Origin of the sequence: Butyrivibrio sp. (genome assembly GCF_017433805.1) — a bacterium.
Taxonomy (GTDB): Bacteria; Bacillota; Clostridia; order Lachnospirales; family Lachnospiraceae; genus Butyrivibrio.
This window is the reverse complement of sequence record NZ_JAFRGN010000009.1, coordinates 1-49,009: the sequence shown is the minus strand read 5'-3', so window position 1 is coordinate 49,009 and position 49,009 is coordinate 1. Positions and strand designations below refer to the sequence as shown.

General features: G+C 42.5%; 42 protein-coding genes, 2 pseudogenes and 1 other annotated feature. Of the genes and pseudogenes, 6 read left to right on the top strand and 38 right to left on the bottom strand.

What is annotated here, in order from left to right:
- Positions 1-202: 202 nt before the first annotated feature.
- Together IJI01_RS02360 and IJI01_RS02355 are read right to left on the bottom strand one after the other, a co-directional pair.
- Positions 203-1,183 carry an Rpn family recombination-promoting nuclease/putative transposase gene (locus IJI01_RS02360; protein ID WP_292185302.1) on the bottom strand — a complete coding sequence of 327 codons (981 nt, stop codon included), beginning with the start codon at positions 1,181-1,183 and terminating at the stop codon, positions 203-205.
- A gap of 375 nt (positions 1,184-1,558) precedes the next feature.
- Complete coding sequence (locus IJI01_RS02355; protein WP_292185298.1) at positions 1,559-2,599, bottom strand: hypothetical protein; 1,041 nt, start codon at positions 2,597-2,599, stop codon at positions 1,559-1,561.
- A 90-nt stretch (positions 2,600-2,689) separates the two neighbouring features.
- Between IJI01_RS02355 and IJI01_RS02350 the strand changes: the two genes are divergently transcribed.
- Positions 2,690-3,586, top strand: coding sequence for an AraC family transcriptional regulator (locus IJI01_RS02350; protein ID WP_292185295.1), 897 nt, complete (start codon positions 2,690-2,692; stop codon positions 3,584-3,586).
- 59 nt (positions 3,587-3,645) lie between these two features.
- Here the strand turns inward: IJI01_RS02350 and IJI01_RS02345 are convergent, their stop codons facing one another.
- The 3 genes from IJI01_RS02345 to IJI01_RS02335 all read right to left on the bottom strand — a co-directional run bounded on the left by IJI01_RS02345 (position 3,646) and on the right by IJI01_RS02335 (position 6,257).
- Positions 3,646-4,683 (bottom strand): aldo/keto reductase, encoded by a 1,038-nt coding sequence (locus IJI01_RS02345; RefSeq protein WP_292185291.1) that lies wholly within the window; start codon positions 4,681-4,683, stop codon positions 3,646-3,648.
- A 20-nt stretch (positions 4,684-4,703) separates the two neighbouring features.
- Entirely contained in the window at positions 4,704-4,994 is a 291-nt protein-coding gene (locus tag IJI01_RS02340; protein WP_292185287.1) for a hypothetical protein, read from the bottom strand.
- A 90-nt stretch (positions 4,995-5,084) separates the two neighbouring features.
- Positions 5,085-6,257, bottom strand: coding sequence for a class I SAM-dependent methyltransferase (locus tag IJI01_RS02335; protein ID WP_292185284.1), 1,173 nt, complete (start codon positions 6,255-6,257; stop codon positions 5,085-5,087).
- 199 nt (positions 6,258-6,456) lie between these two features.
- Between IJI01_RS02335 and IJI01_RS02330 the strand changes: the two genes are divergently transcribed.
- Entirely contained in the window at positions 6,457-8,025 is a 1,569-nt protein-coding gene (locus tag IJI01_RS02330) for a carbohydrate-binding domain-containing protein (protein ID WP_292185282.1), read from the top strand.
- 407 nt (positions 8,026-8,432) lie between these two features.
- On the opposite strand, the gene IJI01_RS02325 is transcribed toward IJI01_RS02330, so the two are convergent.
- From IJI01_RS02325 to IJI01_RS02295, 7 genes are all read right to left on the bottom strand, one after another.
- A complete protein-coding gene (locus IJI01_RS02325) occupies positions 8,433-8,705 on the bottom strand; it encodes an acylphosphatase (RefSeq protein ID WP_292185279.1) in 273 nt (90 codons plus the stop codon).
- Positions 8,706-8,762: 57 nt separating this feature from the next.
- Positions 8,763-9,773: an aminoglycoside phosphotransferase family protein gene (locus tag IJI01_RS02320; RefSeq protein WP_292185276.1), complete on the bottom strand. Its 1,011-nt coding sequence runs from the start codon at positions 9,771-9,773 to the stop codon at positions 8,763-8,765.
- 193 nt (positions 9,774-9,966) lie between these two features.
- Positions 9,967-12,495, bottom strand: coding sequence for a glycoside hydrolase family 31 protein (locus IJI01_RS02315; protein ID WP_292185273.1), 2,529 nt, complete (start codon positions 12,493-12,495; stop codon positions 9,967-9,969).
- A gap of 26 nt (positions 12,496-12,521) precedes the next feature.
- Positions 12,522-14,300 (bottom strand): alpha-amylase family glycosyl hydrolase, encoded by a 1,779-nt coding sequence (locus tag IJI01_RS02310; protein WP_292185270.1) that lies wholly within the window; start codon positions 14,298-14,300, stop codon positions 12,522-12,524.
- Between the two features lie 97 nt (positions 14,301-14,397).
- Entirely contained in the window at positions 14,398-15,669 is a 1,272-nt protein-coding gene (locus IJI01_RS02305; RefSeq protein WP_292185267.1) for a sugar ABC transporter permease, read from the bottom strand.
- On the bottom strand, positions 15,669-17,030 hold the full coding sequence (locus IJI01_RS02300) for a carbohydrate ABC transporter permease (protein ID WP_292185265.1): 1,362 nt from the start codon (positions 17,028-17,030) through the stop codon (positions 15,669-15,671). The genes IJI01_RS02305 and IJI01_RS02300 overlap by 1 nt, the downstream gene beginning before the upstream one ends.
- Before the next feature lie 98 nt (positions 17,031-17,128).
- Positions 17,129-18,430 (bottom strand): extracellular solute-binding protein, encoded by a 1,302-nt coding sequence (locus IJI01_RS02295; RefSeq protein ID WP_292185262.1) that lies wholly within the window; start codon positions 18,428-18,430, stop codon positions 17,129-17,131.
- Between the two features lie 257 nt (positions 18,431-18,687).
- On the opposite strand from IJI01_RS02295, the gene IJI01_RS02290 reads away from it, so the two are divergent.
- Positions 18,688-19,701, top strand: a complete 1,014-nt coding sequence (locus IJI01_RS02290; protein ID WP_292185259.1) for a LacI family DNA-binding transcriptional regulator — start codon at positions 18,688-18,690, stop codon at positions 19,699-19,701.
- A gap of 210 nt (positions 19,702-19,911) precedes the next feature.
- Here the strand turns inward: IJI01_RS02290 and IJI01_RS02285 are convergent, their stop codons facing one another.
- The 4 genes from IJI01_RS02285 to IJI01_RS02270 all read right to left on the bottom strand — a co-directional run bounded on the left by IJI01_RS02285 (position 19,912) and on the right by IJI01_RS02270 (position 23,404).
- Positions 19,912-21,528 carry a mannitol dehydrogenase family protein gene (locus IJI01_RS02285; protein WP_292185256.1) on the bottom strand — a complete coding sequence of 539 codons (1,617 nt, stop codon included), beginning with the start codon at positions 21,526-21,528 and terminating at the stop codon, positions 19,912-19,914.
- A 28-nt stretch (positions 21,529-21,556) separates the two neighbouring features.
- Entirely contained in the window at positions 21,557-22,633 is a 1,077-nt protein-coding gene (gene uxuA, locus IJI01_RS02280; protein ID WP_292185253.1) for a mannonate dehydratase, read from the bottom strand.
- A 325-nt stretch (positions 22,634-22,958) separates the two neighbouring features.
- Entirely contained in the window at positions 22,959-23,168 is a 210-nt protein-coding gene (locus IJI01_RS02275; RefSeq protein WP_292185250.1) for a PspC domain-containing protein, read from the bottom strand.
- Positions 23,169-23,203: 35 nt separating this feature from the next.
- Entirely contained in the window at positions 23,204-23,404 is a 201-nt protein-coding gene (locus tag IJI01_RS02270; RefSeq protein WP_292185247.1) for a hypothetical protein, read from the bottom strand.
- Positions 23,405-23,665: 261 nt separating this feature from the next.
- Between IJI01_RS02270 and IJI01_RS02265 the strand changes: the two genes are divergently transcribed.
- Positions 23,666-23,887, top strand: a complete 222-nt coding sequence (locus tag IJI01_RS02265; protein ID WP_292185245.1) for a hypothetical protein — start codon at positions 23,666-23,668, stop codon at positions 23,885-23,887.
- Between the two features lie 60 nt (positions 23,888-23,947).
- Here IJI01_RS02265 and IJI01_RS02260 read toward each other — a convergent pair whose 3' ends face one another.
- Entirely contained in the window at positions 23,948-24,799 is an 852-nt protein-coding gene (locus tag IJI01_RS02260) for a LysR family transcriptional regulator (RefSeq protein WP_292185243.1), read from the bottom strand.
- A 146-nt stretch (positions 24,800-24,945) separates the two neighbouring features.
- On the opposite strand from IJI01_RS02260, the gene IJI01_RS02255 reads away from it, so the two are divergent.
- Positions 24,946-28,110, top strand: a complete 3,165-nt coding sequence (locus IJI01_RS02255) for a discoidin domain-containing protein (RefSeq protein WP_292185240.1) — start codon at positions 24,946-24,948, stop codon at positions 28,108-28,110.
- A 58-nt stretch (positions 28,111-28,168) separates the two neighbouring features.
- Here the strand turns inward: IJI01_RS02255 and IJI01_RS02250 are convergent, their stop codons facing one another.
- From IJI01_RS02250 to IJI01_RS02215, 8 genes and pseudogenes are all read right to left on the bottom strand, one after another.
- Positions 28,169-29,257 (bottom strand): radical SAM protein, encoded by a 1,089-nt coding sequence (locus IJI01_RS02250; RefSeq protein ID WP_292185238.1) that lies wholly within the window; start codon positions 29,255-29,257, stop codon positions 28,169-28,171.
- A 55-nt stretch (positions 29,258-29,312) separates the two neighbouring features.
- Positions 29,313-29,459: pseudogene (locus IJI01_RS14880) on the bottom strand (ABC transporter); the annotation flags it as partial.
- Entirely contained in the window at positions 29,416-29,538 is a 123-nt protein-coding gene (locus IJI01_RS02240) for a hypothetical protein (protein WP_292185309.1), read from the bottom strand. The gene IJI01_RS02240 and the pseudogene IJI01_RS14880, both read right to left, overlap by 44 nt.
- Positions 29,539-29,604: 66 nt before the next feature.
- Positions 29,605-29,922: a hypothetical protein gene (locus tag IJI01_RS02235; RefSeq protein WP_292185235.1), complete on the bottom strand. Its 318-nt coding sequence runs from the start codon at positions 29,920-29,922 to the stop codon at positions 29,605-29,607.
- Between the two features lie 87 nt (positions 29,923-30,009).
- A complete protein-coding gene (locus tag IJI01_RS02230) occupies positions 30,010-30,975 on the bottom strand; it encodes a DNA/RNA non-specific endonuclease (RefSeq protein ID WP_292185232.1) in 966 nt (321 codons plus the stop codon).
- Positions 30,976-31,075: 100 nt separating this feature from the next.
- A complete protein-coding gene (locus IJI01_RS02225; RefSeq protein WP_292185229.1) occupies positions 31,076-31,660 on the bottom strand; it encodes a GNAT family N-acetyltransferase in 585 nt (194 codons plus the stop codon).
- A gap of 56 nt (positions 31,661-31,716) precedes the next feature.
- Positions 31,717-33,030, bottom strand: a complete 1,314-nt coding sequence (locus IJI01_RS02220; protein WP_292185226.1) for a tyrosine-protein phosphatase — start codon at positions 33,028-33,030, stop codon at positions 31,717-31,719.
- A 1-nt stretch (position 33,031) separates the two neighbouring features.
- A complete protein-coding gene (locus IJI01_RS02215; protein WP_292185223.1) occupies positions 33,032-33,700 on the bottom strand; it encodes an esterase in 669 nt (222 codons plus the stop codon).
- A gap of 385 nt (positions 33,701-34,085) precedes the next feature.
- Positions 34,086-34,299: a binding site (T-box leader), on the top strand.
- Between the two features lie 122 nt (positions 34,300-34,421).
- Between IJI01_RS02215 and thrS the strand changes: the two are divergent.
- Positions 34,422-35,618, top strand: a pseudogene (gene thrS, locus IJI01_RS02210) (threonine--tRNA ligase); the annotation flags it as partial.
- Between the two features lie 98 nt (positions 35,619-35,716).
- Here the strand turns inward: thrS and IJI01_RS02205 are convergent.
- From IJI01_RS02205 to IJI01_RS02145, 13 genes are all read right to left on the bottom strand, one after another.
- On the bottom strand, positions 35,717-36,505 hold the full coding sequence (locus tag IJI01_RS02205; protein WP_292185220.1) for a GNAT family N-acetyltransferase: 789 nt from the start codon (positions 36,503-36,505) through the stop codon (positions 35,717-35,719).
- Positions 36,506-36,538: 33 nt separating this feature from the next.
- Positions 36,539-37,351, bottom strand: a complete 813-nt coding sequence (locus tag IJI01_RS02200; protein ID WP_292185217.1) for a helix-turn-helix domain-containing protein — start codon at positions 37,349-37,351, stop codon at positions 36,539-36,541.
- Positions 37,352-37,491: 140 nt separating this feature from the next.
- Positions 37,492-38,838 (bottom strand): MATE family efflux transporter, encoded by a 1,347-nt coding sequence (locus tag IJI01_RS02195; RefSeq protein WP_292185214.1) that lies wholly within the window; start codon positions 38,836-38,838, stop codon positions 37,492-37,494.
- A 304-nt stretch (positions 38,839-39,142) separates the two neighbouring features.
- Positions 39,143-39,655 (bottom strand): GNAT family N-acetyltransferase, encoded by a 513-nt coding sequence (locus tag IJI01_RS02190; protein WP_292185212.1) that lies wholly within the window; start codon positions 39,653-39,655, stop codon positions 39,143-39,145.
- Between the two features lie 48 nt (positions 39,656-39,703).
- Positions 39,704-40,012 (bottom strand): CD3324 family protein, encoded by a 309-nt coding sequence (locus IJI01_RS02185; protein WP_292185210.1) that lies wholly within the window; start codon positions 40,010-40,012, stop codon positions 39,704-39,706.
- Between the two features lie 216 nt (positions 40,013-40,228).
- Positions 40,229-41,881: a clostripain-related cysteine peptidase gene (locus IJI01_RS02180; protein ID WP_292185208.1), complete on the bottom strand. Its 1,653-nt coding sequence runs from the start codon at positions 41,879-41,881 to the stop codon at positions 40,229-40,231.
- Positions 41,882-41,906: 25 nt separating this feature from the next.
- Complete coding sequence (locus IJI01_RS02175; RefSeq protein ID WP_292185205.1) at positions 41,907-42,530, bottom strand: methylated-DNA--[protein]-cysteine S-methyltransferase; 624 nt, start codon at positions 42,528-42,530, stop codon at positions 41,907-41,909.
- 91 nt (positions 42,531-42,621) lie between these two features.
- Positions 42,622-43,068, bottom strand: a complete 447-nt coding sequence (locus IJI01_RS02170) for a GNAT family N-acetyltransferase (RefSeq protein ID WP_292185202.1) — start codon at positions 43,066-43,068, stop codon at positions 42,622-42,624.
- A gap of 422 nt (positions 43,069-43,490) precedes the next feature.
- Positions 43,491-44,837 (bottom strand): MATE family efflux transporter, encoded by a 1,347-nt coding sequence (locus IJI01_RS02165; RefSeq protein ID WP_292185199.1) that lies wholly within the window; start codon positions 44,835-44,837, stop codon positions 43,491-43,493.
- A gap of 31 nt (positions 44,838-44,868) precedes the next feature.
- A complete protein-coding gene (locus IJI01_RS02160) occupies positions 44,869-46,188 on the bottom strand; it encodes an MATE family efflux transporter (RefSeq protein ID WP_292185196.1) in 1,320 nt (439 codons plus the stop codon).
- 77 nt (positions 46,189-46,265) lie between these two features.
- Positions 46,266-46,667, bottom strand: a complete 402-nt coding sequence (locus IJI01_RS02155) for a flavodoxin family protein (protein ID WP_292185194.1) — start codon at positions 46,665-46,667, stop codon at positions 46,266-46,268.
- Between the two features lie 146 nt (positions 46,668-46,813).
- Positions 46,814-48,298, bottom strand: coding sequence for a hypothetical protein (locus IJI01_RS02150; protein ID WP_292185191.1), 1,485 nt, complete (start codon positions 48,296-48,298; stop codon positions 46,814-46,816).
- A 207-nt stretch (positions 48,299-48,505) separates the two neighbouring features.
- Positions 48,506-48,937 (bottom strand): GNAT family N-acetyltransferase, encoded by a 432-nt coding sequence (locus tag IJI01_RS02145; RefSeq protein WP_292185188.1) that lies wholly within the window; start codon positions 48,935-48,937, stop codon positions 48,506-48,508.
- Between the last annotated feature and the right edge of the window lie 72 nt (positions 48,938-49,009).

The following is a 49,009-nucleotide window of genomic DNA, read 5'->3' as shown; positions in this document are numbered from 1 at the left end:
TCGCTACCTCTAAATATAATCAGTAGCGAAAGCGGCCACACTTTTCAGCCCTACTGTCAACTGTTTTTTCAGAAAAAAAGACCCCTATACCATTTCTGGTATAAGAGTCTTATTGTCGTCGCCCTTAACTTAATGACATTGGCCTATCAGCATAGAGCTTTTCCCTGTTCTAATCCAATTTGAGCCGGATCTTTGATGTCAATCACCGCTTATCCGACTCTAACAACGCTTCAACTATCTTATCCTCATCATATTCAGGTGCAAATAGCTTAGCTGTTTTATAGATACGTTCGATAGTTTCTCTATCTTCTTCAAGATCCTCGATCATTTCATCTACAGTCTTTTCTTTTTTCATTTTACGGATTACTTGCTTGACAAGAGTACGAAGAGAGCCTTCTTCTCTTCCTTCTTCTCGTCCTTTCTTTCTCTCAGCTCGTCCTACAAGATTAAGTGCATTGATTTCGTGACTTTCTGCCATTAACATATCAACAACCTCCGCCATGTGAATACGTAGAAATGGTTTTATCTCATAATCCTCTGGCATCTCATTGCATGCCCTGCCAACTGCTTCATCAAGCGATCCCAACATACCACTATTTTTCCTTATCTTATCCACAAACCATGCATATTCTCTTAAAGGTTTGCAGGCTAACATAAGTTCCTTATTGTGGTCATAGTTAATATTGAGCATCCTTACTCTGACTTCAATATCTGCTTTATCCCGAAGTTCTCCTTCAAAGGAATCACTGAGTCTCAAAATACTTTCATCTGGCATTTCCTTTTTTCCATTATAGAATACTACAAGTTTCGGTACTGGAAGTTTTATAAGTTCACTTCCAAAAAGGTTATAATCATTTTCTTCAATATATCCATAGTAGATATTTCCAATGTACCGCATCATTCGAAGTGGCATATTGGGATTATAAGTAGACTGATGCTCATAAAGATTAAGCGTCGCAGAAAAAATAAATGAAGTGTCATTCTTCATGCTGACATAGAGCATATTTCCCAGCGTGTTAAATCTTATCTCTGATTCATCCGTATGGTTCGAACCATTAACTGCATTATAAAGCGCCAGCGTCCATTTCTTATTTTCTTCACTACCAAAAATAAAGTTAAACAGCCTATCCTTATGCTTGATATTGACTTTAGATTCCGATGTCTGTTCAGTATTATTCGACAATCACTTGTCCTCCCTTAATTATAAATTCTTGCTATTGCCCTTTCAAGGCGATTTTGTGCTATTACCAGCTTAGGTTGGGTATTTTTTAATTCTGTCATGGAAAAAAATCTTGACGCATTTGACGCGTCGAAAACAGAATCGTTTGCTCTGAATGAGCAAGCCTGATTAGAATATCACAGCTCTTTTGACCTGTAAATAGACGTGGTACAATCTTAAGAAAATCTTAAACAATTAACCGTATCCCGATTATACCCATAGAAAAAAACGCAAACCATTTCTGATCTGCGTCTTCATCACATTTCTATCTGATTCGATTTAATCTGGAATTAGTTGATATTCATTTGCTAAGCTCATATACTAATCTTCAAATAATCTTTATGACACCTTAATCATCTGCTGGCCCTGCTGCCTGTACTGCTTCTGGAGCATAGCGAAATAATTGATGAGCTCCTGAGTGTAGCCAAATACAGTGGTTGGATTATGCTGCTGGATTGTAGAGAAAATCTGGTTGACTACGTCTTTTTTCTTGAAGACAAAGCCAAACATCTGAGCAGCACTTACTTTCTGGAAGTTGAGACCAACGAGCTTAATGTCGGTGTAGCATGGAATGAGGTTGTAGCTCTGGTTGAATCTGTATGCCCAGCGGATATTAGCGTATGGCATAACTACAAGGGCTGTACCAAGGCTCACGATATAGTTTGGTGTGAGGTAAGTGCGACACTTCTTGATGTAGACTGTTCTCTCATCGTCGAGTTCAGCTGCTATCTGCATCGCCTCAACCTCTGACATTCTGCCAAGAGTACCTGAATAATTAGTTACAGAAACAACTCCCAAAAGGGCAATCAAAATGCCACCCATGATCATGAAAAAGCAGATAAGCGCATAGTCTGCACCACCTTTTTCAAGCGGAGCATTTGCAAAAAGAACTACATCCTGGAAGTAGTTATCGAACTGCTCCCTGGTAATCTGGTCTGCCTCGTCAATGCCTTCGTTGTAGGCTTCAATCGCCATCTCTTTTAACTCAGGCTCCATCTCGGAGATGATTCCAACAATTCTCGCGTAGCCGTTCTCATTGATTGAGTTGATATAATCGTTGTACTTCTCGTTAGTGGCCTTCATGATGTAAAGACCATTCTCGTCACTCACGTAGTAGTAGTGAATGGTTTCGCCCTCGGCCGCAAACACATAGGGCTCGTCAGTGATCTCGACATTGACGTACATTTTCTCGTCAAGGCGCCCTTCGTTATATGCCTGGGCAAAAGAAATACTCTCGTCCTTGAGTTTGTTGTTCACAAAGCCTCTGTAAAGAATAATTGCAAGTGCTGATGCGATAAGCGCTACCCCCACAAGCAGCACCAGCCATTTCCTCATGTACGCGTTCCTGACCTTTGGGTTATCAATTTTACATTTCATCATACCTATCTCTTCCCTTCAAAAAAAATTCTTATCAATTATACCACATTTGCCATATTGCAAAAGTTGCACCAGCTATCCATAATTATTTATATGAAAAACAAACTTCGATCATCCTTTAATTCCAGACAGTACATGCTTTCTTCGGATTTTGAGGTGTTTTATTATTCGGATAAAGACTTCAAAACCCTGGCGCCTCATGCCCACGATTACTATGAGTGCTATCTCTTTTTACAGGGAAATGTGACCATGGAGATCAGGCAGGCAGGAGGAAATGTGCTGCAATATAAAATGACGCCGGGAGATCTGATGATAGTTCCCCCAGGGATTTCACATCATGCGCTGATGCATGACTCTGATGAATATTATAGACGATTTGTCTTTTGGATCAGCAAGGATTGTTGTAACAGACTCATGGAAGAGTCCGTTGATTATATGTATCTTATGCAGCGTGCGGAGGCCTTCAAGAAATACATCTATCATCTGGCACCGGCTGCTTTTCATCAGATTGAGTCCAAGTTCCTGCGTCTGTTAGAAGAAACCTCAGGTGAAAAATATGCCTCAGACGCTTTCAGGCATCTATGCCTCTGCGACCTGATCCTGACCATAAACCGCATTATCTATGACGAAGACCACCAACACTCCGGAAATGATGAGCTGACTCTTTTCCAGAACATCCTGTCCTATGTGGAAAGTAATCTCGAGGATACACTGAGCCTTGATGACGTAGCGGCGCAGTTTTTTGTCAGCAAGTATTATGTCGCACACCTATTCAAGGACACGCTTGGAATCTCGCTTCATCAGTACATTATTAAGAAAAGACTGTCCGAATGCCGAAACGCCATTATCAGTGGTGGCAGCATTACGACGACTTATGAGCGATTTGGATTTCGTGATTATTCCAGTTTCTTCAAGGCATTTAAAAAGGAATACGGGATGTCACCCAAGGAATATCAGAACATATATAGAAATGAGATATCTCAGAGCTAACACAACACAAAAAGACGATATGACTACCACCGCCATATCGTCTTTCTTTTATATTCATATCATTTAACTTTGCGATTTCCCGCAAGGACTTCTCTGTAGTCCTCGAGGTTCTTGCGTAAAAGAGCTGGAATATTAAGCTCATAAGGGCACTTGGAAAGGCACAAGCCGCAGCCGATACATTCGTCGATCTTGCCCATCTCAGCCTGCCAGTACTCAGAGAGCCATGAATCAGAAGGAGCACGTCTGAGCATAAGAGTCATACGATTGCACTGATTTATCTGGATTCCTACTGTACAAGGCATGCAATATCCGCAGCCACGACAGAAATCACCCATAAGCTCTTTTCTCTCACTATCGATAAATGCCTTGATCTCGTCATCCATAGAAGGAGTCTCATCCATGAAAGCAAGCCATTCATCAAGCTCAGATTCTCTCTGGATTCCCCAGATAGGAACTGCGCCGTCGAACTGATTGATGAAAGCCATGGCAGCCTTGGAGTTAGTGATAAGTCCGCCAGCAAGGCCCTTCATGCCAATGAAGCCAACATTATTCTTGTTGCACAGGTGAATAAGCTCTATCTCCTGGTCTGTAGCAAGGTAGCTCATTGGATACTGAACAGTCTCATAGAGCCCTGACTCAGCAAGTTCCTTGGCAACGCCGATCTTGTGAGCTGTTCCGCCGATGTGCTTGATCTTGCCCTGAGCCTTGGCTTCTAACATGCACTCATACATGCCTGTGCCATCGCCAGGTTTCCAGCACTGTCCCATGAGATGGAACTGATAAACATCAATATATGTAGTTTTGAGCTTCTCAAGAGAAGTCTCAAGATGCTGCCAGAACTCTTCAGGAGTCTTGGCTGCTGTCTTAGTTGTGATGATTATGTCTTCTCTTTTTACATAGCCATCTCCAAAAGCCGCGCCCAGCTTCTCTTCGCTGTCGCTATAGGCTCTTGCAGTGTCAAAAAATCTCATTCCGCCATCATAGGCTTTGCGAAGGATTCTAACTGCTTCGTCCAAGGACACTCTCTGAATAGGAAGAGCGCCAAAGCCATTCTGAGGCACTGTAATGCCAGTACTGCCAAGGGTTACGTTTTTCATACAAATCTCCTATTACTGTTTTAGCCCTGTAATCCGTTTGCCTGACGGATCATGTCTTCTACAACGATGTCGTAGATCTCGCCTACTGTATTGCAGTACTCAAGCACTTTCCATGGCTCATTAGTATGGAAATGAATCTTAACAAGATCCTCGTCACCAGCTGCAATAAGGGAATTGCCCTCAAAGTTCTCTGTGATATAATCTGAAATCTCGTCCTCATCGAGGTCCTTATCTCTACGATCAATCAAAAGCTGAGTGTCATAGCGGTACGCGAACTGATCGTCCTCTGCATCAATACTGTTTACTCCCATTTTGATTATCCTCCTGCTATCCGAATTAATCATTTCTTGACTATTGTACTATAAAATTGTGTTAAATATATTTTTAAATTATAAATAATTTTAAGAATTCTCTTTTACCAAAAGATTATACAAGGTCTGGTCTGTATGGAATTCTTCCATCAGCTTATTAACTTCTTCCAGCGCTTTGTTTCTGCTGTTCTTGGGGCCGATAGGTCTTTTCACAGCTCTGATAAGTATGTTCTTGGGTGTGTGTGCAAAATCCACGAACTCAAGAAGCTGTGTCTTGTAACCCGCGTACTCAAGGAGATTTCCTCTGATTGCATCTGTAGCAAGGGCTGCAAAACGCTCTTTTATAATTCCATATCTAGTTAGTATGGTCAGGTCGTCAGTCTGTATCTTCTGATTGAGCTCATGCTGACAGCAAGGCACAGAAAAGATCATCCTTGCATTCCACTCTATAGCGTTGTAAAGCGCGTAGTCTGTTGCTGTATCGCAGGCGTGGAGCGTGATAACCATGTCTACATCAAATGGCGCCTTATAGCCGTTGATGTCACCCAGCTCAAAACGAAGGTTGTCATAGCCATACTTCTGAGCCGCCTGATTGCACTTCTTGATAACATCAGCCTTGAGGTCAAGACCGATAATGTTGGCCTTGATGCCCTTGATTTCAGTCAGATAATAATAAACAACGAAAGTTAAGTAGCTCTTTCCACAACCAAAATCAATTACATTCAGATGATCGAGCTTGGCTGAATCAATCTCATCATCCAGAATCTCCAGGAATCTGTTGATCTGCCTGAATTTGTCGTACATGGACTTTACAACTTTGCCATCTTTGGTGAAGACTCCCATGTCAACAAGTGGCGCAACCTGCTGTCCCTCGCTGATTATGTAGTTCTTTTGCCTGTTATGATCAGAAGACTGCTGCCTTATATGATCCTGCTCATCAGCCTTAAGAGCACGCCTCTTTGCGCTAAGTTCTCCCTTTTTAGACAAAAGAAAACTATATTCATGCTCATTTGTCCAAAGATTGATCTGTCTGAAGGAAAGCTCATTTGTCAGTTCCTCTATGCGCTTTGCCAGCTCTTTGGCCTCGACATTTTCGTGAAAGACCTGCTTCTGCGTATACTTGGAAATCTGGAAGGCTTTTCCTTTGGCCTGAACGTCAATCTTCTTATATTCAGATGACTTGGATGAGGGCTTACTGATAATGGCTCTTGTCACTTCAGCCTCAGCAAGTATCTGGTCTATTTTTTCTCTGATATTTCCCATAAATCTGTGCTCCAATTTTTTGATGCTGCTCTTAAAATATTGGATATTCCTAGTCCAAACACATTTTTCTTTAATTTCATAAATTATATCATGCTAGTCAAACTCTTTTTAAGTTATATTTAGGTTAGACATTGATAATGACGTCATACCAAAAATCGGTTGATGATATTCAATGTTTTATGAAAGTGAGAGAAATATTATGAAGAATAATTTATTAGGAAAGATAATCGGTAAAAGAAATATAGCTGTAATGATAGCTCTTTTAACAGCAACTCTTACAATGGCTGGATGTTCAGTAGATTCTCTTACAGGAGAAGAAACAAGTATTGAGACTGAGGCTGAAGGAGATGCTAATCAGGCAGAAAATCAGGATTCAGGAAGTAACAACAAGGCAGAGAATATGAGCACAGACGGCGCTCCTGCTGGTCCTGGCGGAGCTACATCAGGTAGTTCCTATACAAATAATGGTACTGCAACTACAGGACTTCTGGATACATCAGATATGTTCTCAGATAGGGATCTTGAGCAGGAAGCAGACCTGACAAACGCTGAATACATCACTCTTACAAGTGGTGAGGATGTCACAATTTCGGCCGAGGGCGTATATGTGATCAGCGGAACTGCAACAGATACTTCAATCATTGTAGAAGCGGATTCAGCCAAAGTTCAGCTGGTTCTGGACGGTGTGAGCATTACAAATACTGATTTTCCAGCAATCTATGTAAAAGAAGCTGACAAGGTATTCGTTACAACTACTGATTCTGAGAATATTCTGAAGGTCACTGGTTCTTTTACCACAGATGGAGACGAGAACACTGATGCAGTAATCTATTCCAAGGATGACATCGTGTTAAATGGCGTAGGTACGCTTACTATCGAGTCTACAGCTAACGGTATTTCAGGAAAAGATGACATCAAATTCACAGGCGGAACCTATGTAATCAACGTCTCAGAGGATGCAGTCGAAGCCAAGGATTCCATCAGGATCAGCGATGGCTCTTTTACCATAACCTCAGGAAAAGATGGCTTCCACAGCGAGAATTCGGATGATCTGACTCTTGGATTTGTATATATCTCAGGCGGAAATTTGACGATAGATGCAGATGGCGATGGCATTCAGGCCACCACTGTCCTCATGATTGATGGTGGAACAATTGATATCAATGCTGCAGAGTGCCTGGAAGGTACATTCATCCAGATAAATGGTGGTGATATCACTCTCTACGGTACTGACGATGGAATAAATGCATCTAGCAAGAGTACTTCATATGATGTAGTAATTGAGATAAATGGTGGAAATCTGTCGATTGAGATGGCAAGCGGCGATACAGATGCGCTTGATGCCAACGGTTCACTTATTGTGAATGGCGGAAACATTGATATTACCGCGCAGTTTGCTTTTGACTATGATACAAATGCTGAATTCAACGGCGGTACAATCACCGTTAATGGCGAAGAGGTTACTGATATCACAGAGTCCATGACCTTTGGTGGCATGGGCGGTGGCTTCGGCGGCGGTAATGGTGGCCCTGGCGGAAAAGGCGGTTTCCAGGGTAATGGAGATGCTTCATCGGGTGAATTCTCTGGAGAATTCCCTGGTGAGCCACCTGAAGGCTTCAATGGAGAAGCTCCATCTGGGGATTTCCCAGGCGAGCCACCTGAGGGCTTTAATGGAGAGGCTCCATCTGGCGAGATGCCTAGTGGTCAGGCTCCTTCCGGAGACTTCCAGAATGGTCAGGGTGGACCTGGTAATAAGACTGGGAATTGATTATTTTGTTGATCTTTTTGTGGATATTCTTTTGTGATTAGTATGCGGCTTTAGCCGAATAGTAGCGATTTAATATGATGCGGCTAATGGAATTTGGGCATGTTGTGAATGTCTTTTAGCCGCATGTACATGCTTTCATTGTTTTCGGCTAACACATATCTTGTGCTTACTTGAGTACATCTAGCCGCATATGTCTAAATTCACATATTTCGGCTAAAGCTCTTTACATTCACCTTCATAACACATTAGCCGCAGAGCCTCATATACTGGCTCTGCGGCTAAATCACTGTCTTACCAAGGCAAAATCGAATTAGCCGCATCAATCAAATATTTCAATTTCGGCTAACCCCCAACAAAAAGCCCCAAAAAATCATTAGCCGAAAACAAAGCAACAGCAACGATTTCGGCTAATGCCTTACTTCAAAACTTCTCTCAGCATCATCAACTTCAAGCTGAGTCTTATCAATTCTATCAACCTCAATAAATCTCCCTCGATAAATAGCTGCAATAAACTGCTCAATATCTTCCTGCCTTCCCTGAACCTCGCAGGTAACAGAGCCATCATATTCATTTTTCACATAACCGGTAAGCCTATACATATTAGCTGTATGGGATGCTGTGAATCTGAATCCCACGCCCTGCACAGTACCGTAAAATCTAAGTCTATATCTTTTCTCCATAATAGCTCCACTCATTACTGCATTGAACTCACATACATTATCAAAAGAACTATCTTCTCACATCAATGACAGCAAATTCATGTTATGCTTAATCTCATCTTCCATTTCTCGAATATAAGCAATTCTTGCCACAGTATTCTTAACTTCATTTATGCCCATCTGTCGCTCTGCCTCATCCTGGCAGTTTCCAAGAGTGCGAGAGATATTGTATTCAAGCCATTCTATCCAGGTATAGGCAACTCCGAAGGTTTTATCATAATCACTAAAGCCACAGTCATACTCAGCCAGATACCCTTCCCAAAAGGCTCTGTGCTTAGCAAGATCAAGGCTGCAGGTCGTAATTCCCGCCCACTGAAGAGAAAGCTGTACTGCGCTGGAAATCGGATTTCCATAATCAAGACACTCCAGATCAATAACAAAAGGCTTGCCATTATCCCACATAACATTCTTGGGATCCATGTCTTCATCAACAATACATTCAATATCCGGAAGTGCTTGTCTCGCCCTATTCAGCTGCCCCTGAGCATAGTTTAGCAGATTCTCATTTTCCTTAAGGCATAAAAAGATATCACGATTTTTGTTTTCAGCTTCTCTAATATATTTTCCAAAGTCGATATTGCTAAGAGACATCTCGCCAGTTCGTACTATCTTCCTTGGTTCTATTGCATGTATCTTTCCCTGTATTTCTCCAGCAAACCAGCACTGCTCAGCTGTTATGTTGTTCCAATCAGTAATCTTGCCTTCTTTCCAATCAAATATGTAGAAGAATTCACCCTGGCATTCCTGCATTTTGGCACCATCAATGGTTATTGCAGGAACTATTGGTATTCCAGCTTCTTCAAGCTTTTTCTCAAGAGCTTCCGCTCTTTTGTAATTGTCTTTTGCCCCCTGGCGCTGCATGATTACTGGATTCAAGTGTTTTACTGCGTATGATTTGTTTGTGGTATCAACGCGGTACATTCTATGCATAAAGCCGCCAGACACTGGAGTTATAGGAGTTGCAATCTGTCCCAGATCCCCTCGAGCAAACAAATTGATAATCATGCTTCCGACTTTCTTATCTATCATTCTTAAGCCTCACTCAGTCGCAATCTTCATGTTCTTTATTAACCATACATATAAAACATCATGAAATCAATCTTCTAACGTAAAAAGAGCCAGCCGCGTATGCGACCAGCTCCTATAACTCACCAGACTTCTATTTTCTCTTACTTATATAACAAATTATTATAGTAACTCCATATTCTCCAGTTCTGCCTCTTCACAGCAGTATCTCATTAATAGCACTCTTAAGATTCTCAGATACATCTGCGCCCTGAATCCAATTTGTAAACTCAGCTTTATCAAGCTTTTGAAGCTTGTCATAGATCATATCCTTGTGGATAGTCTTGATCCAAGCTCTGTCCAGAATCTCGAAGACAATCTGCTTGTAGTCATTTTCCAGAAGCTCAACACCAGTAAGCTCAATAGTCAATTTCTCACCAGTATTAACAGATGAAGTCTTGACTATTACTGATTTATCTCCACAAACTCCTTGTTCGGCCTTAATACCATAAACCTCAAACTCAAAGCTTCTCTTAGCCGGAATGAGTGTTACATCACCCTCTGCAGGATTAACAGTGATAACCATCCTCTTGGCAGCTTCATCATACTTAACTTCAAACTTGGTATTTACAAAAGCACCCTGCTCGAAGTTCATGCTGATGCCGTCATCCTCGTACATTGTGTACTCACCATCAGCGCCTCCGCCAATCAGAACATGGAGTGCCGCAGGATTACCAGTATCATTGATGTTTCCATTTCTAGTTTTTCCACCAGAAACCTTGTCATCACCAATTCTATTATCCTCATCCAGCCCGCCACAAGCCATTGGCACAATTCCGCCAGCTGGTAAAAGAACTGGAAGCTCCAAAAGCTTTCTATAAAGCTTCTTAACCTGTCCGCTCTCACTCTGATAAATGAGTCCATTAAAAATGTCATACCATCTGCCAGCAGGGATTACTGCTCTGGTAGCCCCAAGTCTAAGCTCCTCATCATCAGGACTTGTAACAGCACTGACGATCAGATTCTCGCCAAACTTGTACTCATTACCAACTTCATAAGTCTCAGCACAATCTGAATAGTCATAGTACATCGGCCTTACAAGAGGTTTACACTCCGCATAGGCTCTGTGATTCTCAGTATAAAGATATGGAATAAGCTGATGGCGAAGTCGCATGAACTTGCCTACAATGCTCCTGTATGGTTCATCCAGAAGCCATGGTTCCTTGTTAAAGAATGGGCTACAGCTACTATGGATTCTCATTATAGGAGAAAAAACTCCGTACTCTATCCATCTGATAAGACGATCCAGATTCTTATCTCCCAGCATGTGTCCGCCTATATCGTGGCTCCAGTTGTTGTAAGCAATATTGCTGGCTGTACTGGTAAAATATGGCTGGAATTCAAGAGACTTCCAGGTTACATGTGAATCTCCTGAAAAGCCCACAGGATATCTATGGCTTCCAACACCTGCATATCTAGAAAAGATCATAGGACGAAGATTTCTCTTTTCCTGATCCTCGTAGTGATAATGATTGAGCAAAAGAAGCGGATCCACATCACCACACTTCTTGCCAGTTCCCTGCTGCCAATCTATCCACCAGAAATCCACGCCGTCTTCTTCGTAAGGGTGCATTACAACATCAAAATATGCATCTCTAAACTGCTTGTCGCCAAAATCAAATTCGATAGCAGGCTTCAAATCATGGCATTTCTTGCTTTCATTAGCTGTCACATCATCATGACCACTTTCACCTTCACCAGCTTTCTTATCTTCCCCATTTTCACCATCACATGCTATCTTATCTGCCCCACTTTCACATTCACTCAGCCCCATCTCCTTTGCCATGTCATCATACATAGCCTCGAAAGGTCTGATTCCATCAGCTGGATGAAGGTTAAGGGTAACAGCAAGATTATTGTCATGAAGCTTTTTAAGGAATCTCTTATAATCAGGGAAAAACTCCTCATTCCAGGTAAATCCTGTCCAGCCTGAGCCATATTTAGGATCGATCTCAGTCAGATGCCAGTCCATATCGATAACAGCAACAGAAAGAGGAATCCCCTCCTTGGCAAAATGCTCCACCACGTCCATGTAAGAATCTTCTGTATACTTATAATATCTGCTCCACCAGTTACCAAGGGCATATCTGGGAATCATGGGCATCCTGCCACTTATCTTGCAGAAATCGCGAAGCCCTCCGTAGTAGTCCTTTCCATAGCCAAAAAAGTAAACGTCAACTGCGCCTTCCTGCCTATTAACAAACTCACCATCTTCAATAACAGGAGTTTTGCTGTCGTCAATAGCCGCATAGCCATCTCTGCCAAAAATGCCCTTCTCAAGCCTTACTCGACCATCCGCATCATCAAGAGTTCTGGCTGTTCCGCCCAAATTACTCCAGTCGGTGTAGCTGTCACCATAGTTCCAGACAACGCCATTTTCCTTGAGCTTTATCGTAAGCCCATAGGATGAGAATTCCTTTTTGTCATAGGTCAGCAAAAGAGCTGCTGTCTCAATCACAAGACTGTCTTCCCTGTCATCAACCCGAACCATAGTGCCGTCCTGTCCAGTATCTGCCTGACATCTATCGCCATCTGCACTTCCTGCAGTACATGTAGCACCATTTCTATTGATAAACGCAAAGCTAGGCCTGTCCTCAAACCTGCCTTCATCGCTATATTCAAGACGTATCAGCCTGTCAGTCAGCACAGAGATACGATATTTATCACCCTTAACTATATTACTCAACTAATTCTGCCTCCTCATCTCCGTTTTCATGGAGAACTCATCTTGATAACATACGAAGCCTTCGCAGGTACCACCAGCTCATACATTCCATCATCTATCTTTCTTCCGGTAAAAGAGCTACCTAATTCATCTACACCACTCTCATATCCAGAAGTATCTTTCCTGTATATATCAGCATCACAATTCTCCGGCTCTACTGCCCCGACGTATCCCACCGGAATCGTGATAACCCTGTCTGTATCTTCCATGGAAACGGTTCCAATATATATATTATCACCCATAAATCTGGCTACGACAATTATTTTTCCATCAGCAAATAAAACTTTTCTTCCCCCCTCGGAAAATGCAGGCTCATTACTGCGTAACCAGTTAAGCTTCTGATAGGTTCGGAAATGCTCTCCCCTTTTGCGCATCTCCTCTTCCTCCCATGGCATCTTGTACCTGAAACCTGAGTCATGCTCTATATAACCATCGATTTCAAGCTCATCGCCATAATATATACATGGAATTCCCGTCCAAAGAAACTGCATGATCACCATGCCTTGCCACTTGTCCTGATCTATTTCAGGATTATTGTGGGCTCTTGATACATCATGTGAATCAAAAAGATTCATGTTGCAGTCTGCAATAGTCTGTGGGAGTTTTGCATAATACTCATTAGTCCTGTTAACTACATCCTGAGCAGTCATCTCATATGGAACAGCCCTTAGAATCTCATTTCTCTCAAGGAAAAGATCTCCAAGCCCCGCAAACTGTCTGGCAATCCTTCCAAAGCCAAAATAGTTCATGGGCGCATTCCACCGATCACCCTGGAGATACTCTGTGCAGTCTCCCCAGTGCTCACCTATTATCATGGCATCTTTCTTTTCTTCTCTGATTGCCTGGCACAGCTCTTTCCACAGTTCATCCGCAAGCTGCACATCATCATTTCTGCCCCAGACATCAGCCACATCAAAGCGCCAGCCATCAGCATTATACGGTGGGCGGAGCCACTTTCTGATCACAGAGTCCTTGCCTCTATATACAATCTCCCTGACTTCATCCTTGCGATAATCCAGCACAGGAAGTCCCTTATAGCCAGCCCAGCCCTTAATAGAGCCATCAGTATCTTTTACATAAAAATCACTTCTATCCTTAACCCAGCTGTGTTCAATTCCAGTGTGATTTATGGAGATGTCCAGGATCAACTTAAGTCCATTTTCATGGAGCGCCCTGCTAAGTGCCACCAGAGCCTCATCTCCACCAAGGCTCTCGTCCACGTGGAAGTAATCAGCACAGTCGTACTTGTGCTCACTTGGCGCAGTGAATATAGGATTTAAGTAAACTGCAGTAACTCCCAGCTCCTTCAGATACGGAATCTTCTCTATAACTCCATATAAAGAATGATCCTTGAAACTGGTCGGAAAGATCTGATAGTATACCGCACCCTTTACCCATTCTGGCTGAACATAATCAGACATCAGAACAAAGTTATGGGCTTCATCAGGCACATAGGTGGTTATCCCTGCCTGAGTATAGAAGTAGATCACATTCCCGCTCACTATCACAAAGTAATATGACAGCCTCGGTTCGTTCATAACTGTCTCTGCGCTATAATACCAGAGTCCGGCAAAAGACCTATCGTCGTCTTTTTCCATCTCTATATACTGCTCTGCTCCATTACTTATACGTCTTAAAAACACCTTCTCTATCGGCGAGTCTTTTAAAACCCTCATTGAGATTCTAACCCTCTCACCATGCTCCGGAGTCTGATTACTTACAAATCCACGCGTTCCATCGCTATATAAACTATCCAACCAATCCATGCTTAACTCCTCAAAACCATCCACTAGCATTCATATATCAATATATTTCTATGAATTCCATATCTATATGAACCAAATCATACCTGTCTTAATGTCTTTATCCCTTCACGGATCCGGAAAGTCCCTCAACATAGAATCTCTGCAGCCATACAAACAAAATGACAATAGGAAGCGCAACGATCACAGCACCAGCCGCAAACTGTGTATAGTATGTATCGATTCTCTTAAAGTCTGTAAGCCAGTAAAGACCTACTGCCACAGTATAGGAGCTCTGCTTGTCACCAAAGAGCATACTTGGGAAGATGTAGTCTGACCATGCTCCCAGGAAGCTTCCAAGTACTGTGTACACAATAATGGACTTAGAAAGAGGCAGTGTTACATGTAAAAAGATCTGAAGTCTTGAAGCGCCATCAATGATAGCCGCTTCGTCAATTGCCTTGGGAATAGTATCAAAAAATCCCTTACTAACGTGATATCCCATGGCAGCACCAGCTGCTCCAACAACGATAAGAGCGAGAAGTGACTGATTAAGTCCGATACCCTTAAGGATGTTATAGACAGCGATAAGTGACATGAAGCCAGGGAACATACCAATGATCATGAGGATGTTCATAAAAGCCTTACGTCCTGCAAATCTGGTTCTACTAAGAACATAAGAAGTCATCAGCACGATCAGCGTATTGATAACGCAGCTGCATAACGCAACAATGAGAGTGTTGCACCACCATCTCGCAAACGGAAGTACGCTGTTGTTGGTGAAAAGATTTATGAAGTTATCAAAAGTAAATCCCTTAGGAATGAAATAGCCTACATAGTAGCCCTGTTCTGCTCTGAAGGCAGTAAGAACGATCCACAGAATAGGGAACAGCCATATAACGCCCAGTACTGTAAGGGCAATGTAACCCACATTTGTCTTGGTAACGCTCATAACCAGCACCAGTGTCACAAGTGAGCCCACAAATAATATCCAGTAGCCAAAAGACAAGTCCTTGTTGAGGAAGTTATTTGAAAGTCCAGATGCCTTAGCTATAGTTCTTGTTGAGAACATGAGAAGTCCTGAAAAAATGGTCGCAAGCGCCTGAAGTACCTGCCAGCATTTCATCACCTTTTCATTTGTCTTAAACACAGATACAACAGCCATAACTGCCGCCACAAACGTAAATACTATGGTGCCATAAATAAACACATACGCTTTAGAAGCACTGCTTCCTCCAAGGAGCTCAAGTGCCACGCCCACGACAGATCTTTTACCCTCCTCCAGATTCATATATGGAAGGAAAAGAGCCACAAATGCCACCAGCGCCACTATTACAGCCTTCAAATGGTTTTTAAGATTAAGTCCTATTACCGTTTTACGAAAGTTTCCCATTATTGGAATCCCTCCTCATTCTTCATAGCAGCCGACCTTGAGAAGGAGATCAAAGTAAAGGTTGCTGAAATAACAAAGATGATAATACCTATAGTTGCTGCAAGGTTATAATCGTTACTATCCTTGGTCAGCTTGTACAGCCAGGTAACAAGAAGATCCGTCTTGCCTGCACCCTTGAAATAATCAAGTGTAAGAGGCTGGCCTGCTGTAAGGAAATAAATAACGTTAAAGTTATTGAAGTTACCAATAAGGTTGGAAATCAGGTATGGTGTTGTAACAAACCACATGTAGGGGAATGTTATCTTCAAAAATGCAAGTACAGGACCTGCTCCGTCAATCTTGGCACTTTCATAAAGCTCTGCAGGAATATTCATAAGAATACCTGATACCATGAGCATTGTGACAGGTACACCAATCCAGAAATTGACAACAATAACTGAAACTCTGGCCCATGTCACGTTAGACAAAAATGGCAGCGCACTTGCAGTAAAGCCCCACTGCTGAAGAAGTACGTTGAGAATTCCTCTCTCTCCCAGCATTGTCGCCACAACTCTGAGTGAAATAAAGGCAGGAATCGCCATTGTGATTACAAAAACAGTTCTCCAGAATTTTTTATATTTAATTCCCTTGGAATTGATTATCATAGCTAATATCATCCCGCCAAAGTAGCAGGAAAATGTTGCGGCAAAGCCCCAAATAAGTGTCCATCCAAGCACAGGCCAGAAGGTATTTGCGAGTCTGTCTCCTGTTGATAACAGTGTAAAAAAGTTCTTGATGCCAACCCAGGTAAAGAGATTTCCCGGCGGCTGATGATCCTGATCGTAGTTGGTAAAAGCCATAAGGATCATGTAAATAAGCGGCATTACTGTAAATGTAGAAAGCCCGATAACAGGCACTGATAAAAAGAGAAAGTGTACGTTCTCATTTGCAAGGCTCTTCACATCCTCAAGGAAGGATGCAGGTCTTTTCCCAAGTTCTCTTGTCTGCCTTGCCCTCTCACCTGAATATATGGAAAAGAGCCATAAAGCAATGAAGAGTCCTGTGATAACAAGGGTTACCACACCTGCCAACAGGATCAACATTGAGTTATCTCCCTTGGTCACCTCATAAATTCCAAGCGCCTCATTGTAGGCCATACCCTGAGTATTCTCTCCCAGAGTCCTCATCATGTGCAGGTTGTGTCTTCCTGTCAGGAGCATAAACATGAAATAAGCAACCTCTATCATAAGAAAAATCAAGCCCTTTATCACCTGACCATTTCTTATATTCGCTAATCCCATAACAATATAAGAAAGTCTCGAAAAAATATCTCCCTTAGTAAACGTCGTTATTAAATTCCTGTTTTTGTTAATTACCTTCATTGTTTCCTACCTCAGTCATAGAAGTATATAGGCAACGAGGGCTTTGATATGCTAAGTCGATAAACATATGCAAATCAAAGCCCTGTTGCCAAATTAAATCAGTTTGTAAGTGAACTTGTGATGCTATCTGCAAGTGCATCGAGCTGGCTCTGAAGGTTAGCTGATGAAACCTCTCCGTTGTATACGCTTGTTCCAAAAGCCTTCATAGGATCCCAGTAGTCACCCATCTTAGGAATACTTGGCTGGTTTGTTGCGTTTGCAGCCTGGTCGTTAAGTGCGCTGGCTACGATATCATTTGCGATCTCAGCACTCTCTGAAAGAGACTTAAGTACAGGAACATCGCCCTGCTTGTTGTATCTTGTAAGGCAGCTCTCTGGGCTAGCCATGTAAACTGCAAGCTGCTGAGCGCAGAGTGGATACTGTGTATTTGACTTAACTGTGATTGTCTTGAAATCAACGAAGTTTGAAAGCTGTACGTCTTTTCCTCCGATGTTAGCAACTGGAAGAGCTACTGCAGCAACCTTGTCGCCAAGAGCTTCTCTGAACTCAGGTGCGCTCCATGCTCCGCTTGTTACAGCGCCGAGCTTTCCTTCCTTGAAAGCATTTCCGCCTACACCGTCTGCATCCTCAAGATACTTAGGATTAGCTGCAAGGTCGATCATGTACTGACCAGATGCAAGTCCGTTTGCATTGTTAAATGTACAATCCTTCTCATCAGTTCCATCTGCTCCAAAAAGTGTGCAGCCATTTCCAAGGAAGAACATCTCTGAATACCATGAGTTTGTAAGCTGTGTACTGAAGTTCCACATTCCATCTCCAAGATCCTTAGCAAGCATTGTGTCAAGGCTCTTAACCTCATCTGCTGTGAAAAGATCTGTGTTGTAATACATAAAGAATGTATTAGGCGAGAAAGGAACAGCATATGTAAGTCCATCGATTGTTACTGCATTGATAGCACTTTCTGGAAGGTCTGCTACAAGAGTATCGAAATCCTTGGTGATAGGAAGAAGAAGTCCCTTGCCTGCAAGATCGCCAACTCCGCCTGATGGTGTATAGAAGATATCAGCTGCTGTATCAGCGTCTGTCTCAAGTGCCTGTGGCGCCTCGTCGATACCAACAACTGCAATTTCATAAGTAATATCAAATTCATCATGTGCAGCGTCGAACTTCTTTACCATCTCATCTGTAATATCTACTTCCTCTTCAGGAACCCAGATCTTGAGCTCTACCTTCTGAGTCTCTGTCTGAGTTGCTGCTGTATCAGTAGCTGTTGTAGTTGTCTTGGAATCAGTTCCCTGTGCTGCACTGGCAGATCCTGCGTTCTCCCCACCGCAGCCTGTAAGTACAGATGCACCCAGCATGGCAGTCATTGCTAAGGCTCCAATTTTCTTCAATTTCATTTTTGTAATCCTCCTTTGAACATGTTTACGTTAATCGGTTTACCAAGACTATAATGGGTCAGGATGATACGGTCAACCGTTCAGAAACATTTTCCATTTTTTAGATAAATAGGGGAGTTCAAAGAGATATAATGCACACAATTTTTTAGGACAATTTGATAGTTGACATGGTAAACAGATAACCACTTGACATTAAGACTTGCGCAAATGTATAGTAATCCTTAAGTTAACCGCTTTACCAAGTAGGAGTGAACACAGTGAATATTAGAGAGATAGCACAGAGGGCCGGCGTCAGTACCGCAACAGTTTCCAATGTATTAAACGGCAAACTGTCCAAGGTTTCTGACGAGACCAAGGCCAAGATTGAGAGCATCATAAAAGAGACAGGTTATAAGCCTAACGTTATGGCAAGATCTCTTGTCAAAAAAGAGAGTCGCCTCATCGGACTGGTTGTCCCATACCTTGGGAAGGATGAGGACTTTTTTGCCAATCCATACAATGCGCATATCATTGCAGCTCTGGAACGTTACATCAGAGCTAATGACTATTACCTGATGCTCAGATGCGTAGGTGATCCAAGAGAGATTGTTCCTCTTCTATCCTCCTGGAATGTAGATGGAGCTTTTTTCCTTGGTATATATAAAGACGAGGTGCCTGAGATCAAGAGCCTTATAGATATCCCTATAGTTTTCCTGGATACCTATGCTCCTGGTGAAGAAATCGTAAACATTGGAATCGAAGACTACCGCGGAGGTTATCTGTCTGCCAGATACCTCATCGGAAAGGGTCACACCAAGCTTGCCCTTGTATCTCCTGATATCGCCTCAGAGGGTGTTATCAGAGAGCGCTACAAAGGCTTCACAGATGCCTGCAGGGAAGCCGGCATCCCATTCAAAAACGGAAACATTTATTACACAGAATCCACATACCACAGTGCAGTGCAGATTGGGCAAGACATAGCTTTTGGTGGAGGCGACTACACCGCCATCGCATGTATGTCAGACATCGTTGCCTTTGGCGTAATTGAAGGTCTCAAACAGTGCGGACTTCGCGTTCCCTACGACATGTCAGTCATAGGTTTTGATAACCTTCCTGACTGTGAATTCATGTCACCCAAGCTCACATCAGTTGCCCAGGACTTCGAGTGGAAGGCTCGCAAAGCCAGTGAATACCTTTTCAAAATGATAACCGACAAGTGCATCCTCGTAGCCGACGAACGTCAACCCATCCGCGTTGCCGAACGCCAATCCGTCAAAAACCTCTACGAGTGATTATTTAATAGTTTTTTAAGATTTGAAAGACCACATTCATGATACTATATTATGGTGTAGTGATTAATTGTTATCCAATATTTTGATTTGATTTCTATTCCAAGTTTACATACTCCTATAGAAAAGCTCTGCATCGGGTGATGCAGAGCTTTTCAAATGTTTGCACAGTATTGAAATATCGTATGATGTTTACGCAACACACATTTTCTATTACAGATACTTCTCCAGTGTCTTTCTGATAGCGCCAGTTCCTGCAAGAAGTTCCATGAAGTAACCAACCACTCTGTCTGACAGACCAACTTCTTCGAGATCAACTCCAAAGATAGTAGCATCCTTGAGAAGTGGAAGAACTGCCGCCTTAACCTTGGCCTCATCTGTCTCACCAAGCTTAATGTCTTGTACGAAGCCCTGAGCCTTCTCAAGAAGTGGATCCGGGCTAGGCTCAAAGGTCTGACCATTATCATCTACTCCCATGAGGTAACGAAGCCATCCGGCATGAACCATAGGAATGAACTTGAGATTCTGAACATCAAGCTTATCTGATGCTGCGTAAGCCTTGATTGTCTCACCAAATCTGATTGGCAATTTCTGTGATGTGTCGCAGGCAATACGCTGTGGTGTATCTGGCATGAATACGTTAGGGATTCTGACATTAACAACTGTGTCGATGAATTCCTGAGGCTTGATAACACCGGGATCAGTTACTACAGGAAGTCCCTCTGTATAACCGATCTCTTTTACCAGCTTAACAAGTGTCTCGTCCTTCATCTCATCTGAGATCTTGGTAAAGCCAAGAATGCAGCCATATACAGCAAGTGCTGTGTGAAGTGGATTAAGGCAAGTGCACACCTTCATGCGCTCAACCTTATCAACTGTCTCTTTCTCAGTAAAGATAACGCCAACCTTCTCAAGAGCAGGTCTGCCATTAGGGAACTTATCCTCGATTACAAGGTACTCGCTCTCCTCAGCGTTAACGAAAGGAGCAACCCATGTCTTCATGGAAGTTACAACTGGCTCAAGTTCCTCAACTCCATCCTTCTTGAGGATTTCGTTAACAGAATCATCTGGTCTTGGTGTGATCTTGTCGATCATTGACCATGGGAATGATACCTTGCTGTCATCCTCTACATATGCAAGGAATCCAGCCTCTGCCTTGCCATTCTCTGTCCAAGCCTTGGCAAAAGCATGCATAGCAGCGTAGAGCTTGTCACCATTGTGTGAGCAGTTATCTGTGCTGACCATGGCAATCTTCTTCTCACCTGCTACAAATCTTGCATAGAGAAGTGCTGCAACTTTACCAATATAGCTCTGTGGCTTCTCAGGTCCGTTCTCAAGATCAGCAGCAACTGCTGGAAGAGTCTCACCAGCACCATTTACAAGGCTGTAGCCCTTCTCAGTAATTGTGAAGGTTGCAAGCTTAAGAGAATCAGCGGAAAAGATATCCTTAAGACGAGCAAACTCTTTGTCATTGTTAGAATCCAGAACGCAGGACTCAGCGATACTCTCAACGATTGTCTTCTCAACATTACCGTCAGCCTTGAGAGTTACAAGGATAGAAAGATTATCGTGAGGTCTGTACATCTTCTCGATGATCTCGTAGTCATAGCCTTCTACTACAGTGAGACCTCTTGTTGTAAGTCCTTTCTCAAGCATTCTCTGTGAAAGATTAGCCTGAAATGCTCTGAAGATATTACCAGCACCAAAGTGTACCCACTCTGGATTAGCAACGGTTTCAGCTACCATCTTCTCTCTGTCAAAAGAAGGGATGTAATAGCCCTTCTCCTTCCAGGAATTGTCGTTTTTTACACTATCAAAATTCAGTTTCATTTTCTTATCCCCATCTTTTATTCACTTATCAAACTCCGCGCTGGTGGCTCTTCTCAACTGCTTCCCATAGTCCGTTGAGGTATGTAGCGCCAAGAGCTCTGTCATAGAGACCGTAACCTGGCATTGCTACTTCGCCCCAGATCATTCTGCCGTGGTCAGGACGGATAGGTCCATCAAAGCCTGTCTCGTAGAGAGCCTTAACGATCTCGTACATATCGAAGGTTCCATCAGAAGAGAGATGAGCTGACTCCTCGAAGTTTGTAGGAGAAATGAACTTAAGGTTACGAACATGTGCAAAGTGAATTCTGCCCTCAAGCGCTCTGATCATGTGTGGAAGGTCGTTCTCAAGGCTTGTGCCGTAAGAACCTGAGCAGAAGGTAACACCGTTGTGCACATCATCAACAGCCTTCATCAGCTTGAGGATATTCTTTTCATTGTTGATGATTCTAGGAAGGCCGAATACTGACCATGCTGGATCATCTGGATGAATAGCCATCTTGATATCATATTTATTACAAACTGGCATAATTGCCTTAAGGAAATAAACAATGTTCTCAAAGAGCTTGTCCTCGTCGATACCCTTGTAGAGTTCAAAGAGCTCTTTTACGTGAGCCATTCTCTCTGGCTCCCAGCCTGGCATAACTGAGCCGTTTGTATCACCAGCAAGTGACTCAAACATCTTCTCAGGCTGAATAGCATCTACTGCTTCCTGTGTGTAAGCAAGTACTGTTGAGCCGTCAGCTCTTTTTCTTGCAAGCTCTGTTCTGGTCCAGTCGAATACAGGCATGAAGTTGTAGCATACCATGTGGATGTCCTCTTTACCGAGGTTCTCAAGTGTATCGATGTAGTTCTGAATGTGCTCATCGCGCTCAGCTGTAGCTGCCTTGATTGCGTCAGATACATTAACAGACTCGATACCTGCAATCTTCATATCCTCTGCTGCGACGTCAGCCTTGAGAGCCTTGATCTCATCCTGTGTCCAGAGCTCTCCCGCCTGCTTGTTGTAAAGAGTTGTGATAACGCTCTTAACGCCAGGAATCTGTCTGATCTGCCATAATTTAACTGTGTCGTACTCTTTGCCGTACCAGCGAAGTGTCATTTCCATAGTTTGTAATCTCCTTCTATCTTAAATTTTCTGTAATCAGTAATCTTCCATATTGCTCAAAAATGTAATTCTCGCATGCTTTTTGATTACAGTATCACTTTATCCTTCCGGCTTATGTAATGGAATTGCCTCGTTTGTTGCATACATTGCAAAACTTGCTATCACATCAATGCTCACCCCTCTTTATCCCACGTCACAAATTGAAAACATGTCCAATGAACAGAAAAAGAGCATACGATTTATTTCAATCATATGCTCTCTTCAAGGGGTTTTTGAGGCTATTCCAATCTATGTGATCAGCAAGTAGCTGCTGATAGCAATGTAATTACTGATTCTCGTATCTGCTCACGTAATCAGGCTTGTTATCCATAAGAAGTGCAGCTATGAGATAAAGGATTGCTCCGCTTCCGCCTGAACATGTCATGATGATCCAGATAAGTCTTACGATCGTAGGATCAATATCAAAATATTCTGCGATTCCGCCACACACACCAAAAACTTTTCTATCATTACTTCTGTACAATTTCTTACTCATAACAACTTTCCTCCAAATAAATCAATCACAAAAGCTCAAATCTCTTTTCCATCCACATCGATTACTTCGATCTGTTCATTACCGTAATCTTTCTTGGGTAAAAACTTATTTCTGTTTGCTGCTGCGTATAAGATTATTGCCAGGATATCGTCAACAGGTCCGGGAACGAAATCCACTGGTGAAACCACATATACCAAAAGAAGCGCAAACAGCATTCCCTGTAAGAATTTGTTCATCGGCACCCTCCTTCTTGATCATTAGAATGTTTCTGTTTCGAATCTTCTTGAATATATTGTAGTCAGAAATATTTCCCAAATACATAACATCATCTGTGTCTCTGAAGTCCGTAATTCTCCAATTTTGCGAAATAAAAATTGCGAGCAATCATTTTATAATTATTTTATAACTTCTACAAATTTAGGACATATTCTTGGACTAGACTAATTAAAAGCGTCCAAATATCCAAAGAGACGCATGCATAAGGGACGGTTAATAATATGGGTAGACTAGAAGCAGAAATTGCAGAATACGTAGGAAACTTTACAAGGAGATACGGATATCCTCCAACAGTTGAGGAGCTGATCAGAGCATTCGGGATTATGACTATCATGTATTCAATGTTCTACGTTCTGAGCTTATACCGCATCGGAATGATCAGAAACTCAATGTTCTTTGGAACAGGCGGACTCAGACTCCTTCCAGTGAAGGCAGACAACTAAATATGGATAAATTAAACAAGGCTTCACATCATCTTTTAAAGATAATGTGAGGCCTCTTTTTTAACTAAACCACTTACAAACATAGTCCAGAAACAGCTTTTGTTCATGGGTGAGAGCCTTATCTTTTTTCCAGGCAATCACAAGACTCCTGTAGGGGTGCGTGGTAATCGGCACAAGGGATACATGATCCGTCTTTTCCAGCGACCATGACATCTCAGGTACCAATGAAATTCCAACACCAGCCTCCACCATGGAGCGCAAGGCATCAAAGCTCGCTGCTTCAAAAATGATATTTGGCTTAAAGCCCTTTTCCTGGCAGAGCTCTTCAGTCATCTGCCTTAGCTGATTTCCGTCACCATAAGACACAAACTTCTCGCTTTTTAATTCCTCTAAATTCAGCTTTTTTCTGGAAGACAGCGGATTACTCTTGGAAATAGCTATCTTTAGCTCATCCTTCATCAGAAACCTACTATCATAGCTTCCCTCGTCAATCGGGAGCTGGAAGAAAACAAAGTCCTCATCCTGATTCATAAGAGCATCACCCTGGCCATGATAGTTGATAACCTTAATATTTCGATATTCTTTTTCGAATTCGCTTATCATCTTAGAAACGAAGTGGATTCCACTGAATACCTTTATACTTATAACACTAAGCTTATGTCCCTTTAGTTCCTCGACGCCGCTATCTAAGCTCTTTAGAGCGATATCTACCTTTTCCAGAAACATTTTTCCGTTATCGTTCAGAACTATCTTTTTTCCATTTCGGGAAAAGAGCTCACATCCAAGTTCACGTTCCAGATTCTTAACTGTCTTACTGATGGCAGACTGAGGAATCTGGTGATACTCAGCGGCCTTTGTGAAGTTCTCTAGCATAGCTGCAGTGCGAAAATAACGAAGCTGTAACAATTCCATGGCATCCATACCTCTCCCATATATCTTCCAGTATATATCATCATATAGAATCTGATTATGTTATTCAAGATTTCGTCTATCTATAATTAGTGCATATTTGATATATGTTTGCGCGCGTAATCAGATGGAAGGAGAAATTACAGAGTATGAAAAAAGGTTTTTTTAGGGCGTTTATCGCTGTGATGATGGCTCTTTTCCTTAGTACCAGCCTACTACCCGTTCAGGCTATAGCTACGGAATCGGAGTCTGAAGCATTGATTGAACAGCCTGAAGTCGAGGAAACAACAGACAATTCGATGCGTATCCTTATGGTTGGAAACAGCCTTACCAGATACAACAACGTGGCGAGTAAGCTTGAACAGCTATTAGCCTACGTCTCTATTGATGCAACAATAGACACCAGAACTCAGATGGGTGCATCATTATTTGATCAGGCTGATATTCTGGCAGCAAGTACAAGAGCTGCCATTATTGAAGGTAATTATGATTATGTAGTCCTGCAGGAGAAATCCTCAGGTTTTAACGAGTCTTTATTAAGACAGGGTGTTGGTGCATTTAAACCATGGATTGATGAAGCTCCAAACCATCCTCAGCTTGTTCTGTATATGCCATGGGCTAACGAGGATGTATTCAGTTCCATGCAGACAAGCTTCACCGATGCCTATGTAGCAGTTGCTAAAGACAACGGAGCTCTTTTAGCTCCAAGTGGTGAAGCTTACTATGATCTGTATTTCAATGAGGGTAAGCACTGGTATCGTTCAGGTGACAATGTACATGGCAATGACCTGGCTTCACTTATTTCTGCAAGCTCGATCTTCTATGCCATTCTTGGTTCTGAGCAGTCTGTTTTACAGTTCTCAGAGGCTGATGCTGAAGTAGTAAAGTCTCTGGTAGAGAGCTCAGATTATAGAAACAATCGTGTTAACTACGATACAGCTACAGTAAACTTAATCGAGCAGAAGGCTCATACTTATGCAAACATCTACAGAGATTTAAACAACGTGCCTGATCTTACAGATCGAGGCCTTGAGCCAGGTACAAACCTTGCACTTCAAAAGCAGGGTATGGCTTCATCTAACGCAAGAGGAAGCAGCGCTGGAATAGGTGCCAGAAACGTAGGCAACCTTACAGACGGAAGCTATACTTCCTTCATCGTTCTGCATCAGGAAGATCCAGATCCTTGGTTCGCAGTTGATCTTGGAAGCGCCAAGACCTTTAACCATGTCAACCTGTACTGGGGTGGAACTGGGGATTATGCAGATTCCTACAACACAGAATATATCATCGAAGGAAGTAATGATCCAGAAAACGGATACACAGAAATAGCTACTGGAAGCAGCAGCGCTGCAGGCGCCCAGACAATCTTTTTCCAGGAATCAAGCTTCCGCTATGTACGTATCCATGTAACTAAGATAAACAGCACATATGCAAGTATGTATGAGCTTGAAGTGGCAAATGGTTCTGAGCCTGATCCATCAGAAGAGCCTTCCGAAGAACCAATTGAGGAACCTATCGAAGAGCCTTCTGAGGAGCCAATTGAGAAACCTTCCGAGGAGCCTTCAGAAAAACCTCAGCCATCAACCATTGCTGCACCTGGTGACTATTTACAGGTTAGAGTTGGTGATACATCTTACAACATGAGTCTCTTTGAACAGGGAATGTACGAGACAACAGCAACCTTTGCTGGCGGAGTTACTACTTACTCTATTACCCTGAACGGCGAGGAGATTTATACAGGCAGCATAAGAGAAAGCTCCTCCAGCCAGAACATCATTATCCGCTACTTTGCACTGAATAATACCGTTTTCACCAGCCAGGATGAGCACGAGGATTCAAATGGAAATCCAGTTCAGGACATCAAAAAGGTTGCTAACTGGACAGGAAATTTCTTTAACAGAAACGGTGTTGAAGAGTTTAAGGAGTTCGGCGGATGGGATCAGGCCAATCCTCTTTCAACCATCGAATATATCGGCGGTGGTGTTTTCGCAAGAACCCTTGATTTCACACTTCCTACCACATCAATAACCTATCAGTACAAGGTGAATTTCGACAGAGTATGGAGTAACGGAGAAATTCCTTCAGATAACAAAAAGACTACCATTCCAGGTGGCGAAGGCTCAGGTTCTATCTTAGTATGGGCAAACTCAGTAACTAAAGACGTGTTTGATTCTATCAGCGATGGAGTTACAAGCTTTAAGCTGGCAAATGGCGAAGTCTATGAAAAGGCTATCGGAACAGCTCAGGTAGAGCTTTCACTTAGAAATGGTGATACAGTCGTAGCATCTCCTATGCTCCAGACTGCAAGAAACGCCTACATGGCAACTGCTTTCATCGAACCAGGAACATATACCTGGAACAACGTTATCGACGGTAATGAAGGCTCTCTGAGCGGAAGCTTCACAATAGACGAGGCAACTGCCGTAACTTTCTTCTTTAGAACAGGCCTTGATTATGCGACAATGCTCAACACTGTAACTAACAAAACCGGCTTCTACGAAGCAACAGCCTACGCTGAGGGAGCACCAGCAGAGCCAGAAACTCCTTCTGAAGATACACCTAGCGAAGATGCTCCTAGTCAGCCATCACAGGAGACACCAGCTCAGGGATCAACTTCTCAGGAGACACCTTCAAATTCAGAAAGCAACACGCCAGCTTCATCAGATAACAGAGACTACAGCGTACAGAATCAGAGTTCATCAGGTGATACCTCCTCAGATTCCAGTCAGGCTCCGGTAGTAGCTATCGCTCCTAACCGCACACCAGCTGTAGCTGGTGCCATCACATGGCCTGTTGTTGTAAGTCGCCTGGAACGCTTAGATCTTACAGGCACATTAAATATTAATTCGCCTAAGGAAACTATCATTCCAGCTTCTGTCCTTAGCATGTTGAAGGGTAAGAATACTACTCTTGCCATTCACAGTATCGGCGGCATAGCTCTTAGCATAACAGGAACAGATATCAAAATGCCAAAGATTGCAGCAAGCACTAGGATTGATCTTTCTCTAAACAGCAATCCAAAGGCTATCTCTTCCGTTCTTATAGCTGAGAAGAAGGCGATTGCATCCAAGCAGCTTTCAATCAAGAACACCGGCGCATTCCCATGCACTGTCAATCTGCATGTGGCATTAGGAAAAGAGAATGCGGGAAAATACGCAAATCTCTACAGGCTGAACACATCCCGTAACCAGCTTGATTATTGCGGCAGCTTCAAAATTATTGATATTGGAAATGCAGTATTTGCCATGGGGCAGGGCGGTGATTATCTTGTAACAGTCACTAATACCGCACCAGTAAAATCAGTCAGAAGATAATAAAAAGGTGATCACTTCAGCAGAGGTGATCACCTTTTCTTAATTTCTTTACAATATATTATGACAAAAGAGCTTCAACTTCTTTTCTCTTCTCATACAGAACACATCCGCCTGCGTGATCTTCGATGAGTACGCCCTCAGCCTGAAGCGCCTTGAAAAGCTTGGAATTCATAGCTTCACGTAGTGATGTATCTTTTACATTGATGTCTGAATATGGTGAGAATGGGCATGGCTCAGCTCCGCCATGGGAGTTGATGTGAAAGAATCCTCTTCCTGCTGCAATGCATCCGCCTGAACTCTTCTCATCACCAGGGAAAGAAACAAATACCATCTCAGGGTGCTCCTTACGAAGTCTTGCTATCTCGCCCTTAAGGTACTCTCTATCCTCATCGCCAGGTGCCAGATGTGTTGAATCATCAGTAACTGGAACGAATTCAACGAAGATTACAGCCTTGCAGCCTTTGGATGAAAGCTTACCAATGAAGTCCTCAGAAGAAACCTCTTTGATATTCTCTGTTGTAACAGTAACTGAAGCGCCATAGATAAGGCCGCGCTTGTAGAGCTCATCCATGTTGGAAACAAGCTTGTCATAAACGCCTTCGCCGCGTCTATTATCAGTAGCTTCCTTTTCACCCTCAATACTCATGATAGGCACAAGATTTCTGTTCTGATCAAAGAGATCGAAGTACTTGTCAGCCATATATGTTCCATTAGTGAATATTGGGAAAAGAATATCCTTCTTCTTACCAGCTGCCTCGATAACGCCTTTTCTAAGAAGTGGCTCACCACCTGCAAGAAGAATAAAGCTAACTCCAAGCTCATCTGCCTCGTCAAAGACTCTGAGCCAATCCTCATCGGTGAGCTGACTTACAGGCTCTGTATCCTCTGTGGCATTGTTGCATCTGGAATAGCAGCCTGCACAGTGAAGATTACAGCTACTTGTAATACTGGCAATCAAAAATGGAGGAATGTGCTCTCCCTCTGCTTCAAGCTTGGCTCTCTTCTTGGATGCAGTCTTAGTTGCAAGGGCAAACTTGGCCATATAAGCACTTTCCTTAGGATTCTTGAGCGTTGCCTTGATCGCATCAGAAACAACTCTCTCAACTCCATGAGTCATATATTCTTGAATGTTGAATTCTTTTTCCATCTCAAAAAATCCTCTCTTTCTGAAAGGATTATATCATATTTTATATTTTGCGCAACTACATTGTTAGCAATTTATATGTTGCTATTCCTTTTTGATTAAGCTCTTTTATCACCTCATACATTTCTGTGGTGACCTTTGGGTCAAGGCCAGCCACAGGCTCATCCAAAAGGAGCAGTTTTCTGGTAGCACAAAGAGCTCTTGCAGGTGCAATAATTTCCGCACGCAGAAAGAACACCCACAAGCATGAGTGCAACCAAAATAAGAGAAAATATTTTTCTCATAATTTCCTCCAAATTTTGCAATATTAAGTTAGTAAACAGGAATTCAAAAAAGAATAAATGAGAAATTTAATTATTTAGACGCACCTTCTGCGTAACAAGAGTGTTAGCAGAAAAAAGACTTACGAACATCCTGTAAGAATCTGCAGCTATGGCAAGGGTCAGAAGCGCAATAAACACAATGATAAGTCCGGAGCTGATCTGATTAACAAAGGCTTCGCACTCTGCTATGCACTGACAGATAGGACATTCCTCGCCCACGCAGTCATGGTGATATTCGTTAACAATAAAAAAGGCGGAAAAGAGAACACTAAAGTAAAGCGCAGCACACATAAGTACTGCGATCACATTACGCGTAATTCCATTAGACTGGCTGTTATCGCGCATTGCTCTCCTCCTTCCACCTGACGATCCATGAGTAATCTATAAAGAATGCTACTTCAAGTTAAGCCGTGTGTCAATGAGAAGTGTAAATCACGGATTGCAGCGCTTACATGGTACATAGCCCTGCTCAATAAGCTCTTCTCTTGAACCTTTGTAATATATCTTATTGGTTTCGTAGATTTCATCAACGCTTTCGCAGTATATGTAATGGAACTTCAAGGTATTCCTGTTTACGACATAATCCACGTTCTGTAGAAGCTCTTCGTCTGTGTGAAATGCAAACTTCTCTGTCGTGATATTTCCTACTGTAGCGTCTTCGGCAGCCTCCATGCCGGCTCCAAGTACATTGCTGCCATCTGAATAGGTTATGTCGATTCCTGGCTGAACATTAAAGCAGAATACGTTAAAGCAGACTCCCTCGCCATTATCCTCAACAGAATAGGCTTCCATCTGAACGCCTCTGCACAGGAGATTATTCTCTTCAAATACAGGTGTAACCCTGTACATAACGTGATTGCCCGTTGCTTTTATATAGTCAGCTACAATATCCTCATAAGGCAACATTCCTTCAACATTCATGTATCTAGTGCCTGTTATAAGGTTCTGTGAGTTAGCATTTTCGCCTGTCAGTTTATAGGCTATAAGATGGCACCTGTTATAGATAAATGGTGGCTCAGAGTCCACAACTCCGGGATACCTGTTCTGCACCCAGCCTGTTGGAATAACTTCACCAATACTACTGCGATCTTCTGTAGGCATCAGATCTGCGCCAACACAGGCAAATGCTGGAGTGCATCTTCCAAGCTCATCGAGCTTGCCATATTCCTCAAAAGAAACATCCGTAATCTCTTCCTCAGTAAATCCCGGTTGATTGTTATCGAGAACTATAGATGCCTTGCCTTTGTAGTCCATGGTAACGGCAACTACATCCCTCTTATTCAGGAAAAGAAGAAAGCATAAGCCTATGTAAATTGGTATAAGAATAAACGCACAAAAAAGAAACAGGTTCTCTCTATTCTTATGCTTGTTGTAGTCATATTTATTAAAAAGACTCATAATATCTACCTCTATAAGCGATACCAGTGCCTATAACTCCAACATCATAATACTATAAAGAAAACCTATTTCAATCGATTTTACAAATATTTCTCTCTGTTTATATGTTTTTTATGGTTTGGTCCTCAAAATCCTTATGGTCAGCCAAGGCCTTCTTTACATCGATTGTGTAATCGACAGTCATGCACATATCTTCTTTGTCATCAAAGTATTCTCTGATTCTTTTACCGCCAAAATATTCCATTGTCTTCCAGGATGCAGGATTATCAAGGTCTGCATCAAGAAGAACTTCGTCGATTCCATGCTCGTCGCAGACTTTGAGAGCCAGGTAGAGGTTAAAGTTGTTGTAGCCCTTACCTCTTTCTGTTGGCCTTATGGAATAGCCGATGTTTCCGCCGTAGTTACGCAGTCTCTCGTTGAGGGCAAGGCGGATATTGCACATTCCGACTATCCTCTTGTCGTTCTCTCTTACAAGGAAAAAAGTTCTTGCTGGAACGCCGTCCTCGCTTGGCTGTCTGTTTGCATATTCATCGAGCTTATCCAGCCATCCCTCGTAGTTATCAAGAAATTTGTGGAGTCCGCCGCTTCCGTTAATATCTGAATCGTATTCGTAAAACTCATTTATATAGGCTATAGCATCGTCCTTTCTGTCAGGGCCTGGTACCTCGAAATAAAACTTCTCCATATATTCCTCCGTATCTGCATTGTCTGTTGTGTCTGCGTTGTCTGTTGTTCAGATGGTTATAGAAGTTTGTTTTTGAGCTTCTGCTGAGTTTCTGTGTCTATTCCGATTGCTGTGAAGTAGTTCTCGGCTACTCCGTATCTGTCCTCCATCATCTGCAAGAATCTGATCATGTTGTTCTCATTAGGGATGACGATGTTCATGTCAATTTCAGGGAAGTTTGCATGTATCTGCTCAAAGCGTTCCTTATTGTTATCCTTGGTTCTCATGTAGTCAAAGACTATGTCCTTTTTGCTAACACCGCAGAGCCACATTATTAGTGCTGTTATGGTTCCGGATCTGTCCTTACCTGCCGAGCAGTTATACATTATGCCCTTAGGAGCATCTGCCATTGTTTGGAAAACCTTGCCGATGTTGTCTGCGCGCGCTATCCCTACATAGCTATCTGGAACCGCCTCTACACTTTCAGGAATTCCACTTCCTTCCTCAATTGGAATGTCGTGATAGAAAAAGCCTTCCACGTCTTTTAAGCCGTGAGGTCTTCGCTCTTTTTCCTCTGGAGATCTGGTATCGATGATGGTGGTTATGCCTGTGTTTCGCAGGAATGCTATGTCTTTTTCTGATGGATAGTTGGCTACGTCGCTCCTGAAGATCCTACCGTTCTGAGTATATTTATCTGTGCCCTCTATGCGATAATCTCCAAGTTCTCTGGTGTTGAGGGTAGTCTCAAGAAGAGAATAAGGTCTTGATGCCCAGGCTACATCGTAGCTGTTAATCATGCCTTCGCCTTTTTCCAGGGCGGCCAGTTCTTTTAGGCACGCCTCTACTGCTTCTGCAATGAATTCATCTGCCATCTCCTTGGTGAAAAAGAAAATATCGTCATCTTCTGCTTTGACGAAGTACTGGTTCATTGAGTCTATGAGCCAGTCCGTATTAAAGAAGCAGATGTCATTGATGGCTTCTTTATCGAAGTTATCTGGCTTCTTGAGGTCATTTGTAAGCTTGTATTTATCTACTACGTAGGAATTCAAGATTGAATAATCCTTGTGAAGCTTCTCCACATTCCCCGGAATCAATGGATTCCAGTGATGCTTGTCATAGACAAAATGCCTGTAGACAATGTCCTGTACAAGATGAAGATAATAGCCCAGATAGAGATCATCGCTCTTCATCAGCTCCCCATACTTTTCTCTATAGAACTCAAAGTTGTAAACATGTTTGTTATTTCCGCAGACTTTTTTGCCAATGTGTCCTTTCTTATTCTCCCCTGCATCCGGAAGAACTGCCCCGAATTTAAGTCTATCTAAGTCTTTGAAAATGTGTCTTTTGGCAAGTTCGCTAGTTACCGCAAGATGCATAATACTTGATGCCATGTTAGTTCCCCATTCTATTTATTATCCAAGCAAATCCATTTGCTGTCCTTTTATCAGGATCTCTGAAGTGGTTACCTTCATTCCACTCTAGTGTGCAGTTGATGTCTTGGTCGTGAAGCAGTTTGTGGGCTTCTCGCATTTTGTCTCCCACAGTCGCCATTACCTTGTTCTTGGTCTTCTCCTCTTTATCTCCAAGACTTAGGTATACGTTTGAACACTGGATCTTGTTATCATTCATGTAGTTATCAAATTCTGGAAACCACATGGACGGTGATACTGCTGCCACGCCCTGGAAGATATCTGTCTGGTACACTGACCATAACGAATAAAGGCCTGCAAGGGAATAGCCACCAAGAATGAAGGTTCTGGAGCCCATATTCTCACAGTATTCCTGCATCACAGCCAGCAAGTCTGCTGCCCCGTCCCCAAAATCCTCATTTCCAAACACAGCAGGCGCAGGCCATGGAGAGAGGTCCTTGTTCCAATCATTTACCACAAAGGCAGCAAGAAGGAACTCTTTTCCCGTAGCTTCACGGATCAGCTCTATTTCTTTTTCCATTGAATCAAGACTGTGCTTGTCGATAGCCTGCAACAGTACTATCTGCGCCGCTTTGTCGCCATATTCATATATGTCAAAGTCTCTCAGACTCGGTCTGTGATCTGTTTGCATACAAGTCTCTCCCATCTTCACTACAATGCTATTTTTTAAAAAAAGTAACTAAATCAATAGTTCTGTTTCCACGGGCTCTTTTCAAAATGCCGCTCCCTCAACACACGATACATACTCCGCCAGAGCCAGTGCGATGTCGAAGTGCCCCACATCGTGCTGACCGCCTAATCATCTTTTCTCCCCCTATCGTGCAATTTTGGACCTAGGGGACGGGGTTAGTGGTCCATTTTTTGGACCATGAACCCCGTCCCCTAGGTTCATTCACATATTTTCTGACTATAATAACATATATCTCATCTTGTCTGATAGTAATATTCAAAAAAATAAATTTACAAAAATCATTGACACAAAAATTCTGTTTTGCTACAATCGCTTCAATAACATAAGAAAAGCATTGACGGAAAGAGTAGTTCGCGATGAATCATCCAGAGAGAGTGGCACAAGGTGGAAGTCACTTATGAGGATAACGAATGAAAACCATTCCAGAGCTGTAACGCCCAACAATAGTAAGTGTTACCGTATGCCTGCGTTAAAGGATAGGATTTGTCAGAATCTGAAGTGAAAAGTTAAGGTGGAACCGTGCATATTGCACCCTTAAGATCATTTGTAGTGGTCTTATGGGTGCTTTTCTTATGTTGTTGCATACAAACACTTTTTTCTGCGAAAGGAGCAACACATTATGAACGAAATGCAAATGGAAAATCAGGTTCTTGTAAACGACAGGGACCACAGAGAACTGGGAAAAGAGCTGGAGCTCTTTTTACTAATGGATGAGGGACAGGGCTTCCCCTTCTATCTCCCTAAGGGGCTTATTCTCAAGAACCTTCTCATTGATTACTGGAGACGTGTCCACCAGCGCGAAGATTATGTTGAGATCTCGACACCTATAATGCTCTCAAGGTCTCTTTGGGAGAAGTCAGGCCACTGGGATCATTACAAGGACAACATGTATACAACAAGCGTAGATGACAGAGACTACGCAATCAAGCCAATGAACTGCCCTGGCGGAATGCTGGTTTACAAGTCTAAGCCTCATTCCTACAAGGAATTCCCAATCAGGATGGGCGAGCTTGGAATCGTGCACAGAGCGGAGCTGTCTGGTACACTCCATGGTCTGATGCGCGCAAGATGCTTCACACAGGATGATGCCCATATCTTCATGCGTGAGGATCAGGTGTTATCTGAGATTCAGGGTGTTATGAAGCTGATTGACGAGGTGTACTCTGTATTTGGCTTCTCATATGAGATTGAACTATCCACAAGGCCAGAGAACTCCATCGGAAGCGACGAGGATTGGGAGCTTGCTATCAACTCCCTCAAGGCCGCAGTTGAAGGCATTGGTAAGCCTTATGCCATCAATGAAGGTGATGGCGCCTTCTATGGCCCCAAGCTTGATTTCCATGTTAAAGACAGCCTCGGAAGAACATGGCAGTGCGGAACAATCCAGCTTGATTTCCAGCTTCCTATGCGCTTTGATCTGGATTACATCGGTGAGGATGGCCAGAAGCACCGCCCCATCATGCTCCACAGAGTTGTCTTTGGCTCCATCGACCGCTTTATGGGAATCCTGATTGAGCACTACGCAGGCAAGTTCCCAGCTTGGCTATCTCCTGTTCAGGTCAAGATTCTGCCAGTTTCAGACAGACATGTGGAATATGCAAAAGAAATAGAGAAACTCCTCAAGGCTAATAACATCCGCGTTGAGGTTGATCTCCATGATGAAAAGCTCGGCTACAAGATTCGCGAAGCCAGAATGGACAGAGTTCCTTATATGATTATTCTTGGAGATAAGGAAATGGAAAATCACTCAATTGCTGTTAGAGACCGCGACGGCGCAGAGGGTGCTCAGGACATGGGCCAGATGCAGGTTGAAGAATTCGTTAAGCTTGTGCAGGATAGGGTTTCTAAGCTAAAGTAATGGTCCTAGGGGACGGGGTTAGTGGTCCATTTTTTGGACCACCAACCCCGTCCCCCTGGTCCAACAATATAAAAGCTCCGGAAAAACCGGAGCTTTTTTCAACCTATAGTACAGAGGCTTCCTCTTAATATATATCCAATCTTCTTGTAGCACTCATTAGACGCCACGTAGTCCGCATTTGTATAGAGCATTGGTAAAAGACCTTCATCTGCCGCAAGCTTTGTTACCTGATAAACAAGGTTTTCAGCATAGTGCTTTCTACGCTCCTCTGGAAGTGTGTAAACTAAATTGATACCTGCCATGGAATCATTAGGGTTATATTTGCAACAGGCAACAATTTTACCAGCTGCATCCTGCCACAAATAAGTTCTGCCATCTTCTATATTTCTGCGAGCCTGTTCTTTGTATACGTCTCTACTCTGAACATCAACGCCTGTATCAACATGAAAACCATCTATGAAATCAACGAGTGTTGTGTAATCCTCATCAGTACACTTACGAAGTTTACCCTCTGCATGACCTGGTTCTATTGGAGCTGGACAGTCATAAGCCATCATGTTCATTGTGATAGACAGCTCTTTTCCCTCTTCTGCAGCTCTTTTTATGATGAAATTCGCAAGCTCATATTTGAGGTTGAAGGTATGCTCACCATCTATAAATGAATTCTTCTGAAGCTCCTGATAAGCTCTTTCAAGCTCAGCTTCGTCCGCATCATCAGGTGTCCATACCCACACTGGATAAGGATTCTTGGAATGGCAGATGATGAGTCTTTCGTGATCAGATGCTATAAGTGCGCATTCCTGCCCGAGAATCCTTCGAAGCACAAAGAAGGTGTACCTATCCCCGTCTAACAGTTTATAGTCTCTCTCATCAACAAAGTTATCCATATCTTTTCTGCCTCCCCTTTTTGACTATTCGTGTCAAGAATTATTGTGTACTTCATCAATCTTTCTGGATATCTCATCAAATACATTCTTGGCGTCAACTCTTCCTGGAAATCCTACAAAAGCTCCCGCAAGAACTTCGACAGTAACCTCTTTTACATCTACTGTAATTGTATCATGGCAATCTCTCACTTTTGCAGCAATTTCCTCTGCATGAGCTGGATCACTGCTGCCTGTGAAAACTACAAACTCATCTCCGCCGATTCGCAAAAAGATGTCGTCGTCACTGCAAGCTGCATCAATTCTTCGCATTGCTTCCAAAATAGCTGCATCTCCAGCCTTGTGTCCGATATTATCGTTGATCCACATAAGGTGCTTTATGTCAGCACAAACATACGCATTATCTTTGCGTTCTTTTAACACGTCATATAATTCTGTAAGGTCATATTTCATTCTACTCATGTTATCGTCCTCCAAATTGTTCAGTAAAAGAGCTGAAAGCTTAGGAGTGTGACCTGAGAAGTGCCTCTCTTTGCGATATTCGTTAGGTGTGATCATCCAGACCTGCTGAAAGCCTCTGGTAAAAGACTCGTGGTTAGAATATCCGTACTTGAGGGCTATATCGAGAATGCTCTCATCCGTCGTGAGCAGATCTCTGGCGGCGCAGGTAAATCTCCGCCTGAGTATGTATTCCTTCACAGTCATGTGGAACGCATACTTGAAACGCTTCTGCAGCCAGGACAAAGAGATTCCACAGTTTCTGGAAACATCTTCCACAGACAGTTCGCCTGCTATATTCTCTTCAATATACTCAAGCACGTTCATGAGTACTTCTACACTGTCTACCACTCTTAAGCTCCTGTTTGTTTTGGTTACTTATCGGTCCGATAAGATATTTATACCATTTACGTTTGGAGGTTTCTTGACTTTTTGCGTTTATTTTTTGTGGGTCTGTTTTGGTCCTAGGGGACGGGGTTAGTGGTCCATTTTCACATTACGTTCACTTTCCTATGCTTAAGGTTGTAGTAAATAACCTCCGTTATACAGCAGCATACCCAGCCTACAGGATAGCCGAAACCTACCCACTTAGGGGTGTTAACGACATAATGGGTAATTACAAAAAGATATATCTGCCTGACCACAACGAAATTCATGATCATAATGATCATCGGTCCTCGTGAATCACCGCGTCCTCTCAGTGCTCCAGCAAGTGTGTGGTTAATGCAGTTAGCCAACAGGAAAAAGACATTTGTGCGGATAAACAGGCTTCCATACTCTATTACTGAAGGATCTGATGAGAACATCCTGACAGCAGTTGATGAAAAGAAATATAGGAATACTGCGATGACAAAGGTAATGCCGGTTGCTGCGGTTACAGTTATCCTTGTACCATCATCCGCCCTCTTCATCTTATGGGCTCCAACATTCTGGCTAACAAATGTTGTTGCAGCCATGGCCATGCTGGACATAGGTAGCAGAATGAAAGCATCCAGTTTATTGTAGCAGCTCCAGCCTGCCATGCAGCTTGAGCCGAAGTGATTGATATAAGACTGAACAAACACATTTGAAAAGGCAGTGATAACGGATTGAATGCCCGCTGGAAGTCCCACCGCAAAGATCATCTTCAGAATTTCCTGATCTATTCCCATATCGTTCCAATCGAACTTATAGATATCATTGGTACTGGTCAAAAGATAAAGAATCAGAACCGCAGATATCATCTGGGAAATAATGGTAGCTGTTGCAACACCTGCAATTCCCATCTTAAAGCCAATTACCAGAACAAGGTCCAACACAGTATTAATGATACTTGTCAAAATAAGAAACATCAGAGGGCGCCTGGTATCTCCCACTGCACGCAGGATTCCGCTTCCCATGTTATAGATGAGAAGTCCCGAAAAGCCCATGAAATATATACGAAGATATGTGGTGGCATCTTCAAAAACGTCCGCCGGTGTGTCCATGAATTCTAGCATGGGCTTAACCCCAAGCACACCAATTATGGTAAAAATGACGCAGAAAACAAAGGTCGTTGCGATAGTTGTTTCTATAGCCCTGTGGAGTCCCTTTAGGTCTTTTCCTCCAAAATATCTTGAGATCAAAACTCCCGCACCAATTGAAAATCCGTTAAAAAAGAACACCAGCATATTTATGATCATAGTTGTCGAACCAACTGCTGCCAACGCTTCTTTTCCAACGAAATTACCAACCACGATAGAATCAACCGTGTTATACAGCATCTGAAAAATATTGCCCAGCATAAGCGGAAGCGAGAACATTATAATCTGGCCGATTATGGACCCTTCCGTCATATCCTTAACTGAAGACTTGCTCATAAAACTACTTCCTTTTCCAAAATGGACTAGGGGGACGGGGTTCGTGGTCCATTTTTTTGGTCCTATATCCCCGTCCCCTAGGTCTATTTTTGTATCGTACCTTAAAGCAGTTCAAAAAACAATGCCCACAGAATTAATCTGCGGGCATTCCCATCATGGTGAATAATAATCAATATTAGATATTAGCATTTATTTCTTTTACGATCTCAACAAACTCAATGTCCCCATCAGCCAGTATCTCGACCGTGCTTGGGAACATCCGATATTACATGATAAAAAAACTGTTCCTCCATTTATACTCCCATTAAGCCTTTTTCCAAACGCTCTTATAGATTTCTCTTTTCTCTCCCTGATAGTCACCAGTGCCCTCAAAGATTGCTTCAAAGCCGCACTTATTAAGGACATGCTTGGATGCCATGTTCTCACTGAGGCAAATGCCATACACTTCTGAGGTGCCTACGGTATCAGCCATAACTGGTAAAAAAGCTGTCACAGCCTCCGTTGCATAGCCTTTCCCCGTAAATTCTTTTGCTATGTGATATCCAATCTCCCATTTGCCATCATCTATGGGCACCATCTGGACATAACCAAGGTTCATGTTGTCCTCTTTTCTAAAAACCGGATGAACCAAAGGGCCTTCAGTAGAGCCATATTGTGACATCAGAAATTCAATTGTCTCTTTGGCATCTTCCTCTGTCTCGAAAACCTCGTCAGGCACAAACCTTCTGTTGTCCTCATCCAGCGAGTTCTTGTGCACATCATATGCCATATCCAGTATGAAGTCTTTTATCTCTAATCTTGTAGTCTCTATTATCATTACTCTCTTGTCTCCTTTTCAACAGACAATAGGATACAAAAAGGTTCATCAGCAATACTTTTTAGCCAAAGACTCGTCAGTATCGTTAGCCGCACAAACACGTGATTTACTCAATATCTTGTATATCGTTTTCTCTGAAAGGGAGTATTTATCTGCCAGTTCATTTACTGGCATCCCATCCATGTACTGCGAATGGATATCACGATTCCTGAGTTCATAATATTCTTTCGAACACGTTCGGCTTCCCCAGTCCTTTTTATCAATGCTTGGGATATAAATGTTTGTTCCGTTAACATACTGCTGAATTGCTTCTATTAATTCTTTTGGCAGAATATCTTCTGCTTTTAAATAGCTCATCAAATCCTCCTACCTTGTTGGATTCATCTGAGCTTAATTATTCAGTATTTTAAGCCCAGATTACTGAGCGATTACATATCTTTTCATATAGTTTCCTCCTTCGAATGCTCTATTAAAATAGTACACTACAGTTTTTGCTGCTACAATCTACTCTTTGTTTATAATTGTTCTTGAGAAAAATGGACCACTAACCCCGTCCCCCAGGTCCAAAATTGCTTATTCAGCCAAGTACCAGTCATCTCGGTCTTCATCGTAGTAGTACATCTTGTCCTCATCCTCATCATAGTAGAAGATAAGATTGGATTCTTCGTCGTATAGGTAGAGTGTGCCGTTTTCATACATGTACCAGATTTCTTCTTCGTAGTCGTATATCCAGTTATCTTCAGCACTTTCCTCTTCGTGCCCGTAGTAATCCCCGGTGTCATAGTCGTAGCAGTACTCACCACATCCGCTACTTATATTGCCTCCGTACTCATTCTCGTAGTCGCCCCAACCATTCCAGTTATCCTCGAAACTATCGTAATTGTAATAGTCATCATAGCTTTCTGCAGAAACAAAATTCCCAAGCCAGGCAATATATTCCTCATCAAAATCGATGTCTTTATACACATCCTTGAGCTTCTCATAGAAATACGAGTCTCCATAGGGCAGTGATACGGACATTCCTGTGAGCTCGTTTTTATCCGAAGTATGTCCATAGTAGGTGACAGCTGCCTTAAGGGCTGACATAAGGTTCTTGGCTTCATCGCTGCTATTGTCTATTCCTTCAACCAGAGCGAGAATGTCACTAATGTAATAGTCGGACAAAGTAACATCACTTTCATCAAGCCCCCAGTAACTCCAGAAGCTAGACTTGGCGCGGCCCTTTGCCTTATGCATTTTGCTGTAGTTTTTATTTAAGAGCGCATCCTCATTTTTATAAGCATACGCTTTCCATGCGGTAAAAAGATTGCTCGCTGTTGACTCATTAAAAAGAGCTATGCAGGCAGAATCGCCCATGAAGGCTTCTTCGTTATCTTTGATAATGTCATCAACTATTTTTTTACCAAGAAGTGGTGCTGATATTCCAGGATTTTCCTCGAAAGTCTTCATCCATTCTGTGTAGCTCCAGCCAAGTCCTGACTCGAAGTCCTCTGACAATAGTGCATACTTGCAATATGGAGCAAGAGCATAGCAGGTCTCCAGATTGGCCATGATACAGCAATCCATTCCGATGATGTCGAATCTTATATCCTTGTTCTCAGCAAAAGCTGCTGCCATCTCAGCAATGTTAAGGCTGTATTCTTCTGGTTGCCATTCATCATAGCCAAAGCCATAAACAGGGCCACCACCGTGATCCCAGAATAGCAAAAGATATCTGTCAGCGCTGTAATTTGTTTTACAAAAACTGATGAACTCAGAAAGGGTATCCTTAGAAGTTGTATCCAGCTGTCCCAGATTGTCACGTACAAGAACTAGCTGACCATCCTCTATCTTGTAGGTCTGGGCTGTATCAGATCTGATCCCATAGTCCTGCCAATTCTTGGTTCCCATGGTCTGAATTATAACGTTAACATTTTTACCAATACCGGATTCCAACATCTCTGCTATATCAGCTGTGGCTTCTCCGCTCTCTGATTCAAGGTCAGAACCGTTCATATAAACCATAATTGTTGCAGATTTAGCATCTGTACCCACATCAACAGTGAATACCTCGCTCAGAGACTGGCTTTGATTATTATCCTGAATAACTGTATTGGTCTCCGTCTGTACGACAGCTCCCTCTTCGCCATCGGAAAGTTCATCATCCTCCGGCATCAGCATCAGGATTATAAAAAGAACTCCCAACATAGCCAGAATGAATATCGCAATTTTCTTTAACTTTTTCAAAACTTACTCCTCATTTTCCAAACATTTATTTAATTCTATATTTATCCAGATTAACCTTGCCCTCGAAAACTTCGACGCCTTCGCTCTCCAATATCTGTGCCTGCTTCCAGGCTCCGCCAAAGGCGTATTCACCTGCAAGTTCTCCCTTTGAATTGACAACGCGGTGGCAGGGAATGGTACTTGGATCTGGATTTTTGTGAAGGGCATTGCCAACAGCTCTTGCCATTTTCCTATCACCGGCCATCTCTGCAACGTCAGCATAGGTGGCAACTTTTCCTTTTGGAATTTTCTTTACTGCTTCATAAATTCTTTTTGTAGGTGAATCTGTGACAAGGTCGTAGCTCTCTGCGATCATTCTTTTTATGACATCGTCAGGGATTGAACCATCCAGGATAACTGTGTTCCAGTGCTCTTTATTCTGATGATATGCAGGAATTACGGCTGTATACGTCTTTCTCCAGAGGTCTCGCCACTCAGGGTCCACCTTGAGATTCAAATTGATGAAGCCATCTTTTTCATAAGTCCATAAAAAGGCTTTCTTGGATTTTTTTACCCTGACAAGCTGCCAGTTCTGATCATGAAATGGAGCCTCCTGATAGGTTCCCGGAAAAGACAGACCGTATTTTAGCGCTTCTTCTCTTGTTCTCATAAGACTATCCTCGCTTTTTCTCTGTCTGACACAGTTTGTTTTTATCCGACCATTCTTTGTTCATATGAATTCCCCTGCTTAATCCCCTACGCTAGATCAATTTCTTTTGAAACAACTGATCTACTGTGCCATATACAGTTTCTTCATCACCTATTTTTTCAAAGCCATATTTCTCGTAAAGACCTACTTCGCCGCTCAGGATATATATTGTTTCGTAGCCGATACTCTTAGCATACTCCGAAGCAACTTCTATCATTTTTTCGGATACTCTTTTGCCCCTGCATTTCTCATCTACAAACATAAAGCCTATAAACGGAGTATATTCCGAAGTCTCAGGTAGCTCATCTTTCAAAGAAAATGTGCAGTACGCAACAGGCATATCATTCTCCGTTGCCACGATTACTCGTTCAATTTCTTCGAACTCGTTATTTCTCATTCTCTTTGCCAGGTATGGCCCGGCTTTCCATGAGCAGTTCTCAGCAAAAGAAATAGTTTCATCCCATAGTGGATGACCATAAGATATAACTGATATTTCCATTAACCGTCAATCTCCCAAGTATATGATTGTAGGGCCAAAAACATGTCAATATTACAATTGAAATGCGGTTTTACTGTTGGTATTCTAAAATCCAATTTTTCAACAGGCCATTTCTTGCTATCTTTACTGTTGGTATTCACAAAATCCATTTTCCAACAGGCCATTTCTTGCTATCTTTACTGTTGATATTCGAGTATCTTTAATTCCAACAGTATTATCAACCTGTTTTTTACTGTTGAAATCACTACAAAGCATCTTTTCAACAGGTTAAATAGCCAATTTATTACTGTTGTTTTCTCATAATCTAGCTTTTTCAACAGGTTGATAGGTCTCTTTTGGACTGTTGAAAATCTCTATATTCGACATTTCAACAGTATCAGGTCTACAAAAATGGACCACTAACCCCGTCCCCTAGGACCATTTCATTGCCATATCTTTTTCTTGAAATATATATATCTCATCCAGGCAGTGATACCGCTTATTGCCCAGACAATTCCCACTGACCACCAGATACCCCATAGTCCGATCACTGTGATAGAGGTCAACATAATAGGCACAGTGAATCTTCCTATAACTTCCACAATGCCGTTAAACAGCGCAAAGAACGAATCTCCAAGGCCGTTTAGAACGCCTCTTACAACATAGATAATTCCCAGCATTACATAGAACAGACTGGTTATCTTAAGAGCCTTGGCGCCCATTAGTATAACTTCTTCATCTTCGACGAATATTCGAATGATTTCTTCGCCAAAGAGCTGTATCAGTGGCAGCATCAGGACAGAGAATATTACCATTAGAAGAAGTCCCTTGTGATAACCCTCTGTTATTCTCTCCTTCTTATTGGCGCCGTAGTTCTGACCTGTAAAGGTTGAAAGAGCTGCTCCAAGGGTCTGGTATGGCTGATGGATGATCTGCTCAATTCTGCTTGTTGCAGTGAAAGCAGCAACTGCAACTTTTCCATAGGAATTAACAACCTTCTGAAGCGCCATACATGAAATAGCAATTAGTGAAAACTGTAGAGAAAGCGGAATACCAAGCTTCAAAATCTTAACAGAAATCTGCCTGTCAAACTTCATATCGCTCTTTTCCATGTGGAAATATTCATTTCTGGCAATTGCATACAAGAGGCAGCTGATGCCTGAAACGAACTGCGAGATCACTGTGGCAATGCCTGCACCCACAACGCTCATGTGCAGCACGCACACGAAGAGAACGTCAAGAACTGTGTTCAGGATGCAGGAAAAGATAAGGAAATACAGCGGAGTCTTGGAATCCCCAAGAGCTCGTAGCATTGATGAAGCATAGTTATAGAGTGAAACGAAAACTATGCCCACGCACATGATCTGCATGTAGACCACAGCATCTCTCATGATCTCATCAGGAGTATCCAAAAGAGCCAGCGTAGGAGCGGCCAGGAAGAATGCACAGGTTCCCACAACAAGCGGAAATACCAGCATAATGTAGCCTGTATTTACGATACAGCTCTTTATCTCGCCCACATTTCCTTTCCCAAAGAACTGGGAAGTTATGATTCCGCCGCCACTACCAATTCCGTTACACAGGGCAAAAAAAAGGAAGGTGACGGATCCTGTGGCTCCAATTGCCGCCAGGGCATCTGCGCCAACAAACTGACCTACAATAATGGAATCCACCAGGTTGTACAGCTGCTGAAACAAATTCCCTATAAGCATAGGTATAGAGAATTGGATCAAAAGAGAAACTGGATTTCCCTCGGTCATATTTAAAATTGCAGATTTATTAGATTTCATAATTTATTCGCCATTTCTTTTCATGTATAAATCAGTACGCCAGTTTCATCCAATTGCCTCTGAAATAGTATATTACAAAAATAATAGAGCTTACTGACCATGTAAGTGGATATGCCCAGAATATCACGTTAACGACCGGTATTATCCGCACAATTATGGTTATATAGGTGATTCTGAGAAGACACCAGCTTGAAAGCATAACGATCATAGGAACCGTTGTTTTACCAGCACCTCTGTATACTCCAGCAAGGCAGTGGCTAAGGGCAAGGAGGCAATAGAACAAGCTCTCCGTCCTTGCCTGTGTCACACCAACCATCAGAACCTGTGCTTCATTTGAAAACACCCTGAGAAAAATAGGTGCAAAAAGAAAACATATCACTCCGATTATTTCAGCACAAGCTACACCGATAAAGCTTCCGATGACAGATCCCTTTTTTACCCTATCCATCTGTCCAGCGCCCATGTTCTGACTTACAAAGGTAGTGAGCGCCATGCACATACAGGTAATAGGTAAAAAGACAAATCCTTCCAGCTTGAAATAACTGCCACAGCCAGCCATGGCAACGGAGCCAAAGGCATTGATGTTAGACTGTACCACCACGTTTCCAATCGCGATAACGCTGTTCTGAATTCCAGTTGGGAAGCCTATCATCAGCTCTTTCTTAAGCGTCGCTTCGTGGATCCGCAGCTTCTTAAGGTAGATTCTGTGTGGTCCATCAACTCTGGTAAGCTTGGAAAATGCAAGGATTGCACTTACAAACTGTGCAATGATGGTGGCAAGAGCCGCTCCTCCGATTCCAAATCCCAGGAACTTCACAAAAGAAATATCTAATACAGTGTTGAGAATTGTGCTGACGATCAGGTAATACAGGGGTCTCTTGGAATCGCCCATAGCCTGGAAAACGCCGCAACAGGCACTGTACAGAATATTACCAAGGCCTCCCAGGAAATATATTTTGAAATACAGGGTAGACCTTGGCATTACATCCGCCGGAGTTCCCATCCATCTCAGGATCGTTGGAGTAAAGAAATATCCAAACACAGTCATCGCAAGTCCCATGATGATGGCAAAGGCAATTCCTGTGTGGGTTGCAACCGCCACTCCTTCATCGTCTCCTGCGCCATATCTTTTACCGATGATAACGCTATTGCCCATGAACAGGCCGTTTATAAAGCCTACCATCAAAAAGATAAGGCTTCCTGCTGTACTAACTGCTGCCAGCGCCTCTTTTCCCAGGACATTTCCAACAACAATGGAGTCAACTACATTGTAGAGCTGTTGAAGGAGCTGCCCGAAGAACACTGGTATTGCAAACAATATGAGATTTTTGGTTATTGATCCTTTAGTCATACTAACTATTGTAGCTGATTAGCTGGCATTTTCATATATAAAAACCCACAACCTTATGGTTATGGGTTTCTATCTGTTCATACTCCATTCTCTGCGCCAAACTGTTTTGCTGCCTCAATCTTACCGTCAATATTAAGCATGTGTGCGTAGAAATAATCCTCTGCAACTGTTATGCCTTTTTCTTTAAAAATCTTTTTCAATGCCATGACTGTTCTTCTAGACCAGTTTGATGTGGTAAAAAGAACTATCTTTCCCACCATATCAGGATCAAGTTCCTCAGCATACTGCCTGAGCTCTGGTGCCATAATATTTGCGTATGGGGCGCCTCCAAGAAAAAGAATATCCGCTTTTTCTGACAGTCTCGGCTCATCATCTATGCTTACAGCATTTACTGAAGCTCCTTCGGCTATTGCTTCCGCTATTCTTCTTGTGTTTCCAAATTTAGTTCTTGAACAGTAACGAACTTCTACTCTTCCCATTACCTATATCCTCTTTTACATTTATCGCTATCTAATTGTGTGCAATATATATCACTATAATAAACCGCCCATATTCAAAAATCAACACTTAATTGATATTGATTATGAGCGGTACAACTTTTTATATTACGATATCTTTTGTTGTCTTAGTTCAGAGCAACTCCATTAACGTAAAGTGTATATCCATTAGTATCGACACTAGAAATATCTCCATCAAATGATGAGATATAGGTATCTGCTGTAAGTGTCCAGGTGCTGCTCTTATCTATAGAAACAGCTACTGTCCCTACTTCTGTGGAAACTGTTTCGCCCTTGGCATTAGTGATGTTTCCGCCTATTGTGCCTGTGAAGCTAGATCCGTCAGTAAGATTAAGTGTAAGCTGTGAATCACTTCCAACAAGGATCGTTCCCTCAAGGATCTGGTTAGTTGCATTAAGTGTAGCTGTGTTTGTGTCGCCATTCCAGCCATCAGCACAAACTGAAAGCAGGATATTCTCTGAATCCATATTAATAATCTTTACATTATCCAGGTTAATAACAGCAGTTGTATTTGTTACGTGGAAAACATGGCCATTCTTGCTGGTAAGTGTTCCACCGTTCATTGTAAATACCGATGTACCACTGTCTGCATCTCCTGACATGGACTGGTAGATCATGATTGTGTCATAGAAGGTTGCATTTCCGTTGGTATCAGTATTATTGGCAGTCATATCGCAGTCATTAAGGGTAATTGAATTGATACCCTCAATGCAGACTCCCTCTGAAAGATTGGAAACAAGAGTTGCATTAGAAACTGTGATGTCTGCAGTTGAATAGATAGCAGGAGAGCCAAGACCGTTTGTTGTATATGTTCCACCATCTACAGTAACTGTGCCGCCACCCCTGTCAGTTCTGATGGCTGCTGAAGATCTTCCGCTAGTCTCAACTGTAAGGTTTGATGCCTTTGTAACACCGCCACCGGTTGTCATGATGCCACCTGAGCCATCACCTGTTGTTGTGATAGTACTGTCTGAAATTATGACTGTTGTACCATCACCCTCAGCGCCATTCTTTCCACCATTTCCACCATATGAGAATACGCCGTTGGCTCCGTCAGCATCAGAAGTAATGTTTGCTCCTGTAATAGTGGTTGTAGATCCGTCTTTTACAAGAACAGCTGCATTAAGGCCATAGAAGTTACAATTGTCTCCACCATCTGAATCACCGGTCTTGGTAACAGTTGCATTGGTGATGGTTACGTCGTCACTTGTGCTGATCAGAAGTGCGCTCTCATCTGCTGTTGTGCTGGCATAGGTCTTTCCATCCTGAGTATCTGAGCCAGTTACTTCTACCGCTCCCTGATAATCGATATCAGCACTGCTGCTTCCGCCTCCGAAGCCGCCACCACCTTCGGGAGGATTTCCAGGTGCTCCTCCATCCGGTTTATTTCCAGGTGCTCCATCAGGCGCCTCACCGTCCGGCTTTTCAGGTGCATCAGAAGGGTTGCTGCTTTCTTCAACTGTACTTTCCTGTGTAACTACAGTGTCAGTTCCTTCGGTTGATGTGGCTGTCTGTCCGCATGCTGTGACAGTTACGCACATGATTGTTACTATTGCTAAAGATAAGATCTTTTTTAACTCGTTTCTTTTCATAATTAGACTCCTTAGTAATTCCTGAACATTTATCAGTGAAAAATTGTTTGTTGTTGGAATGAATTATGAATAAGAAACCTAAATTATAGTTAAAAGATTTTCTTAATTTTTCAATGTTTATAAATTGTTTAGAAACTGCCTCATTGCATCCTCTTCAATATTCAAGCCTTTGCAAAATGAGCCAGGAACCCCGTCCCCCTGGTCCACTTACTCACAATACATACAGATAGTTCCTTGTGACAGTTTAAAACCATTATTTTCATAGAATTTGGAAGCAGGTGCATATTCACTGGTATAAAGGACAACTCCAGCATATCCTGATTCCTTACTATAATCTAATAGTGTCTTCAGTAATTGCCTGCCAATACCTTGGCCCTGTCTTTCAGGTAAAACTGCCATTTCGTTAATATATATTTCTTTTTTACTTCCTGATATCTTACTTAATGCAAATATACATCCAATTACCACGTCATCTTCTTCATACACATATCCCACAAATCTTTTCTGCTCGTAATAATCCAATAAATATTCTTTTGCATTATCAGGGTTCCAATCAATCCCCCAATACTCTATAGGGAACGCCTTAGCATATATCGCTCCACACTGTTGCAAATCTTCCTCTTTCATTTTTCTTATCATTAAGATCACCTCGTGTGCTTCACAAAACCGGAATTTATCAAACTAATTCTTTATGGTAGTAAACAGACTCCT

What these genes read in the sequence shown, in the direction of transcription:
- IJI01_RS02355 (WP_292185298.1), bottom strand. Translation starts at nt 2,599, where the DNA reads ATGATGAAATGTAAAATTGATAACCCAAAGGTCAGGAACGCGTACATG.
- IJI01_RS02350 (WP_292185295.1), top strand. Translation starts at nt 2,690, where the DNA reads ATGAAAAACAAACTTCGATCATCCTTTAATTCCAGACAGTACATGCTT.
- IJI01_RS02345 (WP_292185291.1), bottom strand. Translation starts at nt 4,683, where the DNA reads ATGAAAAACGTAACCCTTGGCAGTACTGGCATTACAGTGCCTCAGAAT.
- IJI01_RS02340 (WP_292185287.1), bottom strand. Translation starts at nt 4,994, where the DNA reads ATGGGAGTAAACAGTATTGATGCAGAGGACGATCAGTTCGCGTACCGC.
- IJI01_RS02335 (WP_292185284.1), bottom strand. Translation starts at nt 6,257, where the DNA reads ATGGGAAATATCAGAGAAAAAATAGACCAGATACTTGCTGAGGCTGAA.
- IJI01_RS02330 (WP_292185282.1), top strand. Translation starts at nt 6,457, where the DNA reads ATGAAGAATAATTTATTAGGAAAGATAATCGGTAAAAGAAATATAGCT.
- IJI01_RS02325 (WP_292185279.1), bottom strand. Translation starts at nt 8,705, where the DNA reads ATGGAGAAAAGATATAGACTTAGATTTTACGGTACTGTGCAGGGCGTG.
- IJI01_RS02320 (WP_292185276.1), bottom strand. Translation starts at nt 9,773, where the DNA reads ATGATAGATAAGAAAGTCGGAAGCATGATTATCAATTTGTTTGCTCGA.
- IJI01_RS02310 (WP_292185270.1), bottom strand. Translation starts at nt 14,300, where the DNA reads ATGGATTGGTTGGATAGTTTATATAGCGATGGAACGCGTGGATTTGTA.
- IJI01_RS02305 (WP_292185267.1), bottom strand. Translation starts at nt 15,669, where the DNA reads ATGGGAAACTTTCGTAAAACGGTAATAGGACTTAATCTTAAAAACCAT.
- IJI01_RS02300 (WP_292185265.1), bottom strand. Translation starts at nt 17,030, where the DNA reads ATGAAGGTAATTAACAAAAACAGGAATTTAATAACGACGTTTACTAAG.
- IJI01_RS02295 (WP_292185262.1), bottom strand. Translation starts at nt 18,430, where the DNA reads ATGAAATTGAAGAAAATTGGAGCCTTAGCAATGACTGCCATGCTGGGT.
- IJI01_RS02285 (WP_292185256.1), bottom strand. Translation starts at nt 21,528, where the DNA reads ATGAAACTGAATTTTGATAGTGTAAAAAACGACAATTCCTGGAAGGAG.
- uxuA (WP_292185253.1), bottom strand. Translation starts at nt 22,633, where the DNA reads ATGGAAATGACACTTCGCTGGTACGGCAAAGAGTACGACACAGTTAAA.
- IJI01_RS02275 (WP_292185250.1), bottom strand. Translation starts at nt 23,168, where the DNA reads ATGAGTAAGAAATTGTACAGAAGTAATGATAGAAAAGTTTTTGGTGTG.
- IJI01_RS02270 (WP_292185247.1), bottom strand. Translation starts at nt 23,404, where the DNA reads ATGAACAAATTCTTACAGGGAATGCTGTTTGCGCTTCTTTTGGTATAT.
- IJI01_RS02265 (WP_292185245.1), top strand. Translation starts at nt 23,666, where the DNA reads ATGGGTAGACTAGAAGCAGAAATTGCAGAATACGTAGGAAACTTTACA.
- IJI01_RS02260 (WP_292185243.1), bottom strand. Translation starts at nt 24,799, where the DNA reads ATGGAATTGTTACAGCTTCGTTATTTTCGCACTGCAGCTATGCTAGAG.
- IJI01_RS02255 (WP_292185240.1), top strand. Translation starts at nt 24,946, where the DNA reads ATGAAAAAAGGTTTTTTTAGGGCGTTTATCGCTGTGATGATGGCTCTT.
- IJI01_RS02250 (WP_292185238.1), bottom strand. Translation starts at nt 29,257, where the DNA reads ATGGAAAAAGAATTCAACATTCAAGAATATATGACTCATGGAGTTGAG.
- IJI01_RS02240 (WP_292185309.1), bottom strand. Translation starts at nt 29,538, where the DNA reads ATGAGAAAAATATTTTCTCTTATTTTGGTTGCACTCATGCTTGTGGGT.
- IJI01_RS02235 (WP_292185235.1), bottom strand. Translation starts at nt 29,922, where the DNA reads ATGCGCGATAACAGCCAGTCTAATGGAATTACGCGTAATGTGATCGCA.
- IJI01_RS02230 (WP_292185232.1), bottom strand. Translation starts at nt 30,975, where the DNA reads ATGAGTCTTTTTAATAAATATGACTACAACAAGCATAAGAATAGAGAG.
- IJI01_RS02225 (WP_292185229.1), bottom strand. Translation starts at nt 31,660, where the DNA reads ATGGAGAAGTTTTATTTCGAGGTACCAGGCCCTGACAGAAAGGACGAT.
- IJI01_RS02220 (WP_292185226.1), bottom strand. Translation starts at nt 33,030, where the DNA reads ATGGCATCAAGTATTATGCATCTTGCGGTAACTAGCGAACTTGCCAAA.
- IJI01_RS02215 (WP_292185223.1), bottom strand. Translation starts at nt 33,700, where the DNA reads ATGCAAACAGATCACAGACCGAGTCTGAGAGACTTTGACATATATGAA.
- IJI01_RS02205 (WP_292185220.1), bottom strand. Translation starts at nt 36,505, where the DNA reads ATGGATAACTTTGTTGATGAGAGAGACTATAAACTGTTAGACGGGGAT.
- IJI01_RS02195 (WP_292185214.1), bottom strand. Translation starts at nt 38,838, where the DNA reads ATGAGCAAGTCTTCAGTTAAGGATATGACGGAAGGGTCCATAATCGGC.
- IJI01_RS02190 (WP_292185212.1), bottom strand. Translation starts at nt 39,655, where the DNA reads ATGATAATAGAGACTACAAGATTAGAGATAAAAGACTTCATACTGGAT.
- IJI01_RS02185 (WP_292185210.1), bottom strand. Translation starts at nt 40,012, where the DNA reads ATGAGCTATTTAAAAGCAGAAGATATTCTGCCAAAAGAATTAATAGAA.
- IJI01_RS02175 (WP_292185205.1), bottom strand. Translation starts at nt 42,530, where the DNA reads ATGAGAACAAGAGAAGAAGCGCTAAAATACGGTCTGTCTTTTCCGGGA.
- IJI01_RS02170 (WP_292185202.1), bottom strand. Translation starts at nt 43,068, where the DNA reads ATGGAAATATCAGTTATATCTTATGGTCATCCACTATGGGATGAAACT.
- IJI01_RS02165 (WP_292185199.1), bottom strand. Translation starts at nt 44,837, where the DNA reads ATGAAATCTAATAAATCTGCAATTTTAAATATGACCGAGGGAAATCCA.
- IJI01_RS02160 (WP_292185196.1), bottom strand. Translation starts at nt 46,188, where the DNA reads ATGACTAAAGGATCAATAACCAAAAATCTCATATTGTTTGCAATACCA.
- IJI01_RS02155 (WP_292185194.1), bottom strand. Translation starts at nt 46,667, where the DNA reads ATGGGAAGAGTAGAAGTTCGTTACTGTTCAAGAACTAAATTTGGAAAC.
- IJI01_RS02150 (WP_292185191.1), bottom strand. Translation starts at nt 48,298, where the DNA reads ATGAAAAGAAACGAGTTAAAAAAGATCTTATCTTTAGCAATAGTAACA.
- IJI01_RS02145 (WP_292185188.1), bottom strand. Translation starts at nt 48,937, where the DNA reads ATGATAAGAAAAATGAAAGAGGAAGATTTGCAACAGTGTGGAGCGATA.